Source organism: Brevundimonas sp. (assembly GCF_016742135.1).
Lineage (GTDB): Bacteria > Pseudomonadota > Alphaproteobacteria > Caulobacterales > Caulobacteraceae > Brevundimonas.
The window spans coordinates 108,578-163,774 of record NZ_JACVCG010000002.1 but is presented as its reverse complement, the minus strand read 5'-3'; the positions used below and the strand labels follow the sequence as shown (position 1 = coordinate 163,774).

Sequence of the window (55,197 nt, the reverse complement as noted above, 5' to 3'; positions counted from 1 at the left end):
AGTGTCGACGGGATCGGGTGCAGGGACAGACACGGGCGCAAGGACCATCATCAGGGAAATCAGTCCGGAAAGCATCATCCTGCGATCCTAGACGGCTGACCCGTCAATCCCAAGCCGGTCGCTTGACATGTCCTGGGAACCCCTGTCGGACTCGGGCGTTTCGACAGCTTCGTCGAGGGGGCTGCCGATTGAAGTATCTTGAGTTGAGTGATGTCGCGGCGCGGGACATGGCGCGCGCGTTCGATGCATCGCCCAATCCCTACACCATGCTGACCCGCGACTTCTGCTATGCGGGGGTCAACCAGGCCTATCTGGATGCCGTCGGACGCGAGCGGGAAGACCTGATCGGGCGCAATCTGTTCGACCTGTTCGACGGGGGCGGACAGAGCGAGCAGGCGCACGAGAACGCCCGTCAACTGCGGGCATCGTTCGAGCGGGTTCTGAAGAACGGAGAGCCCGACCATCTGGCGCTGATCCACTATCCCATTGAAGTCACCGATGCGGATGGCCTGACGCGGATCGAGGATCGCTATTGGAGCGCAACCCACACGCCGATCCGGGGGGCGGACGGCAAGGTCGCCTATATCCTGCAGCACACCATGGACATCACCGAACTGCAGAACCTGCGGAAACGGGTGCTGGGTGACCAGGACAAGGCCACGGTCATGGACCTGCTGAGCAGCAACGTCATGGCCCGCGCCGAGCATCTGCAGAGCGACAACCTGCGCCTGCAGTCAGAACGCAACCGCCTGCTCGACATCTTCATGCAGACACCGGGCTTCATCGCGGTACTGACCGGGCCGAACTTTGTCTTCCAGATGCACAATGAGGCCTATGCCGAACTGACGGGCCACCGATCGCTCAACGGCAGGCCTATGGTCGAGGCCATGCCCGAGATCGTGGCCCAGGGCTTTCTGGATCTGCTGAAACAGGTGCGCGATACCGGCGAGACGTTCGAGGGTCGCGCCATGCCGGTGCAGCTGAGCAGCGGACCGGACGGCGCGCTGCGCACCCACTATCTGAACTTCGTCTATCAGCCGTTGCGCGACGGTCAGGGCGATGTGGCGGGCGTGTTCGTGCAAGGGCACGACGTGACCGATGTCGTCGAGGCCGGCAACCGGCAGAAGCTGATGATCGACGAGTTGAACCACCGCGTGAAGAACACGCTGGCGACAGTTCAGTCGATCGCCATGCAGACCGCCCGGACACACGCCGACCCCGAAAGCTTCGCCGAAGGGTTCCAGGCGCGCCTGATGTCGCTGTCCCATACGCACAACCTTCTGACCCGCACCCATTGGGAGGGGGCGGAGCTGGCCGATATTCTGACGCACGAGACCGAAGCCCACGGGGCCACGCGTATCCTGCCGAACGGACCGGCCGTTTCGCTGGACCCGGCCCAGGCCCTGTCCCTGGGGATGATCTTCCACGAACTGGCCACCAATGCCGCCAAACACGGGGCCCTGCAGTCAGGAGACGGACGGGTTCTGGTCGACTGGTCCGTGCAGGATGGCCAGGTGTCGCTGGTCTGGCGCGAAATCGACGGCCCGCCGGTCGCGGTCTCCGAGCACAAGGGCTTTGGCAGCCGTCTGATGGAGCGGAATGTGCGTCATGATCTGGCGGGACAGTGCCGCTTCGACTATGCCCCTGACGGATTGATCTTTTCACTGACCTTTCCTCTCGAGAGAATGCGCCATGAGTAATCCCGGGCTGGAAGGCCGAAAGGTGCTGGTCGTCGAGGACGAGTCCCTGGTCGCCATGCTGCTGGAGACCATGCTCGAGGACATGGGCTGCACGATTTTCGGCACGGCGGCGCGCGTGGAGGACGCCCTGGAGCTCGTCGCGGGTGACACCGCGCCGGACGTGGCCCTGCTGGACGTCAATGTCGCCGGCCAGACCGTCTATCCCGTGGCCGAGGCCCTGGATCGCAAGGGCGTGCCGCTGGTATTCTCAACCGGCTATGGCCAGGGCGGACTGGCCGAGGACTGGGCCGGTCGACCGACGGTCCAGAAGCCCTATACCGAGGCGATGATCCGGGATGCCCTGATGCGGGTGCTGGACGTCAGATACGCCTGAGATCGCGAACCACCGCACGGGCTGCGTTGTGCCCGGGCGCACCGGTCACGCCCCCGCCGGGATGGGCACCGGAGCCGCACAGATAAAGACCGGGAACAGGCATGCGATAGTCGGCATGCCCCAGCACAGGGCGGGCACTGAACAGCTGATCGAGGCTGAGGCGGCCATGGAAGATGTCGCCCCCGATCAGGCCGAACCGCCGCTCCAGATCGCGCGGGCCCAGTGCCAGCCTGCCCACAATTGACGCCCTGAAGCCCGGGGCATGAGCCTCAACCGTATCGATCATCAGGTCGGCGACCGTGTCTCGGTGCGCGTCGGCCAGGTCGGGCGCGACGTGCTGGCAGAACAGGCTGGCCACGTGGTGTCCCTCGGGCGCGAGGCTGTCGTCGAGGGTCGAGGGGATCAGCATTTCGACGATCGGCTGGCGGGACCAGCCGTCGCGGCGCGCGTCCTGGTATGCGCGGTCCATATAGTCCAGGCTGGGTGCGATGATGATGCCGGCCGTCAGGTGGTCCCCCTTCCCCGGCAGCGCGGTGAAGTCCGGCAGGCGATCCAGCGCCACGTTCATGCGGAATGTGCCCGAGCCTGACACATGCCGATCCATGCGCTCGCGGAAATCAGAGGGCACGATCGCCGGGTCGACCAGACGATCAAACAACAGGCGCGGATGCAGGTTCGAGACGACCGCGCGGCCGCGCACCACCTCTCCGGCCTCAGTAACCGCGCCCACGGCCCGGCCCTTTTCCGTCAGCACTTCGGCCACAGGAGCATCCAGGGTGATCTGGACCCCCGCCTCGACACAGGCGGCGGCCATGGCCCGGGTGATGGCACCCATGCCGCCGAGGGCATGGCCCCAGGCGCCGCGTTTGCCATTCACCTCGCCGAACACATGGTGAAGGAGGACATAGGCCGAGCCCGGGGTCCAGGGACTGCCATATGCCCCGACCACGCTGTCGAACCCGAACAGGGCCTTGATCGGGTCGCTTTCGAACCAGCCGTCCAGCCATTCCCCGGCCGAACGGGTGAACAGGTCGACCAGATCGCGCTGGGTGGTCTGATCCAGCGTCTTGACCCGCAGGCCCAGCGCCCCCGCGGCAATCGCAGGCCCGAGGCTGGCGAGGCCCAGACCGGGGGTCAGATTGGGCGGGGCTTTCAGCACCTGATCGCGCAGCACATCGGCGACCGCGTCCAGCCGGCGGCCATAGTCATCCAGCCGCGCCGCATCGCGCGGCGAGAAGCGGGCCACTTCCCGCGCCGTCAGCCCCCCCTCGCCCACCGACAGGCTGTCGCCGTCCGGCAGGGGCAGGAAGTTCGACATGCGCCGCTCGACCACGCGCAGTCCATGGCGCGCCAGCTGCATGTCGGCGATGACCTTTGGATTGAGCAGGCTGACGGTGTAGCTGGCAGTCGAGTTGCGATAGCCAGGGTGGAATTCTTCGGTCACCGCCGCGCCGCCGACCACAGAGCGCCGCTCCAGAACCCGCACCTTCAGCCCGGCGCGCGCCATGTACCAGGCGCAGACCAGCCCGTTGTGGCCACCGCCCAGCACCACCGCATCCCACGCCTCGCGCGCCATCCTGCCTCGCTTCGCCTGCTACCCGCGAAAGCTTAGTCCGGGCGCGGGCGCGAGGGAATCGTTTCCCCGCTGCCGCTTGCAGCCGATCGGTCGACAGGACGGCTTTACCGGTTCAGAAGGGAGGCCGGATGGAGGGAAGAATGGTTCGGTCCAGACGTATCCTTGGCGGCGTTCTGTCGCTTGCCCTGCCCCTGGTCGCGCTGACGTCCGGCCCCGACCCGGCCCGCGCCCAGGACGGTGGCATGTGGCAGGTCAACATCGCCGGGGTCCCGCTCAACTGCGTCAGCTTCTATGGCGAGCCCGTGCGCATCTACATGACCAGGGGCCTCAACAACGTGGGGATTGCGACCCGCGTAAGGAACGGTCGGCCGATCATCGTCATGAACCCTGATGTTTTGGCCCGCTTTCAGCCGCTGGTGCAGGTGTGGTGGTTCGCCCACGAATGCGGGCACCACGCGCTCGGCCCCTATAACAGCGAGACCAATGCGGACTGCTGGGGCGTGCGGGTGCTGCGCGATCAGGGGTTCATCCGCAGCGTCTATGATCTTCAAGCCTTTGTCTATGATCTCAGCAGCCTGCCGGGCAGCGCCGTGGGGCATCTGCCGGGGCCGCAGCGGGCCCAGAACGTGATCAACTGCTCGCTGACCTGAGTGGCCACAGCCACCGCACACGTGTAGCAAAGGGATCAGGGAGAGTGCCTGACTCCATGGTCCGTTTTCTGTTGATCGCGCCCAGGCCGCACTGGGACGCCGACTTCGCCGGTATCTCCGGCGGAGCGGACGACTCGGTGACCCGGGTGGCACCGGTCGCCATCGCCACCGTGGCGGCCATGGCGCCGGACGGGCTTGTCATCACGCTCCACGATGAAGCCCTGGTGCCGGTCGATTTCGAGACCGATGCGGACTTCGTCGGCATCACGGCCAATGTCTCGCAAGCCAAGCGCGCAATCGAGATCGCCCGTGAGTTCCGGGCCCGGGGCAAGACAGTGATCATCGGTGGGCCGCACATCACCCTGGACCCCGGGGCCTTCGAGGGTGCCTGTGACGTTGCCGTGACCGGCGAGTTCGAGGAGATCGCCGAGGGCTTTTTCGCTGACATGCTGAGCGGTTCGCTCAAACCGCACTATTCGGGGGGCCGCCCCGACCTGTCGCGCTCGCCCGTGCCGGCCTGGGAGCTGTTCGACAATGACCGGGCTCTGGTCGGGGTGGTGCAGACCAGCCGCGGCTGTCCGTTCGAGTGCAACTATTGTGACGTGATCCAGTATCTGGGCCGCAAGCAGCGCCACAAGACGCCGGATCAGGTGATCGCCGAGGTCCAGCGCCTGTATGATCTGGGCTATAACCGCATCGCGCTAGCCGACGACAATTTCACCGTTTATCGCAAGCGCGCCACCGAACTGCTGGACGCCCTGATCGCCTGGAACGGGCACGAGGGACGCGATCATGTGATCTTTGCCACCCAGGTCTCGATCGATGTGGCGCGCGACGACGAGATGCTGGTGCGCTGTGCCGAGGCGGGTGTGTCCAACCTGTTCATCGGCGTGGAGTCGGTGAACGAAGAGAGCCTGAAGGCCAGCAAGAAGCGCCAGAACCTGAACACCGACATGCAGGCCCAGTTGCGCAAGGTGGCCAGCCACGGCCTGAAGATCGAGGCCGCCCTGATGGTCGGATTTGACGCGGACGATCTGACGATTTTTGAGCGCCAATACCGGTTCGGCATGGGCCTGCCGGTCGGGACGTTCAAGATTTCCTCGCTGGTCGCGCCCATGGCCACACCCATCTATGACGAGATGCTGAAGGCCGGTCGGCTGGACCTGACGGGGGAGCAGGCGCACTTCCCCGGGGCGGACATGGTGACCAACATCATCCCCGCCCAGATGACCAAGCAACAGCTTTATACCGGCACACGCTGGCTGATCAGTCGGCTGTACAGCCCGGCGGCGTTCTGGACGCGTTTCGAGGCACTGGCCGACATTCTGGGGCCCAATCCCCTGCTGAAGCGCGGGACCGGACGGCTTTACAATTCGCCGTCGCGGGCCAGGGCCAATGCCCATTTTGGACGGATGCTACGCGCCGTCAGCCGGGGCAATCCCGAGATCGCCGACGTCATCCGCAAGGCCAACCGCCTGATGCGCGCCCGGCCGGACATCCGCGACGGGCTGGCGGACATCCTGACGACCTGGATGCTGTCGCTTTATGTGCACATGGAAAAGGGCGTTTATGACGCGGAGTGGGCCCTTATGGAGGCCCCGCCCTTCGACAGGGTTCAGTCGGCGGCCTGACGGCGTGGCTCAGGCGGCGAGCGTGGATTGCCGCGGCGCGTCCCGTTCGATCAGGAAGATGCGCCCGAGAGTGGCGATCATGTCCAGCCAGTCGGCCAGTGACGCCTCGCTGACCAGATCGGCGTCGCGCGGCTCGAATTTCGACGACCAGCCGCCGCTGTACATCCGGCATTCAGAACAGACGGCGTCCGAGGTGCCGCACTTTTCCTGACCCTGCTGCAGGTCGGTCTTGAAATAGCGCATCTGGCCGATCATCCGCGAATGGCAGTCGCGGGCGATGCCGGTCTCGGGATCGACGTCATAGAGGGGGCCCGGTCGGGTCGCCCAGGCGTTGTAGGCTTTCGAATAGACAACGGTGTCCGGAAAGTCGTCGATCAGGTCATCCATGGTGCGCAGGACTTGCGACAGGCTGTCCTCATCCCACAGAAGATTGTTTTCCCGGTTGGAAATGCGAAAGAATTCGCGATCATTCCCCTCCCCCTCGGTCAGCTTGCGCAGATAGGTGTGGGTCGGCGAATACATGTTGAAGGTGACCGGCAGGCCGTTGTCGCGCCCGATCTCGGCCAGACGTCGGGCGTCGCCGAGGTTCGTCTTCGTCAGGGTGTAGAGCAGAATGGCGCGGGGATCGCCGGCATAGTTGCGGATGGCCTTGTGGAACGAGCGACCGCCGCGCAGGTCGGCGTCGGTATCGGCCTCCACCCCCCAGACCGAGACCCCGATCCGGTAGGGCACGGACGGATCGATCCTGATCGTGCCGTTGGTGCCTATGTTGCCATAGGGGAAGTACTTGCCGGCGGCGATCAGGCGATCCTGATGCAGGGCTGGTTCGGCCCCGACGAAGTAGGCCATGGTGACGCCGCGCTCCGCCTCGGCGGCAAAAAACCGGTCCCAGGTGTCGACGCCCTCAACACCCTCGATCGGTTTGAAATCGTCGGAGAAATAATAGCAGCCTTCGCAGAACAGATTGCAGCGGGTAGCGACCTCATAGAAGGCGGGCTTGCGGAAAGCCCGCACGACCCGCTTGGCTTCTTCATAGGCCGGGGTCAGATGCGGCGCCCCCTCGAGCAGCTGCGCCAGCCGGGCCAGACGGATTCTACGGGTACTCGACACACTGCCTCCCTCGCCGATACAGGCTCGGACGGCTGACGCTATCATGGCTTGCACGGGCTGGGGAGACGGCGCGTGAATTCAACCGGGACATGTTACCCCTTCCCCGTGGCCCCGCGCCTTGAGCGCGGAGGCGATATCCGTGGAAAACAGACGCGCGCCCTCCGGATTCATGTGGTTGGGGTCGACGAACAACTCGGCCGGATAGGAACGGGCCGGGTCTCGCCAGCCATTGATGACCACGGCACCCTCCGCCTCGATCTCGTCCAGGGACCGCCACAGGGTTTGAAGCTCGGCATCCAGATGGCGAAGGGTACTGGCCTGCATTCCGGGTGAGGCCGGAGGCACGATGATGTACAGCTGTCCGCCCGCGGCCCGGATCCGCTTGTGGATGTCGCTGATCGCCCGGGCAGATCGTTGCGCCACGTGCGCGTCATAAAAGGCGATGGCCCTGATCTCGGCCGTCCGGTCCGATACCTGGCCCTGTGCCATGCCGGCGTCCTGCGCGGGGTCCAGTGTGCCATCGAGCCGCCAGATCAGGGTATCGATCGGTCTGGCGGGGGGGCGAAGACCGGCCGTCACCAGCATCTGCTGAAACCGCCTGCGCCAGTCCTGATAGCCCAGGGCGGGGGAGATCCGGGTCACGGCATATTGACGCCAGTCGCCGTCGATCAGACCGCTACGGCCGTTTTCGAACAGGAAGCGGTAGGTGATGCGCCGGTTGTGGCTGCGCCCTGACGCCGGGATGGCGTTGTTGTAGAGCGCCGCGCCCGGACTGAGCGCCAGGAACCACGTTCGGGGCGGGTCGGGACGACTGAGGACCAGCTCGACCATGGCGCGGGTCTCGAACACGTCCTGAAGGACAAAGAAGAAATCCGCCCCGTCGAGGCAAAGGGTGTCAAAACGGATCGCCCCTCCGACGGAACTGCCGACGATGATGGCCTCCTTGCCCGGGGTATCGGCGAGCAGGGCATTCATGGCGTCCATCTGACGGTTGTCGTCGAACGGACGCGACACGAGGTTGAGCCCGGCGAGCAGGACCGCGCCCAGAATGAAAAAGAGGATCAGGCGGCGCATCGGATCCCCGTCAGAAGTTGAAATAGAGGAAGCCGGGTTTGTCGAAGGTCCCGAATATCAGAATGACCGCGATCAGGGCGTAGTAGAAGCCCCAGGCGACGACCGGGCCACGTGATTTCAGGCGCTCGAACACCGGCTGTCGCGCGTCCAGCCACTGGTAAATCTCCAGGGCGACGATGGCGATGATCAGATAGCGGGGCAGGATGCCGAAGCCCGACAGCAACGCCCGGGGGTCGTCGATGGCCCATGCAGGCAGCGCGGCCATCTGGCCCCAGGTCTGGACGGACGTCTGCCAGCCGGGCGTCGCGACCAGGGACCCCAGGAGGATGAGGAAGCTCCACAGCACGACCCGGTTCAGACCGTTCTGAAGGAAGACCTCCACGCCTCGGGACAGTCCGAGCGCGCGCGACAGGCCGTTCGACAGCGCCGTCGCGCTGCGACTGCGACGGACGACGCCTTCGCCGATCATTACCAGACCCGCGACAAGGCCCGCCGCCAGCCAGGTCCAGGCGGCCCCGTGCCACAGGGCGACGAGCACGAGGGTGAGCAGGGTCGCGGCCGCTGAACGGGCCGCCCGGGTGTCCCGGTGCCCCCTGCCCCTGGCGGCACCCCGGCTGATCGGCAGATAGACATAGTCGCGGAACCAGTTGGACACGGTGATGTGCCACCGCCGCCAGAATTCGGCCACCGAGACCGACGCGAGCGGGCGGTCGAAATTCTTTGTCAGCTGGATGCCGAGGATCAGGCTGGTGCCGATGGCGATGTCGGCATAGCCCGACAGATCGGCATAGTAGCGGTAGATCTCACCCGCGGCCGCGGCCAGAACCAGAAGCGGCGAATGGTCGAGCGGCTGGCTCAGCACCGGCGGCACGATGTCGGCCAGTCGATCGGCGATCACCAGCTTCTTGAAATAGCCGACCAGCATCAGGGCGCCGCCGGCCGCGGCCCGACCGACCTCGAACACCTTGTGACGACGGAGCTGGGGCAGCAGGGACCCCGGGCGCTCGATCGGCCCCGCCAGAAGCTGGGGGAAATACATGACGTAGACGGCGAAATAGCCGAGGTGTCGCTCCGGCTGACGGCGACCGCGATAGACGTCGATCACATAGCCCAGGGTCTGGAAGGTGTAGAAGGATATGCCGAGCGGCAGCAGCAGGCTGATCGGCTCGAACGCCTGGCTGTCACCCCCGTGGAACAGGGTCAGGCCGGTATTGGCGACAAGCGCGAAGTATTTGAAGGTGAACAGCAGGCCGAGATTGCCACACAGGCTGACCGACAGCAGGGCCTTGCGTCGCCACCCCGGCCGGGCACGGGGCAGCCCCTGCCCCACGACGAAGTCGATCAGGGTGGAAACCCACAGCAGCCAGAGGAAGTCCCACCGCCAGGCTGCGTAGAACAGATTGCTGAGAGCGAGCAGAACGACCCACCGCCACCGCTGCGGCGTGAAGAAATACAGCACCACGACGAGCGGCAGGAACAGCAGATAGTCGAGGCTGTGAAAGCTCATGACGGATCAGGACCGCCCGCCCGGGTGCCGCGGGGTGACCCGGACCGGGGCACGACCCCAGGGCCTGAGGGTATAGTCGACCCGGCAGGTCAGATCGTGGCCGGGGTTGGGGAACAGCTCATAATCCGTGACCACCTGGCCGATCGCGCGGCTGAGCACCGTGAAAGCGAAGGAGGTGCCGACGCAGCCTCTGGGGCCGGCACCGAACGGCAGCCAAAGCCGGCGATGAGCGGTCAGGCCGTTGTCCATGAAGCGGTCGGGATCAAACGCATCGGGCCGGTCCCAGAGGCGCCGGTGGCGGTGCATGGCATAGATCCCGAGGACAGCGATGAAATCCTTGTCCACGACCTGGCCGCCGACCGGAAGATCCACGGTGACGTCCCGCAGAAGCTGGGGAATGGGAGGATAGAGCCGCAACGTTTCATGGATGACGGCGCTGGTCAGGGGAAAGGCGCGCAGGTCAGGTACGGGCCTTGACGTGCCGGAGCCGCGACTCCATTCGTCATGCACCCGCTGTTGAATCCCCGGGTGCCTTGCCAGCAGCCAGAGCGCCCAGGTCAGGGTGGCCGTCGCGTTGTCGTGTCCGGCGTGCAGGAACAGCAGGGTGGTATTCATCAGGCGATCCGGGTCGCCGTTATCCTCCCTGCGGATTTCGACCGCCCGGGTGCCGAGCGGACGCAGGCATTCGATCTGATCCTGCAGGGGGGCATGGGCCAGCCGGTCCATATGGTTCGCGGCGTCAACCAGCAGCGGATCACTGTGCCGTGCCTCGGCCTCGTCGCAGAAAAAGGCCCGCCACAGGGCCTGCATCGTCAGATGCCGCGCCGTCCGGAGCAAATCGACCGGGCCCTCCTGCCAATCCGACAGGGCTTGGGTGCAGGCCAGACCCACCGGATCGACAGCGACGTCCCCGGACGCTTCGTGGATCGGGCGCAGCATGGCCTGCCGCCGTTCCGGCCATTCAATCTGTTCGCCCTGAAGCAGGGTGTCGCCAAAGCTGCTGCCGAGAATCCGGTCGTGAAGTCGGGACCTGCGGAATTGCCCTGTGCGGTTCCGCAGCATTTCGGTCACCACGGCCGGATCGGTGATCATCACCATGCGACGGCGCCCGACCGTCGCCTCGACGAATGGTTCGTCCAGGCAGGAGTCCGGCCAGTGATGATCGGGGGCCTGAAGCGCCCTGATCATGCCGGGAAAGCGCAGGGGCTCGCGCCCCTGAAAGATCAGATGCGGCAGGTCGACCGTGGCCCGGGCCTGCGTCTCCTTCATCCCCGCCCCTCCGCGCGACTCGGCTGCGACGTCCTGCTTACGCTGTCCCGGAAAAGCGGGCCAGTTCAGTGAATTGCCCGGCCACCTCGCCGCCGACCACCATCTGCTCGCCCGATGTAACCCAGACGTGGGCCTTCAGCGCGTCCCCCGGCCCGTCCCGCGCAACGCCGTAGTGAAGGACGCTGGAGATCCCGCGTCGCCTCAGCATGACGTGGGCCGCCAGTCCCTGTTCGAAACACAGGGCACGCCAGGGCACATTCCGGGCGGCGCGACGCACCGCACGACGGACGGGCATGATGTCGTCGCGCGTCCGGGCCGGACGGCCACCTGATTGCACGCCATGCCTGGCCACATGGCGGAACGGCACAAAGGCGAGGCAGAAGGCCCCCACGCCGAGCGCCAGCACGGCCTCGGTCAGTATGGGGACGTCACGCAGCTTCATCGCTTCCCCCTGCCAGACGCCGGCGCGCCTTGCGCCAGAGCCACAGCGGGACCCGGATCACGACGTAGAGGAAGCCCAGTCCCTGCGGCAGGGGGATGTGAACGCGGTCGTAATCCCCGGCCCAGTTGCTCTGCAGTTCCGCCAGGAAGGCTTTGCCGCTGGTCCCGATCAGATGGCGGCCGATCCAGGTCATGCGCCACGGCTTGCTGTAGGCCGCGATCTCGGTCACGCCCCCGCCGTGGGTCAGGCTGGCATGGGCCGCGCGCACCAGATAACGGCCGGCGGCGTCCAGGCGGGTCACGGGCAGGTGGCGGCCGAACAGTCCCCGACAGAGAGCCAGCGCCACATCCGGCGCGCGCCCCGCGCCCATGGCCACGGCCTCGTCCCTCAACCGGGCAACCTCATCCCTGTCGCGGCCTTTCAGGAAAGCGGCCACGTCAGCGATCCATTTCAGCCGCGACCAGCTGTGACGGGTGCCGTGAACACAGAGGTAGGCGAACAGTTCGGGATCGGCGAGCGTCCGCAACTTGCCCGCGCCCAGAGCGACGGTCTGGGTGCGGCGAACATCCAGTCCCGCAAGTTCATGCGGATTGTCGACAAGCTTCCAGTGAAGCTCGAGATAGACCTGCCGCCCGGGATGAAAGAAGACACATTCCTTGGCCACCGCCTGGAAGCGGCCGAACGCTTCGGGAGACAGGCCGGTCGGGTAATGAAGGGTGTAACCCTGGGCCAGCAGGAGCTGGCAGGCGGCATCGACCTGATCCGGAGGCACCAGAAGATCGATGTCCCAGGAGTCCTTCATGCCCACGTCCCCGTGAATCAGAAGGGCAAGCGCAGACCCCTTCACGAAGGTGGCATCCAGCCCGAACTGATCGAAGGCGGATTGTAGGAACAGGCTTTCGCGCGCGAGGTTCAGACTGCGCCGGGCGGCCTGCCCGGCCAGGCCGGCGAGATGCGCGGCCGTGTCCGCAGGCAGAGCGACACCGGCCTCGGTCAGCGCCCGGTGGACCTGCGGGGCCACCCGGTGCCGCGCCACGGTCTGGAGCAAGCGGTCCATATCGACGCGTGGACTGGCCATCAGGGTTCGCAGCGCCTCGCCACGCGCACCCCCGTCGGCCGGGCGGCAGCAGGTGGCCACGACGTGGAGGGCCAGGGGCAGGGGTAGAGCCTCGCCCGGCCTCACAGCTGCCGGTCGTCGACCAGACGTCCCTCGTCGAAGGTCAGGCGACGACTGCACACCGACAGACTGTCAGAGCGGTGCGAGATCATCAGGATCAGGGGTCGGGGGTCGAGTTCGGCCAGCGCCTTCAGGACCGCGTCTTCGCTGTCGGTATCGAGAGCGGCCGTCGCCTCGTCCAGCACGAGGACGTCGGGACGCCGGAGCAGGGCGCGGGACAGGGCCAGCCGCTGGCGCTCTCCGCCCGATACCATGGCTCCGTCCTCGCCGACGACGCTGTCCAGTCCCAGGGACAGCCGGGACACGACCCGGTCCGCGCCGGTCAGGGCAAGCGCCTGCTCTATCCGGGCCTCGTCCGCCTCGACACCCCCCCAGAGCAGATTGGCGCGGATTGTGTCGTTGAACAGCAGCGGATCCTGGGTCACATAGGCGAGACGGTCCCTCCATGTGGAAACGGTCCGCGCATCAAGGGTGTGATCGCCGACACGGATACAGCCCTGCTGCGGCTCAAGCAGACCAGCCAGTAGATCGGCAAAGGTGGTCTTGCCCGCGCCCGACATGCCGGTAACGGCCACGAACTCTCCGGACCGGAGCGTCAGGGACAGGGCGCGAACACCCCGTCCATCGGTCGCCCCCTCGTGCAGATAGGTGACGTCTTGCAGTCGGACGGGGCCCTGCAATGCGCCGGCATCCGGGCTGTCGTCCACGGCGATGCGGGCCTCGCGGCCCAACTCATCAAGGGTCTCCTGAACCGCCTCCCACGCCGGCAGGGCATAGGCGACCTGCTGCAGGCCCGACTGGATCTGTATGGCGGGGCCCGCGATCCGCGCGAGCACGACCAGCAGGGTCAGCATGACGGCCGGCGGATAGTCGAGCACCAGAAATCCCAGCAGCAGGGAGACCGAGGCCACGGCTGCGCCCAGCAGGCTCCACATGACCCGCATGGCCGCCTGGCGATTGATGAAGGCCACCTGCTGGCGGGTAGCCACGTCGAGATCCCGTTCGAAGGCGGCGACGAAGGCGGAATGCAGATTCTGACTCATGGCGGCCTTGAGCCCGCCCAGGAAGCGACCCAGCTCGACCATCAGCCGCATGTTCGACGAGGTGACCCGGGCGCCGATCTCGCGGGTGGCTCCCAGCCAGCGCCCCATGACAAGGGCTCCGAGCGTCAATGAGATCAGCGCGAAAAGCGCCAGAACCGGAGCAAGGGCCACGGCTACCCCCGCCTGGATAACCAGAAGGACGACGGCCACACCGCCCTGCAGCAGGAAATACACACCCGAGGCACACCGCTGGATGTCTCCCCCCATCAGATGGGTGACACGACCGTGCCCGAGCGCGTTCAGCGCTTCCCACCGGCTGTTGGCGAGCGCCCGCGCCAGCGTGGACCTCTTGCTCTCCAGATATCCCACCTGGAGCTGCCCCATGCGCAGGTCCCGCTGCCACAGGACCAGCGCACGCAGTCCCGTGACCATTCCGAACAGGGCCAGAACGAGGACCAGCCGGGGGGCTCCCTGAACCTCCGGCCAGAGATTCAGCAAGACCCCAAGCGGCCCGGTCAGGGTTGTGGTGTCCGCGAACAGCGTTCCAAGCAGCGGCACCAGCAGGACCAGGCCGAACCCCTCCAGAAGCGCCCCCAGGGCCACCAGAATGATCAGCCCCGGTGCCCGACCCCCGATGTAGCGGGCCAGATCCCTGGCAAAGGCAACAGACTTTTCCATCAGCAGGGGCAATCAGGCATTGGTGCGGGCCGCCTTGCGCATGAAGTGGCCGGCGGAAACCCCCCGCAGGAGCAGCAGACGATAGGCATACATGATTTCCTGACCGGATCCTCCGTCCTCGGGCATGGACTGAAGAAGACTCTCGAGCCGGTCGAGATCAAGAATATCCGCGACGCCGTCAACGTTGCGCAATCGACTGACCTCCTGAAGCAGGGACTGGCGCGAGGTTTTCACATTCTCGTACCAGTCGGCAGCCTGATAGCCCTTGCGTCGTTCCTGCAGCACGGCGGCGGGAAGACGGTCGGACAGCCCCAGACGCGCCAGACGGCGAGGCAGGCCGCCCGAGAGAAAGGCTTCGGTCGGCAGGGCGAGGCAGTACTCCACCAGTCGCCGATCTGCGGTGGGGTCGCGGACATCCAGCCCCCAGCCGCCCGTCACACCCTTGGCATAGTTGGCCACGTCCACGCGTTCCAGAATGCGGAGACGCTGGGCAAAGGCATCGGCCTCGGAACGATACTCGAGGTCATGACCTCTTTCCCGGGCCCGGCGTTCCAGATCATAGGCGGTGACCGCGCTCTCGTTCACGGCCGAATAGTCGCGGAGCGACGCCACGCGGCCGCGGATCCGGTTGATCCCTTTCCAGAGTATGGACGGCATCCAGGGCCCGAGGGCCTGGGCGATGTAGCCCTGCCAGTTCATCCGCTTCTCACGCGACAGCGCCTGGCCCTGACGCAGAAAGCCGATCAGGTCGCCCCTTCGGATCAGCTCACCGGGCAGGGTCTTGCCGTCGAAGCTGAAGCTCATATTGCCCATGGTGCCGATCAGCAGCACATTCAGGCCCAGTCGCCGCGCCTCGTCATGAATGTGATCGATCCAGCGCGCATTGCAGATGTTGAGCACGGGCCGCTCGGATGTGTGAAAAGCCCGGTCAAGGCCCGCCGTCAGATCGCGGCCGTCATTGCGCAGCACGACGTGGTCCATGTTCGGATAGAGCGCCGCCGTGGCCGCCGCGAGTTCGGTCTCGTCCTCGACCCGACCGGGGGTGCCGGGAAGCTCAAAGCCCCGCCGGGGAGCAGAGGTGAAGGCTGTGACGCGGCCGCCCCGTTCCGCCATCAGCCTGGCTGCGGTGGCCGCCACAGCGGAACTGTCCAGACCGGCGCTGAGATGGCTGCCGATCCGACGGCCAGCCCCCCGCAATCGCGCCTGAACCGCCCGGTCCAGATGTCGGCGCAGCCCCTCAACCTGCGCCTGGAATGTCTCGGGGACCGGCATGGATCGATCGGGATTCCAGTGTCGGTGACGGGTCTGGCCCGTCGCATCCACCCGGACATAGCAACCCGGCTCAACCCGATAGATATCCTGAAACCAGGTCTCGGGACCGCTTTCCGGCAGGAGGGCCAGAAGCTCGGCCATGCGCGCGGGATTGGGGCCAATCGGCACTTCCGGCAAGGCGTGCAATCCCTTGGCCATGGAGGCAAAGGCGAACAGCCCGCCCTGGCGATGGTAATGCAGGGGCTTGCCCCCCAGGGCGTCGCGCGCCAGGACCAGCTGCCGGTCGCGTGCGTCCCAGACGGCAAAGGCATAATCGCCGTATACATGGTCAAACAGGCCGGTCTGCCACCGCTCCCATGCCGCCAGAAGCAGGCGGGTATCAGAGGCAATCGCGGTCTGGCCGGGATCCAGACCCAGCCTTTCGGACAGACCGTTCCGGTCGTCGAGGCGCACATCGGCAACCAGGTGGTAGCGTCCACACCCGCTGGTCAGGGGTGGGGTGTCGAACCGGTCCTCATCCAGACAGTCAAACCGGCGCAGGCCGAAGGCGACATCGCCCCCGTCCCAGAATCCCTCGCCGTCCGGACCATAGAGAGCCTGGGCGATGTTCATCAAACGGCAGGACTCGGCGGCGGCCCGCCCGTCCAGACGCCATACGCCCGCAAGCGCCGTCATTGCGTCCGTGTTCCCGGGTTCATCACGTGTCAGACAGCCAGACCAACGAACAGCCCGAGGCTATCCCAACCCGAAAACCCTACGGCAGGGCGATGCCCAAGCCAAACGCCTTCCGCCAAAGCCTGTCGCAGACAGGTTAAATGTCAGGAGGCGGAGGTGTTGGCGTCGACACCGGGAGCCGGATTCAACTCGGCATGCTCCGCGTCCAGCCGAAGCAGGGAGGGCGACTGCCACGGCTTGCGGTTGGTCGCCTCGCCCGATTGCTGAATATCACGCTCGTCGTTGATCGGATTACGCATTCTGATTGTCCCTGCGGATGTGACGACAGCCTGACATATCCGAAGCAGCAGTCAACGGATATCCACCAAAGCGCGAATTCTTTTTCGGGGCTACAAGGGCTTAGCCCTCTTTACGCCCTGAATCGAAACAGTCAGTTGGTGGCCCCAATGCCCGGGTGACTCGCATCCGACATCCTGCCGACGAGCGGTGATTCATCCTAGACGCGCAGGATCATCCCCTCGGATTCCATACTGGACAAAAGGGCGCAGACATCGGTCCTGCAGACGGCGGCGTCCACCTCATATTCCCGGGTCAGGCGAGCGACCAGGTCGCCGACGGTGATCGGGGTCTCCAGCAATTCCCAGATGCGCGAGCCGATCGGATCCAGCCCGTAGCAGGCCCCCCGGTCGATGCTCATGGCCATGACCTCGCCGTCCACCCGCGTGGTCAACAGGCCCCGGGCGGCGACGATCTGATCCTCATCCTGAAACCTCTGATGCCCCATGCGCGCGCCCTCACCCCGTCCGTTCGTCGATCTTCACCTGTCCGAGTTGACGAATCAGCTGTTCGACCTCGGCCTCGAAAACCTCATGCCCCCATTTGCGCGTCCAATCCAGAACGGCAACGGCGGCGGCAATGGACACGCAGTGGCCGAAGTGGGCCTGCTGGAGGTTCAGCGCGGTGACGACCTGCGGGCGATAGGTTTCTGCCATCAGCAACTGCACCGCGGCGCGCCCGCGAAGCTGGCGAAGGCCCGCGGGCTGTTCATCCGCGCGGCTCAGGCGGATGACAGCGGCCAGCGGCACGGGGCCCTGATCCGGACGAGCGGGCAGCCCCAGCTGATACTTGTCCAGGTCATCGTGGATCCGCTCAAGACCGTCGATGTCGTGGCCGTGGAATTTCGCCGCGTCGGCCCACAGCTTCACACGGGGCAATCCCGGATAGACGATGGGACGCCGGGCGGTATCAAAACCGATGACACAGACATCGTCGCTGAGCACCGTGTGGCCGGCCGCCGAGAACCAGGCGGCGAGGGTCGACTTTCCCGCGCCGGAATGCCCGGTGAACGTCACGGCGACACCGTCCATGACCACCGCATTGGCGTGCAGGGGAAACAGGCCCCGCTGGTGAATGAGGATGCCCAGCGCCGAGCCCAGGAGATACAGTCGCAGGTTCCGCTCGGAGCAGCCCTCGTCAACATCCACGGTCATGGACCGACCGTTTTCGATCCGGAACCTCGCCACGCCGGGGATGGCCAGCACAGCCGTATCGCCGTCACACTCCAGCCAGTTGGGGCCCGCCGACGCCACCGTCCCTCGCTGCACGGGCACAACATCCCGACCGGCGTCCGTCCCGACCTCGATCAGTTCGGGAAGCGGAATGTCGGAACGCAGGACGAAATCGACGCAAGCATAATCGGGCACACGCCCTGCTCGCCCGTTTCCACCCCGCTGGCAAGATCGGAAGGGGAAGGTTCTGGCGGAGACGGAGGGATTCGAACCCTCGGTACCCCTTACAGGGTACGACGATTTAGCAAACCGTTGCCTTCAGCCACTCGGCCACGTCTCCGGCAGGCGCCGTCGATAGCCGAGCCGGCGCGGGTGCGCAACAGGCTGTTCAGCGACGACGACAGGCTCGTGCGTTAACGGGACGGTCAGCGGACTGTGGTGTGATGCCGGGACCTCAGACAGGAAGCCGCCCTGCCCCATGTCCAACCCGCTCGCCAATGCCATTGTCGATGACGTCCCCGGTTCGACAGGCGAGCTGGATGCTGCGGGCCTCCAGGCCTTTGCGCGCGCATCCTTGTCAGGGGATTCACCGACCGACAGGAAGGCCGGCCACAAGCGGGGCCCTTTCCGTCCTGGCGTCTGGCTGAACGCGCGTGAGCGGGCGCGCGCCCGGCTGTCGGTTCACTATTTTCACGCCATCGACATGCTGGTCGTCACGGTCGTCACCCTGCTGAGCCTGTTTCTGTCGACACCGCAGGGGCTGGGGCAGGCGAGCGTGGGCAATGTGCTGCCGGTGATGCTCGGCGCGGTGGTCACCGTAGGCCTGATGCGCTCGATCGATATCTACCGGTTCGGCCGCGACACCTCGGGCATCATTCATCTCGGAACCGTCGGCGGACTGGTGCTGGCCGGGGGACTGGTTGCCCTGGCGACCGGTTTGGCTCTGGGCGGCACGAACCTGGCCCTGTGGCTGGTCTGGCCCGCCCTGATGATCGTCAGCCTGTACGGCCTTCACCTGTGCTGGCTGGAACTGATCCGGCGCATGCGGACCACGGGGGCCCTGACCCCTAACGTGGTGCTGGTCGGTGCCACCAAACACGCCGAGACCATGATCCGCGAGGCGATGCAGCGGCGCGATCTCAACATCATCGGGGTGTTCGATGACCGGATGGCGCGGTCTCCAACGGCGGTCGAGGGCGTCCCGGTGCTGGGTGACAGCGAGGCGCTGATGGCGCATCGGATCCTGCCCTATGTGGATCGCGTGGTGCTGGCCATCGATCCGAAGGCCGAGGACCGGGTGCGCGACCTGACCCGCCGGCTGGGCACCCTGCCCAATCCGGTCAGCCTGCTGGTCGATGCCGAGGATGGCAAGCTGAGAGCCTCGGCGATGGAGCGGCTGGCGCGCACGCGCCTCGCGCGCCTGAACGGGCCCGTCGACGACGACCGCCGCGCCTTCAACAAGCGCCTGCAGGACCTGGTCATCGGCGGCATTGCCCTGATCCTGCTGATGCCTGTCATGGCCATTATCGCCGTGCTGGTGAAGCTGGACAGTCCGGGCCCCGCCTTCTTTCGTCAGCGGCGTCACGGTTTCAATCACGAGGAGATCGTGGTCTGGAAATTCCGGACGATGAAGCAGGAAGCCGCCGACGCCACCGCCAGCCGCCAGGTCACCCACGACGACGACCGCGTCACGCGCCTGGGCAAGATCCTGCGCTCGACCAGTCTGGATGAGTTGCCGCAGCTGCTGAACGTACTGAAGGGCGAGATGAGCCTGGTGGGGCCCCGCCCCCACGCCATCGGTATGAAGACCGGCCAGATCGAGTCCGCGCGACTGGTCGCCGACTATGCCCACCGCCACCGGATCAAGCCCGGCATGACCGGCTGGGCCGCCATCAAGGGATCGCGCGGCCCCCTGCACACGGCCCAGGACGTCCGCCGCCGCGTGCAGCTGGATGTGGAATATGTGGAGCGGCAGTCGTTCTGGATGGACCTGTGGATCATGATGGTCACCGTGCCCGTGCTGCTGGGTGACCGGCTGGCGGTCCGGTGAACGGCGTGTCCTGATGTTCTGGCGCGGAGTCTGGGGCTATCTGCCCGCCAATGTGATCCAGGGCGTGGTCGGCTTTCTGACCCTGGTACTGTTCACCCGCCTGCTGAGCCCCGATGACTTCGGGCGCTATGCGGTCGCCTTTGCGATATTCAGCCTGACCCATGTGGCGGTGTTCACCTGGATCGAGGCGGCGATGGCGCGCTTCTGGGCTGCCGAGAGCGAGGGGCCCTCACTGGCCGACCATTTCGCCGGACTGTATCAAGCGACCTTTGTCCTGACGCTGATCTTCCTGCCGGTCATGGGACTGGCCATCTGGCTGTGGCCGATGGACATGACCTTCCGGATCGCCGTGGCGGCCGGGGTGGCCGGTGTCCCCGTGCGCTGCCTCGCGCGGCTGGTGCAGGAGCGGTATCGGGCCTCGGGCGAGGTCGGCAAGTCGGCCTGGGTGGACATCTTCACCAGCGTCGGCGGGCTTGGAATCGGCGTGGTCTTCGCCCTGCTGGGGGCCGGCGCGGCCTCCCCCCTGATGGGGCTGGGACTGGCGCCGCTGGTGCTTCTGCCGTTCGTGCTGCCGGCCGAGCTCAGGTTCGCGCGGGGGGGACGGGCCGATCCGCGGCGCCTTTTGTCCTATGCCCGCTATGGCTATCCGATCGCCATATCGCTGGCCCTGACGCTTGTCCTGGGATCAACCGACCGGATCCTGCTGGCCGTGTTTCTGGATGAGGCGGCGACCGGGGCCTATCACGCGGCCTACAGCTTGGCGAACCGTACCCTGGATGTGCTGTTCATCTGGCTGGGCGCGGCGGGCGGGCCGGCCCTGGTCATGGCGCTGGAACGGCACGGCCATGACGGACTGAAGGTGGCGGCCCGCGAGCAGGCCTCGACCTTTCTGCTGATCGGCATTCCCGCCGCCGTCGGTCTGGCCCTGGTGGCGCGCCCGATGGCCGAGTTCATGATTGGTGAAGATCTACGCGGAGCCGCGGCCGCCATCACGCCGTGGATCGCCTTTGCCGCCCTGATGTCGGGACTGTCGAGCTACTACTTCGGTCAGGCCTTTACGCTGGGCAAGCGCACCAGCCTGTTGTTCGTGACCATGGCGATCCCCGCGCTGGCCAATGTCGCCCTGAATCTGGTCCTGATCCCGGCGCACGGGGTGATGGGCGCCGCCTGGGCCACCGCCGCCAGCCTCGGGCTGGGGCTGACGTCGGTCATCCTGATCGGACGACGGGTCGTGGCCCTGCCCATTCCGGTCGACAGCCTGATCCGGATCGGCGTCGCGTCGGTGGCGATGGCCGCCGTGGTCATGACCCTGCCCTCGCCGGGTGGCTTTGTCGAGCTGATGCTGGATGCCGGGGTGGGTGCCGCCGTTTACGGGCTGGTCGCCATCTCGCTCAATGCCGCGGGAGTTCGCGATGTGCTGGCGGACCGCTATCGGCGACTGAAAGCCCGGGGGGTGCCGGCATGAACCGCGCGCGCATGATCGACAGCCCGGCGTATGCGACGGCCCGTCCGACCCTGTCGGTGCTGATCCCGTTTCTGCGGGACGACCCCACAGCCCTGCTGCAATGTCTTGATGGGGAGGCCCCGGCGCTGGAGGGCGCAGTCGAGCTGGTCGTCCTGGATGACGGGACCGGGGATGCCACGCTGACCACCGCCCTGATGGGTGAGGTCGGAGCGGCCCGGCTGCCCGTTCGCCTGATCACCCTGCCGACCAATGAAGGACGTTCGCAGGGGCGCAACCGGCTGGCGACCGCAGCGCGGGGCCGGACCTGGCTGTTCCTCGACAGCGACATGCGGCCGGACCGACCCGATTTCTTGCAGGCCTGGCTGGCTCTGGTGCGGCAAGACGACCCCGCAGTGGCGTTCGGCGGTTTCTCGCTGCTGCAGGCGCCGACGGACGGGCAGTTCGCGGTTCATCGGGCGCTGGCGGCACGATCCGAGTGCCTGCCGGTCGAGGTGCGTCGCCTGACCCCCGAGAAATACGTCTATACCTCCAACCTTCTGGTCCGGCGCGATGTGTTCGAGAGCGAGGCCTTCGACCCCGGCTTTACCGGCTGGGGCTGGGAGGACGTGGAATGGGCCATGCGGGTCTCGCGCGCCCATCCGGTTCTCCATGTCGACATTCCCGCCACCCATATGGGTCTGGACACGGTCGAGAGCCTGATGCGGAAATATGAGCAGTCAGCCGCAAACTTTGCCCGGGTAATCGACAAGCATCCCGATATAATCGCCACCTATCCCAGCTATCGGGCGGCACGGAAGATCCGGAGTATCCCCGGACGGGGCGTGCTGCGCGGAATGGCGCGGGCGTGGGCGCTGCGGGACGGGCTTCCGGTCGCCAGCCGGGCCTTTGCCCTGCGCCTTTACCGCGCCGCTCTTTATGCCGAGGCGGTGTGATGAGCCGGGTTGCCGTCATCGTCCCCACGCTGAGACGCCCCGAGGGGCTGGCCAGCGCGCTCGCCTCACTGGTGGCGCAGGAGGGCGTCGCCGACGTGCCGGGCGAGATCGTGGTGGTCGACAATGACCGCGAGCCCAGCGCGCGGGCGGTGACAGAGCGCTTTCAGGGACAGGCCCTTCCCGTCGTCTATGTGCACGAGCCTACGGTCGGGGTGGCCTCGGCGCGGAACGCCGGGCTGGCGGCGACCGATGCGCCGCTGATCGCCTTTCTGGACGATGACGAGATCGCCTCGCCCGGATGGCTGGCCGCGCTTCTGGCCACGCAGGCGAACATCGGCGCGGATGTTGTGTTCGGTCCGATCCGGGGCCAGACGCCGGAGGCCCCTGCTGACGTGCGCCCTTATCTCGAAGAGTTCTTCGGGCGTGCCGGTCCGAAGAGCGATGCCCTGATTGACCACCCCTTCGGCTGTGGCAACAGTCTGATGGTGCGGGCGACCGCCCTGCCCGGCCCGGCGCCGTTCGAGGTGCGCTGGGACCAGTCGGGCGGCGAGGATGACGCCCTGTTCGCCGCCCTGAGCGCACGCGGGGGTCGCTATGGCTGGTCAGCCGGGGCCTGGGTGGATGAAGTCGCACCGGCCCACCGCGCCAATCTGGGCTATGCCCTGTCGCGCGCCTTTGCCTATGGCCAGAGCCCGTCGCAGGCGGCCTGGGGCAGGCGGGACATGGTCGGTGTGATCAAATGGATGGCGGTCGGTGCGGTACAATTGGTGGGCTGGAGCGTCATCGCCCTGCCGCTGACCCTGCTGCGAAGACCCGGACGGGCGCGAGCGCTGGATCGGGCGGCGCGGGGTCTGGGCAAGCTGCTGTGGATGCCGGGGCTGGAGCCGCGCTTTTACGGCGCATCGGAATTGCAGCGACTGGACCGCGCCGTGACCTAGGCTGACCGGCGGCGCAGCAGGGTCGGTGCCTGATAGGTTGATCGGTTGACGACCACGCCGGCGATATGACCGCCGACCGCCTCGATCTCGTCGCGCAGGGCCACGGGGGCCGCGGCCTCGGTGGCCTGACCGGCCACCACAAGCACGGTGAGATCGGCAAGCGGGGCCAGGATCAGGGCCAGATCGCTGCGGTCCGCAGATGGCGCATCGATGACGATGGTCTCGGCATGGGCGCGAATGGCATCCCAGTAGCGGCTGTCGTCGATGGCCTCGGCGCGCTGGCCTGAGCGCAGGATTTCCTGATTGAAGCGGGTCACCCACAGGCGACCGCCAAGGGCCGGGCGCGCGGTCAGAAGGCGTGCCGGGGCCACGACCTGGCCGTCCCGTCCCATCAGAGGCGGACTGATGGCGAAGAAGCTGGACCCGTCGGGTGAGGCCTGGGCCGGGCGTCCCAGCCGACCGAAGCGTTCGGGATCGGCACCGATGGCCTCCATCTGGCCCTGCTGGACAAGGTCGGCATCGATCAGCCACACGGGGCGGCGCGCCCGCACGGCGGCGAGGCGGGCATATTCACGGGCGACGGTCGAGGTCCCCTCACCCGCCAGGGCCGAAACGAACAGGATCACGCGGCCGCGATGCCTACGACCGGGCCCCAGGGCGGCCCACAACTCTGCCATTTCGGTCGTCAGGTCGATCATCGAATCGCAATCACACGCACCACTGCACCGAACAGGCTAACACGCCCGCGCTCTTATCGTGCCTTCAGGGGCGCGACCGCCAGCACCGGCATGTCGAGGGTGCGGCCAACCACCCCCGCCGTCGCGAAATCGCGCCGGGAGAAAATCCGTATCAGCCCGACGCAGAGCGCCGTGAACCCGGCAAACAGGATCACCAGAGCCAGCAGAGGCAGCTTGAGGCTCTTGCCGGTGGTCGGCGCGGTGGCCCGCTCGATCACGGTGACATTGTCTGCGCCGGCTTGGACCAGGGCGCTGTCGGCGCGGCTTTGAGAGGCGCGTTGTTGGAACTCCCGGATGTTGGCCGACAGCACCTCGCGCTCGCTGGACAGGGTGGCGTTCTGGGATTCCATCTGCACCAGGTCGGACTGACGGGCCTTGATCTGGGCCAACTGGCCGTCGAGCACCGCCAGCCGGGCCTGAAGCGAGTCGCGCTCGGCCTGAACGGTGATCCGGGTCGTTTCCAGCTCGGTCCAGATCGGGTTCGGACCGGTGCGCACCTCCTTGACCCCGATCCCACCGCCCGAAGCGACATAGGCCTCCAGCTGGGCAATGCGGGCCTCGATGTCGCGGACGGGCTGGGAATCCGGAAGGTAGCGGGCCAACAGGGCCTCGCGCTCGTTGCGGGCCTGAAGAATCTGGTCCCGGGCCGACACGTTCAGATCCTGGGACAGGGCAACCTCGGGCGGGGTGCGGGCCAGCTGAGCCTCGAGTGTCTGCAGGCGCTGATCCGTCTGTCTCAGCAGGGCCTGGGTCGACAGGCGGTCGGCATAGACCGTCTGATAGCTGGTGGCATAGCCGGCCTTGGCCGCCGCGAAGTCGCCGATGTCATTGGAACGTAGAAAGGCCTGATACTCGGCATCGGCCTGGGCTAGGTCATTCTCGAAGGCCTGCTGCTGGGCCAGGTTGGCATCGGTGGAGCGATCCGTGAACAGTTCGCGGCGATAGGTCAGATAGGAGTCGATGATCGCGTTCAGCACCGTGGCCGAGCGCGCGGCATCATGGCTTTCAAAGCCCACGGCGATGATCGGGCTCCCGGGTGAGACCCCGACCTTGAGACCATCCTGAAGCGCCTTCATGGCCCGTGCCTCCTGAACGGCCCGGGTGCCGCTGGTCTCGTCGCCAAGGATGGCGGCGGGGCCCAGGGACTGGACGACGCGTTGTTTGACTTCGTTGCTGCTCAGGATCGAAGCCTCGGACTGGGTGACCAGATCGCCGTCCGGCGCCTGCCCTCTTTCCGTCAAGCCGACGCGGGGCTGATAGACATATTCCTGACCGACCCCGGCAAGGATCCGAGCCTCGGCCGTATAGGTCTTTTGCAGGGTCATGACGGCCAGAGTGCCCAGAACGGCAATCACCAGAAACACCAGCACCATGATGCCGATCTGATGAAACAGCAGCCCGACGATGTCCGCCAGGTCATATCGGGGTCTGGCAGAGGTGTAGGCGGTGGAACGCATACGGGGGAGAATCCTGTCGGGCCGGTCCGGATGATCCTGTGCCCCGCGCGTTAACCATCGGTTACCCACGTTCCCCGACAGTGCCATGGCCATGGTCAGAATGAGTCGAGGTAAGCCCGGATGACGGTCGATCGCAGACACCTGCTGTTGCTGGGGGTGGCGCTGGGGTTGTCAGCCTGCGGCGGCAACGCGGGGCGCATGCCCTCGGCCGGCTATGGCCGGGTCGCCACGACGGCCTCGCCCGGGGCATTCCCGGATATCGCCTTCGCGGACTGGACCGACGCAGAGCCGGAGTATGTTCTTTATCCCGGCGACGAGATCGAGGTCGCAACGCCGACCGCGCCGGAGCTGACCCGCACGCTCCGGGTCGGTCCGGACGGACGGGTGTCCCTGCCCCTGATCGGCCAGGTGATGGCGGCGGACCGGACCCTGTTCGAGCTGGAAAGCGATGTCAGCGCGGCCCTGTCCACCCAGCTGGTTCGCCCCGTCGTCGAGGTGACGCTGAGGCAGGCCGGGCCGCTCAAGGTCTGGGTGGACGGCGAGGTCCGCGCCCCGGGTGTCTATGACATGGCGGGCGACATCGATGCCTATCAGGCCATCATCCAGGCTGGCGGGTTCCTGCCCACCGCCCGACCGGCCGAGGTGGCCCTGATCCGCCGGGGGCCCGGCGGTCGGCGCATGATGCGGGTTCTGGATCTCAGACCGCGCCGGGGCGAGATTGTCGCTCTGCGACGGGGCGATGTCCTGTTCGTGCCGCGATCCAACCTGGGCGAGCTGGCCAACTTCTTCACGCAGATTCGCAACGCCCTGCCCATCGGCTTCAACTACACGATCAACGGGCAGTATCAGCAGTTTTAGGCCGCGAGCGTCACCGTGCCAGCGTCGATCCAGCGGCGAGCGGCGCGCTGGGCCTCGCTGATTTCCTCGCGGTCCATCTCCATCGACATCTCGCGGCGATAGTCGCGCGCCTCGATCGAGCCCTTCATGGCCGCCAGATTGAAGATCATGTGGGCCGAGACCCGGTCGAGGGGACAGCCCCCCTGCCCGGCCGAATACATCAGGCCCAGTTTGAACAGGGCGTCGCCGTCCATGTCCGGGGTGGGCAGCGGCAGGCCGCCCGTTTCAGCATCCTGCGCGAGTTCTTGCGCCATCATCACCAGTCCCTCCAGCCAAGGCCTTTCTGGCCCGCCGATGGTCCCGATAAAACCGGTCGCGATTGAAGTTAGCGTTAACACCACAGGGGCTTGCGACGACTTTTGTGTCACCAAGTCATGAAGACAAGTTGCTGTATTTACTACGCGTAAATCGGTTGTTCAGAGGCGGTTTACGGTTGATGGGCGGGCCTCATCCCCGACGGGCGCGTTGGCCGAACAGCAGCTTGCGCGCCTCTTCCGCGTCCTTGCCGGCAGCGCCGAGATTGCTTCGCAGCTCATCGCCGACGGCCCGCCCGGCCTTGACCGCAGGCCTCTGCCCCACCCGATCCATCCAGGCGGCGAGGTTGGGAAACTCGGCCAGGTCCTGCCCCTGATGCGTGGGCAGGATCCAGGGCCAGATGGCCATGTCCGCGATGGAGTAGTCCCCGGCGACGAACGCGCGGTCGGCCAGGCGGCGGTCCAGAACGCCATACAGGCGGTGGGTCTCGTCCGTATAGCGGCGGACACCATAGGCGATCTGGCGCTGGTCCTTGATCATGGCGGGGGCATACTGGCGGAAGTGGTGGGTCTGGCCGGCCATGGGGCCGAGGCCGCCGACCTGCCAGAACAGCCACTGGTCGACCTCGGTGCGGGCACGGACGTCCTGCGGATAGAACTGTCCGGACTTGAGGCCCAGATACTGAAGGATGGCGCCGGACTCGAAGATCGACAGCGGCTGGCCGTCCGGGCCGTCGGGATCGATGATGGCGGGCATGCGCCCGTTGGGGCTGATGGCCTGAAAAGCGGGTTCGAACTGCTCGCCCCGGCCGATATTTACCGGCTTGACCTCATAGGGCAGCCCCATTTCCTCAAGGGCGATCGAGACCTTCCAGCCATTGGGCGTCGGCCAGTACCAGAGTTCGATGGGGCGGGTCATGGAGGCCTCCTGCTTGCGGCCCTTGCATCTGGGCACAGGACAGACCCGTCACAAGGTTTTCCTGACCATGGCGTTCAGGTCGGGTTCATTTGGAACCCGACAGCCTCCGCTCATCGCGGATCAAGCCTGATCCACCGGACCCTCACCGGAGTAGAGTCATGAGACATCTTGCCCGCGTGGCCGTCGCCGCGCTCACAATGGCCGCCCTGGCCGTACCCGCCATCGCCGAAGCCCAGAGCCGCCGCGACCGCGACGACCGACGGGAATGGCGTCAGGACCGTCGCGACGACCGACGGGACTACCGCCGCGACCGGCGCGATGATCGGCGGGACTATCGAAACGACCGCCGCGATGACCGCCGCGACTACCGCAATGATCGCCGCGCCGACCGCTGGGACCGCAACAACCGCGACTGGTGGCGGGGTCGTCCGGAGTTCCATGACTTCCGCGGACAACGCCGGGGTTACTGGTATGCGCCGGGGTACGGCTACTACCGGGTCGAGCCACGCTACTACGGCTATCGCTGGCAGCGGGGCGCGCGCCTGCCGGCGACCTATCACCGCTATTATGTGCGGGACCCGCATTACTATGGTCTGAGGCCCGCTCCGCGCGGTTATCGCTGGGTCCATGCCGACAACAACATCCTGCTGGTAGCCCTGGCCACGGGCATCATCGCCGAGGTGCTGCTGGACATCTGGTAGGCGTCCACGGTTTCGGACAGAAAACCCCGCGTGGTTCGCCGCGCGGGGTTTCTCATGACCGGCAGTCAGATTTCGTTCACATACGGTTCAGCCTGTTCCTGCCAAGCCTCGGCACAGGTCATCGATCGGGATGACAGACAGGGGCGACAAGGACATCGAGATGAAGCGTACTCTTTTGGTCTTCAGTGCCTTGACGGCGTTCGCGGCCCCCGCGATCGTGCCTGCAGTCGCTGAGGCGCAGCAGTCTGAACGCCGCCAGGATCGGGGAGACCGCCGGGGCGGCGAGGCTCGTACCGAACGCCAGGAGCAGCGCCGCGAGGCCCGGCCACAGACCCCGGCCCAGCCCCGCACGGATCGCCCGCAGACCCGTCAGGACCGCGGCGACCGCCGCGAGGATCGTCAGGATCGACGGCCCGATACCCGGCCGGACACGCGACCGGATACGCGTCCGGGGACCCGCCCCGACACTCGTCAGGATCGGCGTGAGGATCGGCGCGACGACCGGCAAGACCGCCGCGAGGATCGGCGCGACGATCGACGCCCCGACACCCGCCCCGGCACGCGACCGGATGCCCGTCAGGATCGCCGCGAAGATCGCCGCGACGACCGTGGGGGGCGGCGCGAGGACCGGCAGGAGTGGCGGGGCGACCGTCGCGACGACCGGGCCGACCGGCGTGATGACCGGCGCGGAGATCGTTATGAAAACCGCCGAGACCGGCGCGACTACAATGAGTTCCGGCGCAACTGGAACCGGGACCACTGGCGCCGCGACTGGGACCGTCGTCATCGCTCGGACTGGTGGCGGGGGCACCGCTCGTTCCGGGGCTATACCGGCGTCCGCATCGGCTTCTATTTCGCGCCGGGCTACGGCTATTACTCGGTGCCGCGCCAGTACTGGAACCAGCGGTGGTACGAGGGGCAGTACCTGCCGTCCATCTTCTGGCGGTATCAGGTGAACGACTATCGCACCTACGGTCTGGGCTTCCCGCCGCTCGGCACCCGCTGGGTCTATGTGGACAACCACATCTATCTGATCGACGAATACGACGGCTACATCATCGAGGTCGTCTACGACTTCTGGCGCTGGTAGGCGTCAGGCCTGAATGACGAAGGGCCCGGAGAGCGACCTCCGGGCCCTTTTTTTCGTCGCGCTCAAGCAGCGAGCGACCGCGTCGCGAGCGTTAGTGCGTCAGGAAATACCCAGCTTCGCCTTCAGGATGTCGTTGACCGCAGCGGGGTTGGCCTTGCCACCGGTCGCCTTCATGACCTGACCGACAAACCAGCCGATGGCCTGGGGCTTTTCGGCGACGGCCGCGGCCTTGTCCGGATTGGCGGCGATGATTTCGTCCACGGCCTTCTCGATGGCGCCCGTGTCGGTGACCTGTTTCAGGCCATGCTTCTCGACGACCTCAGCTGGCGCGCCCTCGCCGTTCCAGACGTGGTCGAAGACCTCCTTGGCGATCTTCGACGAGATGACATTGGTCTCGATCAGTTCGACCAGCTCGGCGACATGGCCTGCGGGAAGCGGGTTCTCGCTGAAGTCCTTGCCGTCGGCCGCCAGACGCGCCGAGACCTCATTGGTCACCCAGTTGGACACCAGCTTGGCATCGCGGCCAGTCGCCGCCGCCTCGAAATAGTCGGCCTTGGCCTGTTCCGAGATCAGCACGCCGGCATCGTACTGTGACAGGCCGTACTGGCTCATGAAGCGGCGGCGCTTGTCGTCCGGCAGCTCGGGCAGGCCGGCCTTGATCTCGTCGATCCACGCCTCCTCGATCTCCAGCGGCAGCAGGTCGGGGTCGGGGAAGTAGCGGTAATCGTGCGCCTCTTCCTTGGAGCGCATCGAGCGCGTTTCGCCCTTCACCGGGTCGAACAGGCGGGTCTCCTGGGTGATCGAGCCGCCGTCCTCAAGGATCTCGATCTGGCGGCGGGCCTCATACTGGATCGCTTGAGAAATGAAGCGGAAGCTGTTGACGTTCTTGATCTCGCAGCGCGTGCCGAAGGGCTCGCCCGGACGCCGGACCGAGACGTTCACGTCGGCCCGCAGATTGCCCTTTTCCATGTCGCCGTCGCAGGTGCCCAGATAGATCAGGATGGTCCGGATCTTCTTGACGTAGGCGACCGCCTCTTCGGGGGTGCGCAGGTCGGGGCGCGAAACGATCTCCATCAGGGCCGTGCCCGCGCGGTTCAGGTCGACATAGCTCTCGGTCGGCGACAGGTCGTGGATCAGCTTGCCGGCGTCCTGCTCCAGATGCAGGCGCTCGATGCCGACGTTGAAGAAGCTGCCGTCCTCGGCCTCGACCTCGACCACGCCCTCGCCCACGATCGGGTGATACAGCTGGCTGATCTGATAGCCGGTCGGCAGGTCGGGGTAGAAATAGTTCTTGCGGTCGAACTGGCTGAAGGTGTTGATCTTGGCGCGCAGGCCCAGACCTGTGCGCACGGCCTGTTCCACGCAGAATTTGTTGAGCGTCGGCAGCATGCCGGGAAAGCCCGCATCGACCAGCGACACCTGCTCGTTCGGGCCGGCGCCGAATCCGACGGCCGCCCCCGAGAACAGCTTAGCCTTCGACGCCACCTGGGCGTGGATCTCCAGCCCCATGACGATTTCCCAATCGCCGGTACGGCCCTTGATGGTTTTGGTGTTGGTCGCGGTGTCAGTCATGCCCTGCTTCTAGGACGGTGTTTGCACGGGGTGAAGGTGTTTTCGCGGGCGGGTCGGGAATCCCGTCTTGAGCCTGTCGTGAAAACGGGGTTCTCTGGGCGGGACGTTAACCTTGGAGCCGCCCGCCATGTCCAAATTCATCACCGCCCTCGCCGCCACCGCCCTCGCCACCGGCAGCCTCGCCGGCCTGACCGCCCCGGCCCACGCCACGGAAGCAGCCGCCGTGTCGGTGCGCGCCAACCCGACCGTCGACAGCCCGATCAAGGACCTGCTGGACGATCCCGATACCGCCGCCATCCTTGAGAAGCACCTGCCCGGCATCAGCGACCATCCGGCTCGCCCGCAGTTCGAGGACATGACCCTGGCCGAGGTCATGCCCTACTCCCAGGGCGAAGTGACCCAGGCGATCATCGACGCCATCGACGCGGATATCAAAGCGCTGGAAGAGTAAGGGGCGCCCTTGTCATCCCGGAAGCGCCGCCGGCGCTATCCGGGACGGCAGGTCGTCGTGTCTGTTGCTCCCGGAGCTCACGCCAGTGAGGGTCCGGAAGACGCGTTGCTCGAAAGATGCCTTCTCCCGGATAGACGGTCCCCGTCTTCCGGGAGTTTTGCTTTTTGAGGGTGTGCGTCCCGGATATTCGCTGCGCGAATTCCGGGATGACAATGGGGCACCTCTTTGGGCCGGCGCTAGTTTCACATTCCGCAGGACTAACCGAAGCTAACCATCACCACGAAGATACCCCCGGTGCCGCTGAGGCTTGGGATGTCTTTGAGCATGCCCGTCATCTATCATTCCGGCCTGGTCGACCGTCTCGATAAAGCCGCCAGGCACGAAGGCATAGATAGGCGCCTGCGCCGGCGAGGATCAGGAAGAGGATCGCGAACCCGGCAAAAAAGTAGAAGCCCGGATCCGCCAATGCGTTCTCGCGCCACAGGTCCACCAGTCCGACCTGAAAGGGGAGAACGACCATAGTACCGGCCGCAAAAAGGCCGCCGAACAGCAAGGCGGCACCAAAACCGCCCAGCAAACCTACGAGGTTTCGGCGTCCGCGGTCGTTCACCACCACCGCTCCGGCCTGGCGACGAACCCGGCCGACTGTTCCAGCACGTCTGCCACCTGAAACACCGTCGCCTCATCCAGCGCCTTGCCGATGACCTGAAGGCCGAGGGGCAGGCCGCCGCTGTCGACACCGGCGGGCACAGAAATGCCGGGCAGACCCGCAAGGTTGGCGGTCACGGTGAAGATGTCGTTCAGATACATCTGGATCGGATCGATTTCCTTGTCGCCCAGGGCAAAGGCGGCCGAGGGGGTCGAGGGGGTCAGGATGGCGTCGACCTTGTCCCAGACGGCATCGAAATCCTGGGCGATGCGGCGGCGGACCTTGAGCGCGCGAACGTAATAGGCGTCATAGAATCCGGCCGACAGCACATAGGCGCCGATGGTCAGGCGGCGCTGGACCTCGGTCCCGAAGCCCTCGGCCCGGCTGGTTTCATAAAGGTCGGTCAGCGATTTCGCTTCGGTCGCCCGATGGCCGAAGCGCATGCCGTCATAGCGGGCCAGATTGGACGAGGCCTCGGCCGGAGCGATGATGTAATAGGCCGGCAGGGCATATTTGGTGTGCGGCAGGCTGATCTCGACGATCTCGGCGCCCGCGGCCTTCAGCCACTCGACGCCCTTGTCCCACAGGGCCTGTATTTCGGCGGGCATGCCGTCGACGACGTATTCCTTCGGCACGCCGATGCGCAGACCCTTGACGCCCTTGCCGAGGCTGGCGGTCCAGTCGGGGGTTTCGACGTCGAGGCTGGTCGAGTCCTTCGGATCGAAGGAGCACATGGAGCGCAGCAGGATGGCCGCGTCCTCGACGGTCTTGGTGATCGGCCCGGCCTGATCCAGAGAGGAGGCGAAGGCGACCATGCCGAAGCGGCTGGCGCGGCCATAGGTGGGCTTGATGCCGACCGTGCCGGTGAAGGCCGCGGGCTGGCGGATCGAACCGCCGGTGTCGGACGCCGTGGCCGCGAGGCACAGGTCACCCGCGACCGCCGAGGCCGAACCGCCGGAGCTGCCACCCGGTGTCAGCTCTGCGTTCGAGGCCTTTGATTTCCAGGGATTCCGTACGGGGCCGAAGGCCGAGGTCTCGTTCGACGAGCCCATGGCGAACTCGTCCATGTTGAGCTTGCCCAGCATGACCGCGCCGTCGGCCCAGAGATTGGCCGTGACGGTCGACTCATAGGGCGGGACAAAGCCCTTCAGCATGTTGGAGCCGGCGGTCGTCTGGACGCCGTCGGTGCAGAACAGGTCCTTGATGCCCAGCGGTGCGCCTTCCAGCGCCCCGCCCTCCCCTTTCGCCAGCCGGGCGTCGGAGGCGCGGGCCATGTCGAGCGCCTTGTCGGTCGTCTGGACGACATAGGCGTTAAGGGCCGGATTGGCGGTCTCGATACTGGTGACGAAGGCACGGGTGATCTCTTCCGACGAGAAATCGCGGGCCTTGAGCCCGTCCAGCGCGGCCTTGAGGGTCAATTTGGTCAGGTCGGACATACTATTCGACCACCTTGGGCACGACGAAGAAGCCATCCGCTGACTTCGGGGCGTTGGAGAGCACTTCGGCGACCTTGTTGCCGTCGGTGACCACATCCTCGCGCAGGCGCAGGGGCTGGGCCACGTTCGAGGTCATGGGCTCGACCCCGTCGACATCGACCTCGTTCAGCTGCTCGATCCAGTCCAGGATGCCACTCAGCTCGCGGGCCAGCGGCTCCAGCCGCGCCTCGGGGGTCTTGATACGGGCGAGATGCGCCACCTTGCGCACCGTCGCGGCGTCGATCGCCATTCCGGCCTCTCCACAACTCGGGTGAACGGGCACGCGGCCCGACACGGCGGGATTAGCGGGACAGGCCCTGTTTCACAAGGCGGCGCGGCTAGGTCGACCCCCGTGCCGCGTGCTAGGTCCGGGACTGGCTGCAAGGAGCCCACCATGATTATCACCGGACCTCAGGCGCGCGCGGCGCGCATCCTGGTCGAATGGCCCCGCGACAAGGTCGCCCGTCTGGCGAACATCGACGTCGAGGCCCTGACGGCCTTCGAGCGCGGCAAGGTTGATCCCGGCCAGGCGACCCGGGATGCTCTGCGCGCCGTGCTGGAACAGGCCGGCGCGGTCTTCATCGACGAAGACAGCCCGGGCACCCCCGGTGGTGGCGTCGGGGTACGGCTGAAATGGACGCGCAAGGATGCCCGCCAGATCAACCGCATGGAAAGCGAGGGCGGCCCGGTCGGTGACGACGACGTCTGAGCGCTGCCTTTATCGTGCCGGGGTGACGGTCACCGTTTCGGGCACGCCCCCGGCGGGGCCGGGTGTGAAGCTGAGGATGAGGGCGGTCTGGCGGCTGCTGATCTCGCTGGTGGCCTGATCCATGACGCTTTCGCCGAGCCGCAGTTCGACGCGGCCCGCCGACACCGCCTGGATCTGGTAGTCCAGATAGTCGCCGATGCGGAACACGCGCCAGCCCTCGGCCGGGCTCTGGAAGAAGGCGATGTAGGTATAGAGGCCGTTCATGGCCGGGTCGCCGCCCGCCGTGCCGAACACCTTGGCGGTCAGGTCGCCCTGATCCGGCAGATAGTCGAGCGCCACCACGGCGGCGGCGGTCTGCAGCGAATCGTCCGTTTCTGGCTGGAGGACCACCGCCTGACCGGCCTCGACCAGGGCGCCGCCCGGGGTGGGGGCCGGCGTCGAGCCGGTCGATGTCGACGATCGCGCGGCGGACCCGGGATTGTTGAAGCCCTCCCATGCCGCCGACAGGCGATCGCATCCGGCAAGGCCGCTGATCAGCAGCCCGCACGTTCCCGCAATCATGATGCGTTTCATGATCAGCCTCCCGTTTCCCGCGACCAGCTTCAGCTTTGACAGCCTTGGCAGCAAGCCCTATCGCCTGACACGTGTCCGTCCACGCCCTGCCTGACCTCGCCGCCCATTGCCCGCCCGGCACGCCGTGGCTTGGGCTGGACCTCGGTAGCAAGACCATCGGCGTCGCGGCTTCCGACGCCACGCGCATGATCGCCTCGCCATTCGAGGTGATCCTCCGGACGAAGTTCACCGACGACGCTCATGCCCTGTTCCGACTGATGGACAGCCGGGGTGCCACGGCGCTGGTGATCGGCCTGCCCCTCAATATGGACGGGTCCGAGGGCCCGCGCGCCCAGTCCAGCCGCGCCTTTGCCCGCAACCTCGACCGCCTGCGCGACATTCCGGTCGCCTTCTGGGACGAGCGGCTATCGACCTCGGCCGTCGAACGGTTCCTGATCGACGATATGGATATGAGCCGCGCCCGCCGGGGCGAGGTCGTCGACCGCAATGCCGCGGCGTGGATTCTGCAGGGCGCACTGGACAGTCTGCGCGGCTGATCGCGGTTCGCGCTTTCGTTTTGCCGCGCATCGGACTATAGCCGCCCGTCGATGGCTCGCCCTGACTCAGACCTTCTGACTGTCATTCAAGAACGGCTGAGGCCGTTTCCCCGCGACCATTTCCTGTCCGTCACCGATCTGAATGAGCAGACCGCGCGCGAGTTGCTGGACCTGGCCGACGGCTTCGTCGAGCTGAACCAGGGGTCGACCAAGTCGCTGGAGCTGATGGCCGGGCGTACGGTCGTGAACCTCTTCTTCGAGAACTCGACCCGCACCAGTGCCTCCTTCGAGATCGCCGCGCGGCGGCTGGGTGCCGATGTGGTCAGTCTGAGCCCGCGCGCCTCTTCGGTGGCCAAGGGTGAGACCCTGATCGATACGGCAGCCACCCTGAACGCCATGAAACCCGACATCCTGGTGGTGCGCCACTCGGCCTCGGGGGCCGCAGATTTGCTGTCGCAGAAGGTCGGATGCGCCGTGGTCAATGCCGGGGACGGACGCCACGAACATCCGACCCAGGCCCTGCTCGACCTGCTGACGCTCAAGCGCGAGTTCGGCGACGTGGGCGGTCTGACGGTGGCCATCTGTGGCGATGTGGCCCACAGCCGGGTCGCACGCTCGAACGTGGCCCTGCTGTCCATGATGGGGGCGCGCGTGCGGCTGGTCGGGCCGCCGACGCTGGTGCCGGGCGATGCCGACCGCTGGGGCTGCGAGGTCTTCCACGACATGCGGCAGGGGCTGGAGGGCTGCGACGTGGTGATGATGCTGCGCCTGCAGCTGGAGCGGATGCAGGGGGCGCTGGTCCCCTCGACGCGCGAATACTACCGGTTCTGGGGGCTGGACCGCGAGAAGCTGAAGGTCGCCGCGCCCGGCGTGCGGGTCATGCACCCCGGCCCCATGAACCGCGGGGTCGAGATCGATTCCGACATCGCCGACGATCCGGTGATCTCGCTGATCCAGACCCAGGTCGAGATGGGGGTCTCGGCGCGCATGGCCGTGCTGGCGGGCCTGTCGCTGCGGCGCGAGGAGGCCGGACTGTGAGCGCGCCCGTCTGGATCGTGAATGCCCGGCTGCTGGACCCGGACAGCGGCTATGACGGCCCGGGCGCCGTGCGGGTCGAGGACGGCCGGATTGCCAAGGTGGTCAGGAGCGCCGCATTTACTGCACCCGACGATGCCGAGACCATTGATGCAGATGGCCTGTGCCTGTCGCCCGGTCTGATCGACATCCGGGTCAAGACCGGCGAACCGGGAGCCGAGCCGAAGGAAACGCTCAAATCCGCTGCCCTGTCGGCGGCGGCCGGTGGCGTGACGACGCTGGTGATCCAGCCGGATACCGCACCCGCGGTCGACGACCCGGCCATGGTCGACTTCATCCAGCGGCGCGGGGCCGCGCTGGGGCTGGTCAACATCCTGACGGCAGGGGCGGCGACACAGGGGTGCCAGGGGAGCCTGATGGCCGAGATCGGCCTGATGCAGGAGGCCGGTGCCCTCTATTTCACCGATGTCGATCAGGTCATTGCCGACAGCGGCACCCTGATGCGGGTGATGGCCTATGCCACGGCCTTCAATGCCCTGATCGCCTGTCGCCCGCAGGATCCGTGGCTGTCGAAGGGGGCCGTGGCGACTTCGGGCGAGCTGGCGACGCGGCTGGGCCTCTCGTCCGTGCCGGCCATTGCCGAACGCATGCAGATGGAGCGCGATCTGGCGCTGGTCGAACAGACCGGCGTGCGTTTCCTCATTGACCAGATTTCCACGGCGGGGGCGCTGGAGACCCTGGACCGGGCCCGCAAGCGGGGGCTGGAGGTCGCGGCCAGTGTCTCGATCAACCACCTGCGCTTCAATGAGGTCGACATTGGCGACTATCGCACCTTCTACCGCCTGGACCCGCCGCTGCGGGACGAAAGCGACCGGCTGGCGCTGATCGAGGCGGTGCGCGACGGGCGGATCGATGTGATCACCTCCGCCCACTCCCCTGCCCCTGCCGAGGACAAGCGTCGCCCCTTTGCCGAGGCCGCGCCGGGCGCCGTGGGTCTGCAGACCCTGCTGCCCGCCGCGCTGGGGCTGCACCACGAGGATGACCTGCCGCTGCTGGATGTTCTGAGGCCCATGACCGTCGGCCCGGCTGATCTGCTGGGACTGGCCGCTGGACGGCTGGCCGAGGGCGCACCCGCCGACCTGATCCTGCTCGACCCGAATGCGCCCGTTGTGATCGACGCCGATGCCCTGCGTTCCAAGTCGAAGAACTCGCCGTTCGACAACCGTCGTCTGCAGGGACGGGTGGAGCGGACCTGGGTCGGGGGGCGGTCGATCTTTTCGACCTGACTTGCGGCTCCGCTTGCGAGGCCTCATCGTCCCTCTCTGGATTAAGGGAGGCCGAATCAGGTGCAGGATCTGGCGGGAATCGCGATGCTGACGCTGCTGGCGGCGACAGTGGGCGGCTATCTGGTCGGCTCCATTCCTTTCGGCGTGCTTCTGACCCGGGCCGCCGGGGCGGGCGACGTCCGCAAGATCGGGTCGGGCAACATCGGCGCCACCAATGTGCTGCGCACCGGCCGCAAGGACCTCGCGTTTGCGACCCTGATCCTTGATGCCGGAAAGGGGGCTGCGGCCCTGCTGATCGCGCGCGCGATTACCGACAATGATGCCGTGGCGGCCATCGCGGGCGGCGCGGCCTTTCTGGGACATCTGTATCCCGTCTGGCTGGGCTTCAGGGGTGGCAAGGGTGTCGCGACATTCTTTGGTCTGATGCTGGCGGCGGCTTGGCCACTGGGACTGGTCGCGGCAGCGGTCTGGCTGCTGACCGCAGCCGTGTTCCGGGTGTCGTCGCTGTCGGCACTGGTCGCGACCCTGGTGACCCCGGCTCTCGCCCTCATGCCCATTGCCGTCCTCGACCTGCCGACGTCACACAGCGTCTTTCTGCTGGCGCTGGCGGCCATGACGCTGATCTGGCTGCGCCACTTCGACAACATCATTCGGCTGATCAAGGGCAAGGAGCCCCGGATCGGCGCCAAGTCCGCCTGATGGCGCTGGGGGCAGCCGAACGGATTGCCCGGCTGCAACTGGCCCGCAGCGAGCGGATCGGCCCCGTCACCTTCGCCCAGCTGATCGCGCGATACAGCAGCGCGCAGGCAGCCCTGGACGCCCTGCCCGGCGTCATCCGCAAGGCGGGCGGCGCGACCTATACCGCCGCCCCTAGAGACCGGATCGAGGCAGAGATCGCCAGTGGTGAGGCCCTTGGCGCGAGGCTGCTGGTCATCGGAGACGCAGACTATCCCGAGACGCTTGCAGCGGTTGACCCGGCCCCGCCGGTGCTTTGGGCGAGAGGAAGCCTCGACGGTCTTCAGAAGGAGGCCGTGGCCATTGTCGGCGCACGCATCGCCTCTGCCGGTGGCCAGCGCATCGCCCGGGGGCTGGCCTCACAACTGGGCGAGGCCGGCCTGATCGTCGTTTCGGGCATGGCGCGGGGAATTGATGCCGCAGCGCACTGGGGTGCCCTGTCGACAGGAACGGTGGCCGTGTTGGGCGGCGGCGTCGATGACGTCTACCCCTCCGATAATCAGGACCTGTACGAGCGCATTCTGGCCGAGGGCTGCATTCTGTCGGAAAGCCCACCGGGGACCCGGGCCCAGGCCAGGGATTTTCCAAGGCGCAACCGGGTCATATCGGGCCTGTCGCGCGGCGTGATCGTGGTCGAGGCCGAAATCAGGTCTGGTTCCCTGATCACCGCCCGCCTCGCCGCCGAGCAGGGGCGCGAGGTGTTCGCCGTACCTGGATCGCCGCTGGACCCCCGGTCCCGTGGTCCCAATTCCCTGCTGCGAGACGGCGCGATCCTGTGCGAACGGGTCGAGGATGTACTGGATGCACTCGGCAACCTTCGCAGTGTCCGGATCAAACCGCAGCGCCCGACACCCCTTGAGATTTCCGCCGATCTCGACACCGCCACGCTCAGGGCCGTCGAGGCTTCCCTATCCCCGACCCCAACCCCTCGCGATGATCTGGCCCGGTCCCTGGGGTTGCCGTCCTCTGTCGTTGCAGGGGCCCTGCTGGAGCTCAGCCTTGTCGGCCGCGCGCGCTTGTTGCCGGGTGGATTGGCCTCCCGGTAAGGCCGTCATCCCGCGATCCGGTTGCCAAGATCGCTGCCTGTTCGAGGGCAACCGCCAGCGGCTCATCGCCCTGGCATTTGGAGCGTGCCAGGTCCGCAAGCTGGCTCGCCATGGCGCTGATGTATTCCCGGAAGGGACGCTCCGTGCGGAGCGCCGCGCTATCATCAGTCATTCTGGGAGTCGCGGCATGGCGGGGATCGGGATTCTGCATGCGTGTGCCTCGGTGATGAACCGACGCTACCTTACCGCTTATTGATAGTAAATGTCTACTTTACCGTGTTTTCGGGCCTGGCGATTGACACGGGGCGAGAGGCGAACCACGTTCCCCCGCCTTCCTTTCGGCCCCGCTCCCGGGCCTCCTTTCCCCGAAAAGCCCACGCCCGCATGAATCTCGTCATTGTCGAAAGCCCGGCCAAGGCCAAGACCATCAACAAATACCTTGGCTCCGACTATGAGGTTCTGGCCTCCTATGGCCACGTCCGTGATCTGCCATCGAAGGACGGCTCTGTCCTGCCGGACGAAGACTTTGCCATGTCCTGGGAGGTCGATGCCCGGGGGGCCAAGCGCCTGTCCGAAATCGCCGAGGCGGCCAAACGCGCGGACCGCGTCATCCTCGCCACCGACCCTGACCGCGAGGGCGAGGCCATCAGCTGGCACGTGCTGGAGGTATTGCAAAAGAAGAAGGCGCTGAAGGACACCGAGGTCGAGCGCGTCACCTTCAACGCCATTACCAGGGCCGCCGTGCTTGAGGCTATGGCCAACCCCCGCCAGCTGGATATGGAACTGGTCGAGGCCTATCTGGCCCGCCGGGCACTGGACTATCTGGTCGGCTTCACCCTGTCACCTGTGCTGTGGCGCAAGTTGCCCGGCGCGCGCTCGGCCGGACGGGTCCAGTCGGTGGCCCTGCGCATCGTGGTCGATCGCGAACTGGAGATCGAACGCTTCAAGCCGCAGGAATACTGGTCCATCGAGGCCGATCTGACGGCGGACAGCCCGCCCTTCACCACGCGGCTGGTCAAACACGCCGGCAAGCGCGTCCAGCGACTGGACATCAAGGACGAGGCGACCGCCACCGCCGCGCGCAATGCCATTCAGGCCGGTCAGTTCACGATCACCTCGATCGAGAAGAAGCCGGTCAGGCGCAACCCCTCGCCGCCCTTCACCACCTCGACCCTGCAGCAGGAAGCCGCACGCAAGCTGGGCTTTACGGCCCAGCGTACCATGCAGGCCGCCCAGAAGCTGTACGAAGGCGTTGACGATCAGGGCGGCCTGATCACCTATATGCGGACCGACGGGGTTTATGTGACGCCGGAAGGCATCGCCCAGGCGCGCGACGTCATCGCCGAACGGTTCGGCCCCGCCTATGTCCCGTCCGAGCCGCGCTATTACAAGGTGAAGGCCAAGAACGCCCAGGAGGCGCACGAGGCGATCCGCCCCACAAACATCACGCGCCACCCGGACTCGCTGCGCCTTGAGGACGACCTGCGCCGGCTTTACGAGCTGATCTGGAAGCGAATGGTCGCCAGCCAGATGGAAGCCGCGCGCATGGACCGCACGACGGTCGAGATCGAGACGCCGGACGGTCAGACCGCCCTTCGCGCCACCGGCCAGGTGGTCACCTTCGACGGCTTCATCGCGGCTTATGAGGAAGGCCGCGATGACAAGCCCCGCGCCGGATCGGAAGACGACGAGGACGACACCACCCGCCTGCCGGCCCTGAAAGAGGGCGCTGTGGCGAAGGTCGAGGCCATCCGCGCGGACCAGCATTTCACCGAGCCTCCGCCCCGCTATTCCGAAGCGACCCTGGTCAAGAAGCTGGAGGAGCTGGGGATCGGGCGACCGTCGACCTATGCCTCGATCCTGACCACCCTGCGGGATCGGGAATATGTCCGCATGGACAAGAACCGCTTCTATCCCGAGGACAACGGGCGTCTGGTCACGGCCTTCCTCGAGCAGTTCTTTGGCCAGTGGGTCGAATATGATTTCACCGCCGCGCTTGAGAACGAGCTGGATGAAGTCTCGGCCGGCCAGATGGACTGGAAGGCGCTGCTGCGCGAATTCTGGTCCAAACTGAAGCCCGCCACGGCTGCGGTTCTGGAGCGCCAGGGCGTCATCGACGAACTGGATTCGGCCATCGGTCCCTTTCTCTTTCCCGACAAGGGAGACGGCACGGATCCGCGCCTCTGCCCCCTGTGCAAGTCCGGCCGTCTGCATCTGAAGGCCAGCTTCAAGATGAAGTCGTCCTTCATCGGTTGCTCCAACTATCCCGAGTGCCGGTACACGCGCGGTTTCGGGGCGGGATCCAATGCGGGCGGTGGGGCTGAGGGCGGCGACCGGGACCTGGGCGTCGACCCGGATACCGGCCAGCCGGTCGCCCTCAAGATCGGGCGCTTCGGCCCCTATGTCGAAACCACGCCGCCGGAGGCCGACAAGCCGAAGCGCTCCTCCCTGCCCAAGGGGTGGAGCCCGGCAACGCTGACGCTGGAACAGGCCCTGCGCCTGCTGGCCCTGCCGCGTCAGGTCGGGCCGCACCCCGAGGACGGCAAGCCGATCACCGCCGGCCTTGGCCGCTATGGACCGTTCATCCTGCATGACGGCGTCTATGCCAACCTGCCGGACATCGAGGAGGTGTTCGAGGTCGGACTGAACCGCGCCGTCGCCCTGCTCGCCGAGAAGAAGGCCTCGCGCGGGGCCCGGGGTCAGACGGCGCCGCTCAAGGAGCTGGGCAATCATCCGGAGAGCGGCGACGCCGTGCAGGTCATGGCCGGACGGTTTGGCCCCTATGTGAAGTGCGGCAAGGTCAACGCGACCCTTCCCAAGGGGACGGCGCCCGAAGACCTGACGCTGGAGACAGCCCTCGAACTGGTCGCGGCCAAGGCGGCGGCCGGCGGCAAGGGCAAGAAGGCGCCGGCCAAAAAGGCAGCGGCCAAGAAGGCTCCGGCAAAAAAAGCGCCCGCCAGGAAGGCCCCGGCCAAGGCCAAGGCCAAACCTAAGACGGCCTGAGGTCCTTCGGCGCCATTCCGGCCAGAACGTCGGGAATGAGATCCGGCAGATCCTCGGCGATCAGTCCCGGGCCAAAGCGGCGCGCGGCCTCGGCATGGATCCATGCTGCGGCGCAGGCGGCGTCAAAACTGTCCATGTGCTGGGCCGCCAGTCCGCCGATCATGCCGGCCAGCACATCGCCTGTGCCCGCCGTCGCCAGCCAGGGCGTGCCGTTCGGATTGACCGCGACCCGGCCGTCCGGGGCGGCGATGACCGTTTCGTGGCCCTTCAGCAGGACCACCGAGTCCGCGCGCGCCGAGGCCTGGCCGGCCGCATCGGTTGAGGGCAGATCGGCCAGATCCGGAAAGAGCCGCGCGAACTCCCCCCTGTGGGGCGTCAGGACATCGTCGCGATCCAGCAGGGCGAACAGATCCTCCTGCCGGCCGTCGAACACGCTGAGCGCATCAGCGTCGACTACCAGGACGGCACCGGTCGTGGCGAGGGCGCGCAGATTGCTGACGGTCTCCTCGCCCAGTCCCGCGGCCGGGCCGATCACCACGGCATCCACCTCCCTGAGCCGGTGCCCCAGATCCTCGGCCCCGTCGAAAGGCTCCACCATGACCGCCTCCAGAGACGCGGCAAGGACCGGGATGGCCGCAGGTGTTGCCATAACCCTGACCAGCCCGGCCCCGATGCGCAGCCCCGCCCGCGCGGCCAGCCGTGCCGCCCCGGTGCGGTGGGCGGGGCCCGATACGACAGCCAGCCGCCCACGCATGTGCTTGTGCGTATCCGACGTCGGCCAGGGCAGTCGATCCTTCCAGTCTCCGGAGTCAGGTGGGACGGTCATGACGCCTCCGTTCACGGATGATGATAATTATCAAAAGGGCCTTGCCTTATGCTGCAATGCAATGTCCCATTGCGGTCCGAGTGCACAGACCAGGTCCGGGCCAATTCCGGGTCGCCTCGGGGACGCCATGAAAAAGATCGAAGCCGTCATCAAGCCGTTCAAGCTGGATGAAGTCAAAGAGGCGCTGCAGGACGTCGGCGTGCAGGGCATGACCGTGCTCGAGGCCAAGGGTTATGGCCGCCAGAAAGGCCACTCCGAACTGTACCGCGGTGCCGAGTACGTCATCGACTTTCTGCCCAAGATCAAGATCGAGGTCGTGGTCAGTGACGACCTGGCCCCCGCCGTGATCGAGGCCATCCAGACGTCCGCCCGCACCGGCAAGATCGGCGACGGTAAGATCTTCGTCTCAGATATCCTCGACGTTATCCGTATCCGCACCGGCGAAACCGGCGCCCAAGCCGTCTGACCCCTCACCGACCGTCCCCCGTGGGCGGTCTTTCATTTTTCCTCCCCAGCCACAGGATTCGAAATTCATGAGCGTCAAGGCCATCCTTCAGGACATCAAGGACAAGGACGTCAAATACGTCGACCTTCGCTTTACCGACACCAAGGGCCGACTTCAGCATGTGACCTTCGACATCGACCTGGTCGATGAGGAGTTCCTCGAGGAAGGCACCATGTTCGACGGCTCGTCGATCGCGGGCTGGAAGGCGATCAATGAGTCCGACATGCTGCTCAAGCCGGACCTCGACACCGCCTACATCGACCCCTTCTACCAGCACACCACCCTGTTCCTGTTCTGCGATGTGCTGAACCCGGACACGGGCGAGCCCTACAACCGCGACAGCCGCTCGATGGCCAAGAAGGCGCTGGCCTTCGTCCAGTCCGCCGGCGTGGGCGACAAGGTCTATTTCGGCCCCGAGGCCGAGTTCTTCATCTTCGACGACGTCCGCTGGTCCACCCAGGCCCACGACACCGGCTACACCTATGACTCGCTGGAACTGCCGGCCAATACGGGCTCGGAATACAGCGAGGGCAATATGGGTCACCGCCCGGGGCCCAAGGGGGGCTATTTCCCCGTGAACCCGGTCGACTCCGGCCAGGACCTGCGCGCCGAAATGCTGTCGGTGATGAAGGATATGGGCCTGCAACCCGAAAAGCATCACCACGAAGTGGCCCCGGCCCAGCACGAACTGGGCCTGAAGTTCGCCGAGTTGGTGACCATGGCCGACCGGCTGCAGCTGTATAAGTACGTCATCCACAACGTCGCCGCCGCCTATGGCAAGTCGGCCACCTTCATGGCCAAGCCCATGTTCGGCGACAACGGCTCGGGCATGCATGTGCACCAGTCGATCTGGAAGGACGGAAAGCCCCAGTTCGCCGGTGACAAATACGCCGGCCTGTCGGACATGTGCCTGTGGTACATCGGCGGCATCATCAAGCACGCCAAGGCGATCAACGCCTTCGCCAACTCGACCACCAACAGCTACAAGCGCTTGGTCCCCGGCTATGAAGCCCCGGTCAAGCTGGCCTATTCGGCCCGCAACCGCTCGGCCTCGATCCGTATTCCGTGGGTCAGCTCGCCCAAGGCCAAACGTATCGAAGCCCGCTTCCCCGATCCGATGGGCAACCCCTATCTGACCTTCACGGCCCTGCTGATGGCGGGCCTGGACGGGATAGAGAACCGCATCGATCCGGGCCCCCCGGCTGACAAGAACCTCTATGACCTGCCGCCCGAAGAACGCGGCAACATCCCCGAGGTCTGCGGCAGCCTGCGCGAGGCGCTCGAGGCGCTCGACAAGGATCGGGCTTTTCTCAAGAAGGGCGGCGTCATGGATGACGACTTCATCGACAGCTATATCGAGCTGAAGATGGAAGAGGTGATGCGCCTGCAGCTGCATCCCCACCCCGTCGAGTTCGACATGTACTACAGCTGCTGATCGGCAGCCGGAATTGACGACGGCCCCGGTGATCGCTCGCCGGGGCCGTTTTCGATTCTGACGCCAGGATCAACGGTTGGTCGTTTCGACCTCGATGCCGTTTTCGTTGGCCCGCACGGTGGTCGAATCCCCGGCCTCGCGCTCGACGACGACGGGCGGAGGGGTTTCCGTCTCGACCGGTACGGGGACGACCGTTTCCCTCTCGACCACGGTGTGTGTTTCGGTGGTCGGCTCGGACTGCTGCTCGGCGGGGGTGCAGGCAACCGCACCGGCGACCAGCGCGGTCGAGGCGAGAACGGTCAGGGTAAGGCGGGACATGGGTGTCTCCTGTCGTGAAAGGTTCCGACAGAACGGCGCCGCTTGCCCGAGGTTCCGCCTAGACCGCCAACCCGTCCTCAATGTCCCGCTTGCGGCGGCGCAGCTCGATGAGGCGCACGCACCAGATGGAGACCTCGTAAAGCAGCACCAGCGGGATCCCCAGCATGACCTGACTGATCGGATCGGGCGGGGTCACGAAGGCCGCGACCACGGCGATGGCGACGATCGCGTACTTGCGTCCCTTGGCGAGGGCGCTGGAGCTCACGATCCCGGCCGTGCCCAGCAGGGTCATGACCACCGGCAACTGGAAGCAGAGGCCGAAGGCCAGCAGCAGGGCCATAACCAGATTCAGATAGTCGGACACCTTGGGCAGAAGCTCGGCCGAAATGCCGCCGCCGGTGACCTGTTGGCCGAGAGAGAACAGCATGACGAAGGGCAGCATGACGTAATAGACCATGGCCGCGCCGACCAGGAACAGCAGCGGGGCGGCGATCAGGAACGGCAGGAAGGCGCCCCGCTCATTGCGGTACAGGCCCGGTGCGACAAAGCGATAGATCTGGAACGCCAAGACCGGGAAGGTGACCACTACGGCCCCGAAGGCCGCCAGCTTCATCTTGGTAATCAGGAACTCCAGCGGCGCAGTGAAGATCAGATTCACGGTCTCGCCGTCACCCCGGGGCACGGGGATCAACCCGGCCGTGCCGAGGATCAGGTCAAAGGGCGATACACTGCCGCCGGGACTGGCCGCCTCGCGGAACTGGGCGGCCACGGCAAAGGGCTGGACCAGAAACACATAGATGGGGTCGGCGACGATGAAACAGCCGATGAATCCGACGACGAAGGCAATCACGCAGACGACCAGCCGTCCGCGCAGCTCGATAAGATGATCCATCAAGGGCGCGCGGGACGCCTCGATCTCGTCTTCCTCGCGATCGGGACGGCTCACAGGTCCACCGCCTTCTTGCGCGTGGCCTTGGGGCGGGCCGGGGCGGTTGCCTTCGTTGACGGGGACTTGGTGGCCTTCGCGCGGGGTTTGCGGACCGGCTTGGACCCGGCAGTGGCCTCGGGAGCTGACACTTCCGGCGCTTCAGGGACTTCGGCGTTCGCTTCCGGAAGCGGTGCCGGCACCGAGGGTGGCAGGGCCAGCGGCTCCTTCAGACTCTTGTCGATGTCGCGAAAGGCCTCTTCGGCCTCGGCTCCAAGGGGCACGGCCTGGGCATTGCGCAGAGCCTCGACTTCCTTGCGGAGCTCGTCCAGTTCGGCCTGGCGGGCCATTTCGTCGAAGCTGGAGCGGAATTCATTGGCCATGGCCCGGGCGCGGGCCAGGAACTGGCCGACCTTGCGCATCATCAGGGGCAGGTCTTTCGGGCCGACCACGATCAGGGCCAGCAAGCCGATGACAAGGATTTCCAGCCCGCCGATGCCGGGACCCAGACCACCCATGGATCACACGCCTTCGTTCAGGGGGATGATCAGCGCTTCAGGTCTTCTTTTTCGGCCTCGGTGCGGGGCAGAACGCTCTCGCCGGAAGACTTGTCGTCCTCGCCCTTCAGGCCTTCACGAAAGGCGCGGATGCCCTTGGCGGCATCGCCCATCAGGCCGGAAATCTTGCCGCGCCCGCCGAAAAGCAGGAGGGCCAGAACGACAATAACGAGGATTTGCCAGATGCCGGGCTGCATGAGTCTACGTCTCGAAAATCAGGGTGGCGGGAGTGCCGGTGACCTTGGTCTCAGATCATATAGGCCTTGTGATGGCCATACGCCAAGCGATCCTGTAGTGCGCGCTCATGTCAGCCCCACTTTCCTGCGACCTTTCCCACGTCATTATCCACACGGATGGTGCCTGTCGCGGCAATCCCGGGCCGGGCGGCTGGGGCGCAATCCTGCAGACGGGTGCCGGTCATGTGCGCGAGCTGAAGGGTGGGGAGCCGCAGACGACCAACAACCGGATGGAACTGACCGCCGCCATCATGGCGCTGGAAGCGCTGAAACGCCCCTGTCGCGTCGATCTGCATACCGACAGCCGCTATGTCATGGACGGCATCACCAAATGGATCGGCGCGTGGAAGTCACGCGGCTGGAAAACCGCCGACAAAAAGCCCGTGAAGAACGAGGACCTGTGGCGCCGCCTGGACGACGCCCGGGCCCGGCATCAGGTGAAGTGGCACTGGGTCAAGGGTCACGCCGGCCATATCCTGAACGAGCGCGCGGACGCCCTGGCCAACGAGGGGATCGACGGCTTGCCGCATCGTTAGGTCCTGTCGAGCAACTTCACGAGAGCACACTCCAGATCGTCACCGCCGCCTGAATCAGAGTCATTAGAGCGAGCAGGACCACCAGCCCGCCTTCACCCCGTGCAGCGCCGAGCTTGTCCCGGGCCGCTGGAGAATGCCCCTGTGAGGGCTTCGTCTTGATCAAGTGGTCTGGCACAGCTTCTCTCCTTCGAGAGAACCATAGCGCGATTCAATCTCTAATTATAATTAAAACGCGAATGACGGCCCGCCAGATATCTTCGGTTGAGAAGCGGCTTGCCCAACCAGTAGGCCAGTTCCGCCGGGCGGCTCACGTCCCAGACGGCCAGATCGGCGGCCTTGCCGACCTCCAGCGTGCCGACCTGATCGGCGATGCCGAGGGCCCGGGCGGCGTGGCGGGTGGCTCCCGCCAGCGCTTCTTCCGGCGTCAGGCGGAACTTCATGCAGGCCAGCGCCATGGCAAGCGGCATGGAGGTCAGCGGCGAGGTTCCGGGGTTGCAGTCGGTGGCCACCGCCATGGCCACGCCCGCGTCGCGGAAAGCCTGAACCGGCGGTAGCTGAGTCTCGTCCAGCATGACGAAGGCCCCGGGCAGCAGGACAGCGACGACACCCGCGCCGGCCATCGCGGCCACGCCAGCGTCCGAGATGTATTCGACATGGTCGGCGGACAGGGCCTGATAGCGAGCGGCCAGTGCCGCCCCTCCCCCGTCGCTGAGCTGGTCGGCATGCAGCTTGACCGGCAGGCCGAGGGCGCGCGCCTTGTCGAACAGCCGCGCCACTTCGGCCGTCGTGAAGGCGATCGGCTCCAGATAGGCGTCGACCGCATCGACCAGACCCTCGGCATGGGCGGCGGGCAGGACCTGATTGATCATCAGATCGACATAGGCCGCGCGGCGGTCGGAGAACTCGGGCGGGATGGCATGCAGGCCGAGGAAGGTGGTGCGGACGCGGACCCTGCCCGCCTGCTCCAGCTCCCGGGCCACGCGTAGCATGCGGAGTTCGGTCTCGGGATCGAGGCCATAGCCGGACTTGATCTCGACCGCCGTAACGCCGCTGTCGGTCAGGGCCTTCAGCCGGTCGAGGGCGCGCTCGGTCAGGTCGGCGTCGCTGGCCTCCCGGGTGGCGCGGACGGTCGAAGCGATGCCGCCCCCCTCACGGGCGATCTGGGCATAGGGCACGCCGGTCAGACGGCGTTCATACTCGCCCGAGCGGTCGCCGCCAAACACCAGATGGGTGTGACAGTCGATCAGGCCGGGCGTGACCCAGCGGCCGTCCAGCCGGTCGACCTCTTCGGCCTGATGATCGGGCAAATCCGCCCGCGCGCCGATCCAGACGATGCGTCCGTCGCGGATCAGGATCGCGCCGTCGTCGATGGCGCCATAGGGTTCGCCGACCGGAACCATGGTGGCGAGGCGGCAGTCTGTGATCAGCCGGTCGGCTTTCATCGGCCCTCGAACCCGGCCAGCAGCTCGCAGAACCAGCGCCCGACGGTCAGCGAGCCGAGATCCCCGACCTCGAGCGAGGGGTCGTATTCGGTCAGGTCAACAGCCCGGACCTTTGCGCAGGCGCCGATGACGCGCGTGGCCTCGAAGAAGGCGTGGACGCCGATCCCGCCCGGGCGGGCGCCGGGGCTGGCCGGCCACTGGCTGCGGTCGATCACGTCGATGTCGACATCGACATAGATGCGGTCCACCCGCGCGCTGAGCCGCTCCAGTTCCTCAGCCACGACCGCGGCAAAGCCCTTTCGGTGGCACTCACCCGCCGCGCGCACCGAAATGCCGGCCGCCTTCGCCTTGTCATGGGCCCGCTTCGTATTGGCATAGGGGGCCAGCCCCACCTGGCTGATCAGGGCCCCGTCCATGCCGTCGTCCAGCAGGGCCTGAACCGGATTGCCATTGGTCAGGCCCTGATCGGTGTCGCGCAGGTCGAAATGGGCGTCGAGGGTCAGCAGGCCCGTGCCCTCAAGCCCCAGTCCGTGCAGACCCGGGCGGGTGACGGCATTGTTGCCGCCGACGATCACGGTCATGCGCCGATGCGCCTGCGCCTGCGCCGCATCGCGCAGGGACACAAAGGCCGCGTCGGGAGCCAGGGCCTTGAGCGCCACATCCCCGGCATCGTGGACCCGCGTCTCCAGCGACCGCCCCGTCTCGACGTCATAGGTCGAAAAGCGCGGCAGGACGGCGCGGAAGGCGCGCGGGCCGAGGTCGCACCGGCCTGGCGTCAGCGAGCGTTCGTTCAGGGGCGCCCCGATCAGGGCCACCTCTGCATCCGGGTGATCGCCGATCAGGTCGGCAACCGACCGCCACCCCAGGGCCTCTGAGTCTTCCATCGTCATGAACGGGACCGTAGAGACGGGATCATGACGACTCAACCGATCTCGAACACCCGCACGATCCGCAGTCCGCGCGGCCCGGAAAAGACCGCCGCCACCTGGGCCGCAGAAGCCGCCCTGCGCATGCTGATGAACAATCTGGACCCCGAGGTCGCCGAGCGGCCCGAGGACCTGGTCGTCTACGGCGGGATCGGCAAGGCGGCCCGCGACTGGCAGGCCTTTGACCGTATCGTCGCCGAACTTAAGACGCTGGGCGGGGACGAGACCCTGCTGATTCAGTCGGGCAAGCCGGTCGGGGTGTTCCGCACCCATGTCGACGCGCCGCGCGTGCTGATCGCCAACTCCAACCTGGTGCCCAAATGGGCGACCTGGGAACATTTCAACGAACTGGATCGCAAGGGGCTGGCCATGTACGGCCAGATGACCGCCGGCTCGTGGATCTATATCGGCACCCAGGGCATCGTTCAGGGGACGTACGAGACCTTTATGGAGGCGGGCCGCCAGCACCATGGCGGCGACTGGTCCGGCAAGTGGATCCTGACCGCCGGTCTGGGCGGCATGGGCGGGGCCCAGCCCCTGGCCGCGACCATGGCGGGGGCCTCCTGCATTGCTATCGAATGCCAGCGCAGCCGGATCGAGTTCCGGCTGCGCACCCGCTACCTCGACGTCATGGCCGAGGATCTGGACGAGGCGCTGGCCCTGCTGGACCAGTCGCTGAAGGACGGCAAGCCGACCTCGATCGGCCTCCTGGGCAATGCCGCCGACCTGCTGCCCGAGATGGTGCATCGCGGGGTGCGCCCCGATCTGGTGACAGACCAGACCAGCGCCCATGATCCGGTCTACGGCTATCTGCCCTCGGGCTGGACGATCGCCGACTGGGAGACGAAACGGGTCAGCGATCCGGCAGCGGTCGAGGCGGCGGCCCGGGCCTCCATGGCCACCCATGTGAAGGCCATGCTGGACTTCCACCGCATGGGCGTGCCGACCACTGATTACGGCAACAACATCCGGCAGGTGGCGCTGGATGAAGGGGTCGAGGACGCCTTTGCCTTCCCCGGCTTTGTGCCCGCCTATATCCGCCCGCTGTTCTGCCGGGCCATCGGGCCGTTCCGCTGGGCGGCGCTGTCGGGCGATCCGGAGGACATCTTCAAGACCGACCGGGCGATGAAGCGGCTGTTCCCCGACAATGCCGGCCTGCACCGCTGGCTGGACATGGCGGGCGAGCGCATCGCCTTCCAGGGCCTGCCGGCGCGCATCTGCTGGATCGGTCTGGGGGACCGGCACCGGGCGGGCCTGATGTTCAACGAGATGGTGGCCTCGGGCGAGCTGAGCGCACCCATCGTGATCGGGCGGGACCATCTGGACAGTGGCTCGGTCGCCAGCCCCAACCGCGAGACCGAAGCCATGCTGGACGGCTCGGACGCCGTTTCCGACTGGCCCCTGCTCAACGCCCTGCTGAACACGGCCTCGGGTGCCAGCTGGGTGTCGCTGCACCACGGCGGCGGGGTGGGCATGGGCTATTCCCAGCATTCGGGCGTGGTGATCGTCGCTGACGGCACGCCGGAAGCGGCGAAGCGTCTGGAGCGGGTGCTGTGGAATGACCCGGCCACCGGCGTCATGCGCCATGCAGACGCCGGGTATGAGATCGCGAAGGACGCGGCCCGCGAACACGGGCTGAACCTGCCGTCGGTGGAGGGCTGAGCATGACGTCGATCGTGATCGGAAACGCGGACCTGACCCTTTCGCAGCTTCGCGCCGTGCTGGATGGCCCCGTGCGTTTGTCGCTGACCGATGCGGCATGGAGCGCGGTCGATCGGGGGGCGGCCACGGTGGCCGCCATCGTGGCCGAGGGGCGCACGGTATACGGCGTGAACACCGGCTTCGGCCTGCTGGCCAGCACCTCGATCAAGCCGGAGGATCTGGAGACGCTGCAGCGCAATCTGGTGCTGAGCCATGCCTGCGGGGTAGGCCCCGATCTGGAAGACCGGGTCGTGCGGCTGATGATGGTGCTGAAGGTCGCCAGCCTGTCGCGCGGGGCGTCGGGCATCCGGCGCGAGACGCTGGAAATGCTGATCGCCCTGCTCGACGCCGACGTATTGCCGTGCGTGCCGTCCAAGGGGTCAGTCGGGGCATCGGGCGATCTGGCACCGCTGGCGCATATGAGCTGCCTGTTGCTGGGGGTCGGTGAGGCCCGAGTGAAGGGCGAGCGCATGCCCGCCACCGAGGCGCTGGCGACGGTCGGGCTTGAGCCCCTGACGCTGGGGCCCAAGGAGGGTCTGGCCCTGCTGAACGGGACCCAGTGTTCGACGGCGCTGGCCCTGACCGGCCTGTTTGCCACCGAGGATGCCTTTGCCGCCGCCCTGGTGGCCGGGGCCATGTCGGTCGATGCGCTGAAGGGGTCGGATGCGCCCTTCGATGCCCGCATCCACGCCCTGCGCGGCCAGCCGGGACAGATCGCCGTGGCGGAGACCCTGCGCGACCTGATGGCGGGGTCGGCGATCCGCGACAGCCACCGGACGGATTGCTCCAAGGTGCAGGACCCCTATTCGCTGCGCTGCCAGCCGCAGGTGATGGGCGCGGTCCTCGACCTGATCCGCACGTCGGCTACGACGCTCGAGCGCGAGGCCAATGCGGTGACCGACAATCCGCTGGTGTTCGTCGAGGAGGGTGACGTCATTTCGGGCGGAAACTTCCACGCCGAGCCGGTGGCCTTTGCCGCCGATCAGCTGGCCATGGCCCTGTGCGAGATCGGCAATCTGTCGGAGCGGCGGACCTCGATCCTCGTCGATCCCAAGATGAGTGGCCTGCCCGCCTTTCTGGTGCGGGAATCGGGGCTGAATTCGGGTTTCATGATCGCCCAGGTGACGGCGGCGGCGCTGGTCGCCGAGAACCGGATGGTCGCTCATCCGGCCAGCGTCGACACCGTCCCGACCAGCGCCAATCAGGAGGACCATGTGTCGATGGCGACCCATGGGGCCCGGCGTCTGCTGGACATGACGCAGAATACGGCGACCGTCGTCGGGATCGAGCTGCTGGCCGGAGCCCAGGGTCTGGATTTCCACCGTCCGCTCAAGTCGTCACCCGCGCTGGAGCGGGCCTGGGCGATCGTGCGCGAGGCGGCGCCGGAATATGCGTCCGACCACTATTTCGCGCCCGACATCGCGCGGGCGACCGACGGGGTGACCGCCGGCCGCTATCGCGATTTCGTGTCGGGTCTGCTGCCCTCGGCCTAGAGGCCGGACGCGCCGAGGCAGGCGGCGCGGGTGGGCACCGGCGGCAGCTGTTCCATGGCCTCGGAATCCTGAATGAGATCGGCCGCCAGTTGGGCGATCTCATTGTTCACATCATCCGAGGACTTGCCGAGGGCCGCACCGGATTGTTCGGCATTGGTCAGCAGGGTGTAGTTGTCCGAGAGGAGCTTCTGCAGCTCTGCATCACTCATTTCCTGCTGCATCAGCTCGATCATGCCGAGGGTGCCGAAGGCCGCGCAGGTCAGGTCGAAGTCATAGCGGTCCTCCGCCTCTCGCGGGCGGGTCAGATTCGGGACCTGGGCGGCTGACGTGGTGGTGCCGCGCTCCGTGACGATCAGGCGATAGACACCGGTCTCGCCAGCGCCATAGCTGTTGGCGAGGATGAAATAGTCGCCGCCCGAGGCGGTGAAGATCAGGCGCGAATTGGTGTTGTCCTCGCTGACGTCGTCATTGGTCTGTTCGACGGGCGGCTGGCAGGCGCGCCCCGGCCCCATGCCGATGAAGGTGTCGAAGTCGCTGGACGTCAGGTCGATGGCATAGGACTGCCCGGCCCGGGTCGAGAGGATGTAGCAGTCATAATTGCTTCCATCGACCTCCATGACCGGATCACTGGCGCTGAGCGTGCCCCTGACGGGCTCGCCGATGCGGATTGTGCTCTGGGCCGAGGCCGTGGATGTGATGGCCTGGGCCGCCATCAAGGTTGTGGCGGCCACAGCGACCGTGCGGACCAGATTTTTCGGGGACATTGAATGATCTCCTGTCGAGACAATTTGGGTGGAGATGAAGGAGTGGAACAGACCGTCGGAAGCAGAAGGCCAGGCGGCCCTCGGCGCCCCTCGTCGTCCCGCCGGGCCTCCTGCCGTCAGCGGCCTGAGGCGTCGAGGCAGCCCTGGCGGGTCGCGATCGGCGGATAGTCGCGCATCAGCTCGTCGGAGGTCATGAGGGCGGCGCCATAGCTGGCGATCTCGTCGTCGACCTCGGCCTCGGTCTTGCCGATCGCGGCACCAGACGCCCGGGCGCTGAGGGTCAGCTCATAATTCTGTTCGAGATAGCGCATCAGGTCATCGTCGCTGAGGTCCTGCTCCATCAGCATCAACAGACCGACGACGGCCACGCCGGCGCACAGGGTGTCGAAATCAGACCTCTGCTGGGGATTGGTCGGTCGCGTGAAGCGGCTGGACGACACGGAGGCGCTGCCGGGCGCGCGGGACGTCGGCCTTTCAGTCACGCTCAGGCGATAGGCGCCTCTTTCACCGGCTTGGTAGCTGTTGGCGAGGATGAAGTAGTCGCCGCCCGCCGAGGTGAAGGTCAGGCGGGAGTTGGTGCTGCCGTCGTCCCGGTCATCGTTGGAATCACTGATCGGGGGCTGGCAGGCGCGACCCGCTCCGAGGCCGATGAAGGTGTCGAAATCGTCGGAATCCAGGTCGATGGTGTAGGACTGGCCCGCCCGGGTCGACAGGATATAGCAGTCATAATTGCTGCCGTCGGCCTCCATGACCGGGTCGCTCGCACTGAGGGTCCCGTTGATCGTCTGGCCGACGCGAATACTGGACTGGGCCGAGGCCGTGGTCACCACGGCCAGCGCCGCCATCAGGGCCGTCGCGGCCACGGCACCCGAGCGGGCCAGAATTTTCAGAGACATAGGACAAACTCCTGTCGGGGCGTCATGCCCCCGGTGAAACATTGAGAGAGCCTAGCGGAATCGCGTTACCGGCGTGAAGCCATGGGCACGGTCGCAGTTCGCCACTGTCGTCAGATATTCCGACACCTGCTGCGGCTTGTCGTCGATGAACCCGCCGAGGGCGATCAGAACAAAATTGCTTGAGGTGAAGTCGATCATGCCCTGTTCGGCTGCCGACACCCGACCGGAGACCTGACGGTCACGGGCCGCGTAGTCGATCGTGCCGACATTACCGTAGCGGCGGACGTTCGGCATCACGTCGCCCATGGCCCGGTAGGCGCCGGCGCAGACATAGGCGTCGGTCCGCCACTCGCTGACCACCTCCGGCAGGGCGTCCATGCTGCCGAGGCGTTCCTCGACCTCCGGCAGACCGGCGGTCACCTTGATCCAGTAGTTGCCACCC

The 55,197-nt window shown here is 66.4% G+C and carries 56 protein-coding genes and 1 tRNA gene (2 of these 57 only partly in view); 24 read left to right on the top strand and 33 right to left on the bottom strand.

All coding sequences use genetic code 11. The annotated features are described in order from the left end of the window. A protein-coding gene (locus IBJ06_RS04325; protein WP_292157618.1) for a carboxylesterase family protein crosses the window boundary here: on the bottom strand, nt 1-78 show its 5' end (the start). The gene continues 1,464 nt to the left of window position 1, outside the view; the window shows 78 of its 1,542 coding nt (coding positions 1-78); the start codon lies at nt 76-78; its stop codon lies off the left edge, out of view. 110 nt (nt 79-188) lie between these two features. Between IBJ06_RS04325 and IBJ06_RS04320 the strand changes: the two genes are divergently transcribed. Continuing rightward, nucleotides 189-1,700, top strand: a complete 1,512-nt coding sequence (locus tag IBJ06_RS04320) for an HWE histidine kinase domain-containing protein (RefSeq protein ID WP_292157616.1) — start codon at nt 189-191, stop codon at nt 1,698-1,700. Further along, nucleotides 1,693-2,073, top strand: a complete 381-nt coding sequence (locus IBJ06_RS04315; RefSeq protein WP_292157614.1) for a response regulator — start codon at nt 1,693-1,695, stop codon at nt 2,071-2,073. Before IBJ06_RS04320 ends, IBJ06_RS04315 begins: the two co-directional genes overlap by 8 nt. Here IBJ06_RS04315 and IBJ06_RS04310 read toward each other — a convergent pair. Beyond that, on the bottom strand, nt 2,060-3,649 hold the full coding sequence (locus IBJ06_RS04310; protein ID WP_292157612.1) for an NAD(P)/FAD-dependent oxidoreductase: 1,590 nt from the start codon (nt 3,647-3,649) through the stop codon (nt 2,060-2,062). The two genes, IBJ06_RS04315 and IBJ06_RS04310, sit on opposite strands and share 14 nt — an antisense overlap. Nucleotides 3,650-3,789: 140 nt before the next feature. Here IBJ06_RS04310 and IBJ06_RS04305 point away from each other — a divergent pair, with 140 nt between their 5' ends. Then, on the top strand, nt 3,790-4,299 hold the full coding sequence (locus IBJ06_RS04305; RefSeq protein WP_292157610.1) for a hypothetical protein: 510 nt from the start codon (nt 3,790-3,792) through the stop codon (nt 4,297-4,299). A 56-nt stretch (nt 4,300-4,355) separates the two neighbouring features. Beyond that, nucleotides 4,356-5,930, top strand: a complete 1,575-nt coding sequence (locus IBJ06_RS04300; protein WP_292157609.1) for a radical SAM protein — start codon at nt 4,356-4,358, stop codon at nt 5,928-5,930. Between the two features lie 9 nt (nt 5,931-5,939). Here IBJ06_RS04300 and IBJ06_RS04295 read toward each other — a convergent pair whose 3' ends face one another. The 12 genes from IBJ06_RS04295 to IBJ06_RS04240 all read right to left on the bottom strand — a co-directional run bounded on the left by IBJ06_RS04295 (nt 5,940) and on the right by IBJ06_RS04240 (nt 18,025). Beyond that, nucleotides 5,940-7,040, bottom strand: coding sequence for a hypothetical protein (locus IBJ06_RS04295; RefSeq protein WP_292157607.1), 1,101 nt, complete (start codon nt 7,038-7,040; stop codon nt 5,940-5,942). 78 nt (nt 7,041-7,118) lie between these two features. Next, the gene (locus IBJ06_RS04290; RefSeq protein WP_292157606.1) at nt 7,119-8,114 is read right to left on the bottom strand and encodes a hypothetical protein; all 996 of its coding nucleotides are present in this window, start codon (nt 8,112-8,114) and stop codon (nt 7,119-7,121) included. A gap of 10 nt (nt 8,115-8,124) precedes the next feature. Next, nucleotides 8,125-9,621, bottom strand: coding sequence for an MBOAT family O-acyltransferase (locus IBJ06_RS04285; RefSeq protein WP_292157604.1), 1,497 nt, complete (start codon nt 9,619-9,621; stop codon nt 8,125-8,127). A gap of 6 nt (nt 9,622-9,627) precedes the next feature. Next, nucleotides 9,628-10,890, bottom strand: a complete 1,263-nt coding sequence (locus tag IBJ06_RS04280) for a cytochrome P450 (protein WP_292157602.1) — start codon at nt 10,888-10,890, stop codon at nt 9,628-9,630. Nucleotides 10,891-10,927: 37 nt separating this feature from the next. Continuing rightward, nucleotides 10,928-11,332, bottom strand: coding sequence for a lasso peptide biosynthesis B2 protein (locus IBJ06_RS04275; protein ID WP_292157600.1), 405 nt, complete (start codon nt 11,330-11,332; stop codon nt 10,928-10,930). Further along, nucleotides 11,319-12,515, bottom strand: a complete 1,197-nt coding sequence (locus IBJ06_RS04270) for a nucleotidyltransferase family protein (RefSeq protein WP_292157598.1) — start codon at nt 12,513-12,515, stop codon at nt 11,319-11,321. Before IBJ06_RS04270 ends, IBJ06_RS04275 begins: the two co-directional genes overlap by 14 nt. Continuing rightward, nucleotides 12,512-14,230, bottom strand: coding sequence for an ABC transporter ATP-binding protein (locus tag IBJ06_RS04265; RefSeq protein ID WP_292157597.1), 1,719 nt, complete (start codon nt 14,228-14,230; stop codon nt 12,512-12,514). The genes IBJ06_RS04270 and IBJ06_RS04265 overlap by 4 nt, the downstream gene beginning before the upstream one ends. 12 nt (nt 14,231-14,242) lie before the next feature. Further along, nucleotides 14,243-16,177, bottom strand: a complete 1,935-nt coding sequence (locus tag IBJ06_RS04260; protein WP_292157596.1) for an asparagine synthetase B — start codon at nt 16,175-16,177, stop codon at nt 14,243-14,245. A gap of 143 nt (nt 16,178-16,320) precedes the next feature. Next, the gene (locus tag IBJ06_RS04255) at nt 16,321-16,476 is read right to left on the bottom strand and encodes a hypothetical protein (protein WP_292157594.1); all 156 of its coding nucleotides are present in this window, start codon (nt 16,474-16,476) and stop codon (nt 16,321-16,323) included. A gap of 197 nt (nt 16,477-16,673) precedes the next feature. Further along, nucleotides 16,674-16,961: a PqqD family peptide modification chaperone gene (locus tag IBJ06_RS04250; RefSeq protein ID WP_292157592.1), complete on the bottom strand. Its 288-nt coding sequence runs from the start codon at nt 16,959-16,961 to the stop codon at nt 16,674-16,676. A 10-nt stretch (nt 16,962-16,971) separates the two neighbouring features. Next, nucleotides 16,972-17,880 carry a hypothetical protein gene (locus IBJ06_RS04245; protein ID WP_292157590.1) on the bottom strand — a complete coding sequence of 303 codons (909 nt, stop codon included), beginning with the start codon at nt 17,878-17,880 and terminating at the stop codon, nt 16,972-16,974. Nucleotides 17,881-17,933: 53 nt separating this feature from the next. Beyond that, nucleotides 17,934-18,025, bottom strand: a tRNA-Ser gene (locus IBJ06_RS04240). 138 nt (nt 18,026-18,163) lie between these two features. Between IBJ06_RS04240 and IBJ06_RS04235 the strand changes: the two genes are divergently transcribed. The 4 genes from IBJ06_RS04235 to IBJ06_RS04220 are packed head-to-tail and all read left to right on the top strand — an operon-like array spanning nt 18,164 to nt 23,070. Next, nucleotides 18,164-19,735, top strand: coding sequence for an exopolysaccharide biosynthesis polyprenyl glycosylphosphotransferase (locus tag IBJ06_RS04235; protein WP_292157588.1), 1,572 nt, complete (start codon nt 18,164-18,166; stop codon nt 19,733-19,735). 13 nt (nt 19,736-19,748) lie between these two features. Further along, the gene (locus tag IBJ06_RS04230) at nt 19,749-21,200 is read left to right on the top strand and encodes a polysaccharide biosynthesis C-terminal domain-containing protein (protein WP_292157586.1); all 1,452 of its coding nucleotides are present in this window, start codon (nt 19,749-19,751) and stop codon (nt 21,198-21,200) included. Then, entirely contained in the window at nt 21,197-22,132 is a 936-nt protein-coding gene (locus IBJ06_RS04225) for a glycosyltransferase family A protein (protein WP_292157584.1), read from the top strand. The genes IBJ06_RS04230 and IBJ06_RS04225 overlap by 4 nt, the downstream gene beginning before the upstream one ends. Next, on the top strand, nt 22,132-23,070 hold the full coding sequence (locus tag IBJ06_RS04220; RefSeq protein ID WP_292157582.1) for a glycosyltransferase family 2 protein: 939 nt from the start codon (nt 22,132-22,134) through the stop codon (nt 23,068-23,070). The genes IBJ06_RS04225 and IBJ06_RS04220 overlap by 1 nt, the downstream gene beginning before the upstream one ends. On the opposite strand, the gene IBJ06_RS04215 is transcribed toward IBJ06_RS04220, so the two are convergent. Further along, entirely contained in the window at nt 23,067-23,768 is a 702-nt protein-coding gene (locus IBJ06_RS04215; RefSeq protein ID WP_292157581.1) for a hfsB, read from the bottom strand. The two genes, IBJ06_RS04220 and IBJ06_RS04215, sit on opposite strands and share 4 nt — an antisense overlap. Before the next feature lie 53 nt (nt 23,769-23,821). Next, nucleotides 23,822-25,264 (bottom strand): Wzz/FepE/Etk N-terminal domain-containing protein, encoded by a 1,443-nt coding sequence (locus IBJ06_RS04210; RefSeq protein WP_292157580.1) that lies wholly within the window; start codon nt 25,262-25,264, stop codon nt 23,822-23,824. A gap of 120 nt (nt 25,265-25,384) precedes the next feature. On the opposite strand from IBJ06_RS04210, the gene IBJ06_RS04205 reads away from it, so the two are divergent. Then, nucleotides 25,385-26,122, top strand: a complete 738-nt coding sequence (locus IBJ06_RS04205) for a polysaccharide biosynthesis/export family protein (protein ID WP_292157578.1) — start codon at nt 25,385-25,387, stop codon at nt 26,120-26,122. Here IBJ06_RS04205 and IBJ06_RS04200 read toward each other — a convergent pair. Further along, nucleotides 26,119-26,418: a sel1 repeat family protein gene (locus IBJ06_RS04200; protein WP_292157577.1), complete on the bottom strand. Its 300-nt coding sequence runs from the start codon at nt 26,416-26,418 to the stop codon at nt 26,119-26,121. The genes IBJ06_RS04205 and IBJ06_RS04200 overlap by 4 nt on opposite strands. Before the next feature lie 190 nt (nt 26,419-26,608). Then, a complete protein-coding gene (locus tag IBJ06_RS04195; RefSeq protein ID WP_292157576.1) occupies nt 26,609-27,334 on the bottom strand; it encodes a glutathione S-transferase N-terminal domain-containing protein in 726 nt (241 codons plus the stop codon). A gap of 158 nt (nt 27,335-27,492) precedes the next feature. Between IBJ06_RS04195 and IBJ06_RS04190 the strand changes: the two genes are divergently transcribed. Together IBJ06_RS04190 and IBJ06_RS04185 are read left to right on the top strand one after the other, a co-directional pair. Beyond that, nucleotides 27,493-28,035, top strand: a complete 543-nt coding sequence (locus IBJ06_RS04190; RefSeq protein ID WP_292157573.1) for an RcnB family protein — start codon at nt 27,493-27,495, stop codon at nt 28,033-28,035. 160 nt (nt 28,036-28,195) lie between these two features. Next, nucleotides 28,196-29,125: an RcnB family protein gene (locus IBJ06_RS04185; RefSeq protein WP_292157572.1), complete on the top strand. Its 930-nt coding sequence runs from the start codon at nt 28,196-28,198 to the stop codon at nt 29,123-29,125. A 99-nt stretch (nt 29,126-29,224) separates the two neighbouring features. Here IBJ06_RS04185 and gatB read toward each other — a convergent pair whose 3' ends face one another. Continuing rightward, entirely contained in the window at nt 29,225-30,697 is a 1,473-nt protein-coding gene (gene gatB / locus IBJ06_RS04180) for an Asp-tRNA(Asn)/Glu-tRNA(Gln) amidotransferase subunit GatB (protein ID WP_292157569.1), read from the bottom strand. A gap of 127 nt (nt 30,698-30,824) precedes the next feature. On the opposite strand from gatB, the gene IBJ06_RS04175 reads away from it, so the two are divergent. Beyond that, nucleotides 30,825-31,148 carry a hypothetical protein gene (locus IBJ06_RS04175; RefSeq protein WP_292157567.1) on the top strand — a complete coding sequence of 108 codons (324 nt, stop codon included), beginning with the start codon at nt 30,825-30,827 and terminating at the stop codon, nt 31,146-31,148. 331 nt (nt 31,149-31,479) lie between these two features. On the opposite strand, the gene IBJ06_RS04170 is transcribed toward IBJ06_RS04175, so the two are convergent. From IBJ06_RS04170 to gatC, 3 genes are read right to left on the bottom strand one after another with little or no spacing between them, the layout of a single operon-like run. Then, entirely contained in the window at nt 31,480-31,758 is a 279-nt protein-coding gene (locus IBJ06_RS04170) for a hypothetical protein (RefSeq protein WP_292157565.1), read from the bottom strand. Beyond that, on the bottom strand, nt 31,755-33,233 hold the full coding sequence (gene gatA, locus IBJ06_RS04165) for an Asp-tRNA(Asn)/Glu-tRNA(Gln) amidotransferase subunit GatA (protein WP_292157562.1): 1,479 nt from the start codon (nt 33,231-33,233) through the stop codon (nt 31,755-31,757). Before gatA ends, IBJ06_RS04170 begins: the two co-directional genes overlap by 4 nt. Nucleotide 33,234: 1 nt before the next feature. Next, nucleotides 33,235-33,522, bottom strand: coding sequence for an Asp-tRNA(Asn)/Glu-tRNA(Gln) amidotransferase subunit GatC (gene gatC, locus IBJ06_RS04160; RefSeq protein ID WP_292157560.1), 288 nt, complete (start codon nt 33,520-33,522; stop codon nt 33,235-33,237). Between the two features lie 144 nt (nt 33,523-33,666). Here gatC and IBJ06_RS04155 point away from each other — a divergent pair, with 144 nt between their 5' ends. Continuing rightward, nucleotides 33,667-33,981 carry a DNA-binding protein gene (locus IBJ06_RS04155; protein ID WP_292157558.1) on the top strand — a complete coding sequence of 105 codons (315 nt, stop codon included), beginning with the start codon at nt 33,667-33,669 and terminating at the stop codon, nt 33,979-33,981. A 9-nt stretch (nt 33,982-33,990) separates the two neighbouring features. Here the strand turns inward: IBJ06_RS04155 and IBJ06_RS04150 are convergent, their stop codons facing one another. Next, nucleotides 33,991-34,554 carry a hypothetical protein gene (locus IBJ06_RS04150; protein ID WP_292157556.1) on the bottom strand — a complete coding sequence of 188 codons (564 nt, stop codon included), beginning with the start codon at nt 34,552-34,554 and terminating at the stop codon, nt 33,991-33,993. Nucleotides 34,555-34,625: 71 nt separating this feature from the next. Between IBJ06_RS04150 and ruvX the strand changes: the two genes are divergently transcribed. The 6 genes from ruvX to topA all read left to right on the top strand — a co-directional run bounded on the left by ruvX (nt 34,626) and on the right by topA (nt 42,195). Next, a complete protein-coding gene (gene ruvX, locus IBJ06_RS04145) occupies nt 34,626-35,090 on the top strand; it encodes a Holliday junction resolvase RuvX (RefSeq protein WP_292157555.1) in 465 nt (154 codons plus the stop codon). 51 nt (nt 35,091-35,141) lie between these two features. Beyond that, nucleotides 35,142-36,128, top strand: coding sequence for an aspartate carbamoyltransferase catalytic subunit (locus tag IBJ06_RS04140; protein ID WP_292157553.1), 987 nt, complete (start codon nt 35,142-35,144; stop codon nt 36,126-36,128). Next, nucleotides 36,125-37,411: a dihydroorotase gene (gene pyrC / locus IBJ06_RS04135; protein ID WP_292157551.1), complete on the top strand. Its 1,287-nt coding sequence runs from the start codon at nt 36,125-36,127 to the stop codon at nt 37,409-37,411. Before IBJ06_RS04140 ends, pyrC begins: the two co-directional genes overlap by 4 nt. A gap of 60 nt (nt 37,412-37,471) precedes the next feature. Beyond that, nucleotides 37,472-38,110, top strand: a complete 639-nt coding sequence (gene plsY, locus IBJ06_RS04130; protein WP_292157549.1) for a glycerol-3-phosphate 1-O-acyltransferase PlsY — start codon at nt 37,472-37,474, stop codon at nt 38,108-38,110. Continuing rightward, the gene (gene dprA / locus IBJ06_RS04125) at nt 38,110-39,192 is read left to right on the top strand and encodes a DNA-processing protein DprA (protein WP_292157547.1); all 1,083 of its coding nucleotides are present in this window, start codon (nt 38,110-38,112) and stop codon (nt 39,190-39,192) included. The genes plsY and dprA overlap by 1 nt, the downstream gene beginning before the upstream one ends. A 384-nt stretch (nt 39,193-39,576) precedes the next feature. After that, complete coding sequence (gene topA, locus IBJ06_RS04120; protein WP_292157545.1) at nt 39,577-42,195, top strand: type I DNA topoisomerase; 2,619 nt, start codon at nt 39,577-39,579, stop codon at nt 42,193-42,195. Here the strand turns inward: topA and IBJ06_RS04115 are convergent. Next, on the bottom strand, nt 42,182-43,021 hold the full coding sequence (locus IBJ06_RS04115) for an NAD(P)H-hydrate dehydratase (protein WP_292157543.1): 840 nt from the start codon (nt 43,019-43,021) through the stop codon (nt 42,182-42,184). The genes topA and IBJ06_RS04115 overlap by 14 nt on opposite strands. A 127-nt stretch (nt 43,022-43,148) precedes the next feature. On the opposite strand from IBJ06_RS04115, the gene IBJ06_RS04110 reads away from it, so the two are divergent. Beyond that, nucleotides 43,149-43,487 carry a P-II family nitrogen regulator gene (locus IBJ06_RS04110; protein WP_292157541.1) on the top strand — a complete coding sequence of 113 codons (339 nt, stop codon included), beginning with the start codon at nt 43,149-43,151 and terminating at the stop codon, nt 43,485-43,487. Between the two features lie 67 nt (nt 43,488-43,554). Continuing rightward, nucleotides 43,555-44,961, top strand: a complete 1,407-nt coding sequence (gene glnA, locus IBJ06_RS04105; protein WP_292157539.1) for a type I glutamate--ammonia ligase — start codon at nt 43,555-43,557, stop codon at nt 44,959-44,961. 69 nt (nt 44,962-45,030) lie between these two features. Here the strand turns inward: glnA and IBJ06_RS04100 are convergent, their stop codons facing one another. Genes IBJ06_RS04100 through IBJ06_RS04085 form a run of 4 tightly spaced genes read right to left on the bottom strand, consistent with a single transcriptional unit; the run spans nt 45,031 to nt 46,958 of the window. Then, nucleotides 45,031-45,279, bottom strand: coding sequence for a hypothetical protein (locus tag IBJ06_RS04100; protein ID WP_292157537.1), 249 nt, complete (start codon nt 45,277-45,279; stop codon nt 45,031-45,033). Nucleotides 45,280-45,337: 58 nt separating this feature from the next. After that, nucleotides 45,338-46,225, bottom strand: coding sequence for a twin-arginine translocase subunit TatC (tatC, locus tag IBJ06_RS04095; protein ID WP_292157535.1), 888 nt, complete (start codon nt 46,223-46,225; stop codon nt 45,338-45,340). Continuing rightward, complete coding sequence (gene tatB, locus IBJ06_RS04090; protein WP_292157533.1) at nt 46,222-46,722, bottom strand: Sec-independent protein translocase protein TatB; 501 nt, start codon at nt 46,720-46,722, stop codon at nt 46,222-46,224. Before tatB ends, tatC begins: the two co-directional genes overlap by 4 nt. A gap of 29 nt (nt 46,723-46,751) precedes the next feature. Continuing rightward, the gene (locus tag IBJ06_RS04085) at nt 46,752-46,958 is read right to left on the bottom strand and encodes a twin-arginine translocase TatA/TatE family subunit (RefSeq protein ID WP_292157531.1); all 207 of its coding nucleotides are present in this window, start codon (nt 46,956-46,958) and stop codon (nt 46,752-46,754) included. Between the two features lie 107 nt (nt 46,959-47,065). Between IBJ06_RS04085 and rnhA the strand changes: the two genes are divergently transcribed. Then, the gene (gene rnhA, locus IBJ06_RS04080; RefSeq protein WP_292157529.1) at nt 47,066-47,533 is read left to right on the top strand and encodes a ribonuclease HI; all 468 of its coding nucleotides are present in this window, start codon (nt 47,066-47,068) and stop codon (nt 47,531-47,533) included. Nucleotides 47,534-47,748: 215 nt separating this feature from the next. On the opposite strand, the gene hutI is transcribed toward rnhA, so the two are convergent. Both hutI and IBJ06_RS04070 read right to left on the bottom strand, forming a co-directional pair. Next, complete coding sequence (gene hutI, locus IBJ06_RS04075) at nt 47,749-48,975, bottom strand: imidazolonepropionase (protein ID WP_292157527.1); 1,227 nt, start codon at nt 48,973-48,975, stop codon at nt 47,749-47,751. Then, entirely contained in the window at nt 48,972-49,865 is an 894-nt protein-coding gene (locus IBJ06_RS04070; RefSeq protein WP_292157525.1) for an arginase family protein, read from the bottom strand. Before IBJ06_RS04070 ends, hutI begins: the two co-directional genes overlap by 4 nt. A gap of 24 nt (nt 49,866-49,889) precedes the next feature. Here IBJ06_RS04070 and hutU point away from each other — a divergent pair, with 24 nt between their 5' ends. Both hutU and hutH read left to right on the top strand, forming a co-directional pair. Then, complete coding sequence (gene hutU / locus IBJ06_RS04065) at nt 49,890-51,563, top strand: urocanate hydratase (RefSeq protein WP_292157523.1); 1,674 nt, start codon at nt 49,890-49,892, stop codon at nt 51,561-51,563. 2 nt (nt 51,564-51,565) lie between these two features. Next, nucleotides 51,566-53,095 (top strand): histidine ammonia-lyase, encoded by a 1,530-nt coding sequence (hutH, locus tag IBJ06_RS04060; RefSeq protein ID WP_292157521.1) that lies wholly within the window; start codon nt 51,566-51,568, stop codon nt 53,093-53,095. Here the strand turns inward: hutH and IBJ06_RS04055 are convergent. The 3 genes from IBJ06_RS04055 to IBJ06_RS04045 all read right to left on the bottom strand — a co-directional run. Continuing rightward, the gene (locus IBJ06_RS04055; RefSeq protein WP_292157520.1) at nt 53,092-53,859 is read right to left on the bottom strand and encodes a hypothetical protein; all 768 of its coding nucleotides are present in this window, start codon (nt 53,857-53,859) and stop codon (nt 53,092-53,094) included. The two genes, hutH and IBJ06_RS04055, sit on opposite strands and share 4 nt — an antisense overlap. Nucleotides 53,860-53,975: 116 nt before the next feature. After that, nucleotides 53,976-54,755 (bottom strand): hypothetical protein, encoded by a 780-nt coding sequence (locus tag IBJ06_RS04050; protein ID WP_292157518.1) that lies wholly within the window; start codon nt 54,753-54,755, stop codon nt 53,976-53,978. 51 nt (nt 54,756-54,806) lie between these two features. After that, nucleotides 54,807-55,197 carry the 3' portion of a hypothetical protein gene (locus IBJ06_RS04045; protein WP_292157516.1) on the bottom strand. 374 nt of this gene lie beyond the right edge of the window, so the window shows 391 of its 765 coding nt (coding positions 375-765); its start codon lies off the right edge, out of view — the gene reads right to left on this strand; the stop codon is at nt 54,807-54,809.

Excerpts from the sequence above, each read along its gene's own strand:
- IBJ06_RS04315 (WP_292157614.1), top strand. The coding sequence starts at position 1,693 with ATGAGTAATCCCGGGCTGGAAGGCCGAAAGGTGCTGGTCGTCGAGGAC.
- IBJ06_RS04310 (WP_292157612.1), bottom strand. The coding sequence starts at position 3,649 with ATGGCGCGCGAGGCGTGGGATGCGGTGGTGCTGGGCGGTGGCCACAAC.
- IBJ06_RS04305 (WP_292157610.1), top strand. The coding sequence starts at position 3,790 with ATGGTTCGGTCCAGACGTATCCTTGGCGGCGTTCTGTCGCTTGCCCTG.
- IBJ06_RS04300 (WP_292157609.1), top strand. The coding sequence starts at position 4,356 with ATGGTCCGTTTTCTGTTGATCGCGCCCAGGCCGCACTGGGACGCCGAC.
- IBJ06_RS04290 (WP_292157606.1), bottom strand. The coding sequence starts at position 8,114 with ATGCGCCGCCTGATCCTCTTTTTCATTCTGGGCGCGGTCCTGCTCGCC.
- IBJ06_RS04285 (WP_292157604.1), bottom strand. The coding sequence starts at position 9,621 with ATGAGCTTTCACAGCCTCGACTATCTGCTGTTCCTGCCGCTCGTCGTG.
- IBJ06_RS04280 (WP_292157602.1), bottom strand. The coding sequence starts at position 10,890 with ATGAAGGAGACGCAGGCCCGGGCCACGGTCGACCTGCCGCATCTGATC.
- IBJ06_RS04275 (WP_292157600.1), bottom strand. The coding sequence starts at position 11,332 with ATGAAGCTGCGTGACGTCCCCATACTGACCGAGGCCGTGCTGGCGCTC.
- IBJ06_RS04265 (WP_292157597.1), bottom strand. The coding sequence starts at position 14,230 with ATGGAAAAGTCTGTTGCCTTTGCCAGGGATCTGGCCCGCTACATCGGG.
- IBJ06_RS04260 (WP_292157596.1), bottom strand. The coding sequence starts at position 16,177 with ATGACGGCGCTTGCGGGCGTATGGCGTCTGGACGGGCGGGCCGCCGCC.
- IBJ06_RS04255 (WP_292157594.1), bottom strand. The coding sequence starts at position 16,476 with ATGCGTAATCCGATCAACGACGAGCGTGATATTCAGCAATCGGGCGAG.
- IBJ06_RS04250 (WP_292157592.1), bottom strand. The coding sequence starts at position 16,961 with ATGGGGCATCAGAGGTTTCAGGATGAGGATCAGATCGTCGCCGCCCGG.
- IBJ06_RS04235 (WP_292157588.1), top strand. The coding sequence starts at position 18,164 with ATGTCCAACCCGCTCGCCAATGCCATTGTCGATGACGTCCCCGGTTCG.
- IBJ06_RS04230 (WP_292157586.1), top strand. The coding sequence starts at position 19,749 with ATGTTCTGGCGCGGAGTCTGGGGCTATCTGCCCGCCAATGTGATCCAG.
- IBJ06_RS04225 (WP_292157584.1), top strand. The coding sequence starts at position 21,197 with ATGAACCGCGCGCGCATGATCGACAGCCCGGCGTATGCGACGGCCCGT.
- IBJ06_RS04220 (WP_292157582.1), top strand. The coding sequence starts at position 22,132 with ATGAGCCGGGTTGCCGTCATCGTCCCCACGCTGAGACGCCCCGAGGGG.
- IBJ06_RS04215 (WP_292157581.1), bottom strand. The coding sequence starts at position 23,768 with ATGATCGACCTGACGACCGAAATGGCAGAGTTGTGGGCCGCCCTGGGG.
- IBJ06_RS04210 (WP_292157580.1), bottom strand. The coding sequence starts at position 25,264 with ATGCGTTCCACCGCCTACACCTCTGCCAGACCCCGATATGACCTGGCG.
- IBJ06_RS04205 (WP_292157578.1), top strand. The coding sequence starts at position 25,385 with ATGACGGTCGATCGCAGACACCTGCTGTTGCTGGGGGTGGCGCTGGGG.
- IBJ06_RS04200 (WP_292157577.1), bottom strand. The coding sequence starts at position 26,418 with ATGATGGCGCAAGAACTCGCGCAGGATGCTGAAACGGGCGGCCTGCCG.
- IBJ06_RS04195 (WP_292157576.1), bottom strand. The coding sequence starts at position 27,334 with ATGACCCGCCCCATCGAACTCTGGTACTGGCCGACGCCCAATGGCTGG.
- IBJ06_RS04190 (WP_292157573.1), top strand. The coding sequence starts at position 27,493 with ATGAGACATCTTGCCCGCGTGGCCGTCGCCGCGCTCACAATGGCCGCC.
- IBJ06_RS04185 (WP_292157572.1), top strand. The coding sequence starts at position 28,196 with ATGAAGCGTACTCTTTTGGTCTTCAGTGCCTTGACGGCGTTCGCGGCC.
- gatB (WP_292157569.1), bottom strand. The coding sequence starts at position 30,697 with ATGACTGACACCGCGACCAACACCAAAACCATCAAGGGCCGTACCGGC.
- IBJ06_RS04175 (WP_292157567.1), top strand. The coding sequence starts at position 30,825 with ATGTCCAAATTCATCACCGCCCTCGCCGCCACCGCCCTCGCCACCGGC.
- gatA (WP_292157562.1), bottom strand. The coding sequence starts at position 33,233 with ATGTCCGACCTGACCAAATTGACCCTCAAGGCCGCGCTGGACGGGCTC.
- gatC (WP_292157560.1), bottom strand. The coding sequence starts at position 33,522 with ATGGCGATCGACGCCGCGACGGTGCGCAAGGTGGCGCATCTCGCCCGT.
- IBJ06_RS04155 (WP_292157558.1), top strand. The coding sequence starts at position 33,667 with ATGATTATCACCGGACCTCAGGCGCGCGCGGCGCGCATCCTGGTCGAA.
- IBJ06_RS04150 (WP_292157556.1), bottom strand. The coding sequence starts at position 34,554 with ATGAAACGCATCATGATTGCGGGAACGTGCGGGCTGCTGATCAGCGGC.
- IBJ06_RS04140 (WP_292157553.1), top strand. The coding sequence starts at position 35,142 with ATGGCTCGCCCTGACTCAGACCTTCTGACTGTCATTCAAGAACGGCTG.
- dprA (WP_292157547.1), top strand. The coding sequence starts at position 38,110 with ATGGCGCTGGGGGCAGCCGAACGGATTGCCCGGCTGCAACTGGCCCGC.
- topA (WP_292157545.1), top strand. The coding sequence starts at position 39,577 with ATGAATCTCGTCATTGTCGAAAGCCCGGCCAAGGCCAAGACCATCAAC.
- IBJ06_RS04115 (WP_292157543.1), bottom strand. The coding sequence starts at position 43,021 with ATGACCGTCCCACCTGACTCCGGAGACTGGAAGGATCGACTGCCCTGG.
- IBJ06_RS04110 (WP_292157541.1), top strand. The coding sequence starts at position 43,149 with ATGAAAAAGATCGAAGCCGTCATCAAGCCGTTCAAGCTGGATGAAGTC.
- glnA (WP_292157539.1), top strand. The coding sequence starts at position 43,555 with ATGAGCGTCAAGGCCATCCTTCAGGACATCAAGGACAAGGACGTCAAA.
- IBJ06_RS04100 (WP_292157537.1), bottom strand. The coding sequence starts at position 45,279 with ATGTCCCGCCTTACCCTGACCGTTCTCGCCTCGACCGCGCTGGTCGCC.
- tatB (WP_292157533.1), bottom strand. The coding sequence starts at position 46,722 with ATGGGTGGTCTGGGTCCCGGCATCGGCGGGCTGGAAATCCTTGTCATC.
- IBJ06_RS04085 (WP_292157531.1), bottom strand. The coding sequence starts at position 46,958 with ATGCAGCCCGGCATCTGGCAAATCCTCGTTATTGTCGTTCTGGCCCTC.
- rnhA (WP_292157529.1), top strand. The coding sequence starts at position 47,066 with ATGTCAGCCCCACTTTCCTGCGACCTTTCCCACGTCATTATCCACACG.
- hutI (WP_292157527.1), bottom strand. The coding sequence starts at position 48,975 with ATGAAAGCCGACCGGCTGATCACAGACTGCCGCCTCGCCACCATGGTT.
- IBJ06_RS04070 (WP_292157525.1), bottom strand. The coding sequence starts at position 49,865 with ATGACGATGGAAGACTCAGAGGCCCTGGGGTGGCGGTCGGTTGCCGAC.
- hutU (WP_292157523.1), top strand. The coding sequence starts at position 49,890 with ATGACGACTCAACCGATCTCGAACACCCGCACGATCCGCAGTCCGCGC.
- hutH (WP_292157521.1), top strand. The coding sequence starts at position 51,566 with ATGACGTCGATCGTGATCGGAAACGCGGACCTGACCCTTTCGCAGCTT.
- IBJ06_RS04055 (WP_292157520.1), bottom strand. The coding sequence starts at position 53,859 with ATGTCCCCGAAAAATCTGGTCCGCACGGTCGCTGTGGCCGCCACAACC.
- IBJ06_RS04050 (WP_292157518.1), bottom strand. The coding sequence starts at position 54,755 with ATGTCTCTGAAAATTCTGGCCCGCTCGGGTGCCGTGGCCGCGACGGCC.